At 63.7% G+C, this 53,133-nt stretch carries 51 protein-coding genes, 1 tRNA gene and 1 pseudogene (1 of these 53 running past the window's edge); 34 read left to right on the top strand and 19 right to left on the bottom strand.

Features of this window, described 5'->3' with window-relative positions; all coding sequences use genetic code 11:
* Positions 1–248, top strand: a 248-nt coding sequence (locus tag LB571_RS26510; RefSeq protein ID WP_224599239.1) for a 2-oxo acid dehydrogenase subunit E2, incomplete at its 5' end; no start/stop codon positions are given.
* Between the two features lie 110 nt (positions 249–358).
* A complete protein-coding gene (locus LB571_RS26505; RefSeq protein ID WP_015315457.1) occupies positions 359–727 on the top strand; it encodes a hypothetical protein in 369 nt (122 codons plus the stop codon).
* 11 nt (positions 728–738) lie between these two features.
* On the opposite strand, the gene LB571_RS26500 is transcribed toward LB571_RS26505, so the two are convergent.
* On the bottom strand, positions 739–1,710 hold the full coding sequence (locus LB571_RS26500) for a sugar-binding transcriptional regulator (protein WP_224599238.1): 972 nt from the start codon (positions 1,708–1,710) through the stop codon (positions 739–741).
* A 260-nt stretch (positions 1,711–1,970) separates the two neighbouring features.
* Here LB571_RS26500 and LB571_RS26495 point away from each other — a divergent pair, with 260 nt between their 5' ends.
* From LB571_RS26495 to LB571_RS26470, 6 genes are all read left to right on the top strand, one after another.
* Entirely contained in the window at positions 1,971–2,957 is a 987-nt protein-coding gene (locus tag LB571_RS26495) for an ABC transporter substrate-binding protein (RefSeq protein ID WP_015315459.1), read from the top strand.
* A gap of 92 nt (positions 2,958–3,049) precedes the next feature.
* Entirely contained in the window at positions 3,050–4,753 is a 1,704-nt protein-coding gene (locus LB571_RS26490) for an ABC transporter permease (RefSeq protein ID WP_224599237.1), read from the top strand.
* Positions 4,741–5,820 carry an ABC transporter ATP-binding protein gene (locus LB571_RS26485; RefSeq protein ID WP_224599236.1) on the top strand — a complete coding sequence of 360 codons (1,080 nt, stop codon included), beginning with the start codon at positions 4,741–4,743 and terminating at the stop codon, positions 5,818–5,820. Before LB571_RS26490 ends, LB571_RS26485 begins: the two co-directional genes overlap by 13 nt.
* Entirely contained in the window at positions 5,820–6,986 is a 1,167-nt protein-coding gene (locus tag LB571_RS26480) for an MBL fold metallo-hydrolase (protein WP_224599242.1), read from the top strand. The genes LB571_RS26485 and LB571_RS26480 overlap by 1 nt, the downstream gene beginning before the upstream one ends.
* Positions 6,983–7,738 carry a 5'/3'-nucleotidase SurE gene (locus LB571_RS26475; RefSeq protein WP_140616778.1) on the top strand — a complete coding sequence of 252 codons (756 nt, stop codon included), beginning with the start codon at positions 6,983–6,985 and terminating at the stop codon, positions 7,736–7,738. The genes LB571_RS26480 and LB571_RS26475 overlap by 4 nt, the downstream gene beginning before the upstream one ends.
* A gap of 110 nt (positions 7,739–7,848) precedes the next feature.
* The gene (locus LB571_RS26470) at positions 7,849–8,982 is read left to right on the top strand and encodes a DUF930 domain-containing protein (protein WP_140874916.1); all 1,134 of its coding nucleotides are present in this window, start codon (positions 7,849–7,851) and stop codon (positions 8,980–8,982) included.
* 10 nt (positions 8,983–8,992) lie between these two features.
* On the opposite strand, the gene LB571_RS26465 is transcribed toward LB571_RS26470, so the two are convergent.
* Positions 8,993–9,667: an HAD family hydrolase gene (locus LB571_RS26465; RefSeq protein ID WP_140712791.1), complete on the bottom strand. Its 675-nt coding sequence runs from the start codon at positions 9,665–9,667 to the stop codon at positions 8,993–8,995.
* Between the two features lie 107 nt (positions 9,668–9,774).
* A complete protein-coding gene (locus tag LB571_RS26460; protein ID WP_140712793.1) occupies positions 9,775–10,416 on the bottom strand; it encodes a hypothetical protein in 642 nt (213 codons plus the stop codon).
* A 191-nt stretch (positions 10,417–10,607) separates the two neighbouring features.
* On the opposite strand from LB571_RS26460, the gene LB571_RS26455 reads away from it, so the two are divergent.
* From LB571_RS26455 to ptsP, 5 genes are read left to right on the top strand one after another with little or no spacing between them, the layout of a single operon-like run.
* Positions 10,608–11,045 carry a transcriptional regulator GutM gene (locus LB571_RS26455; RefSeq protein WP_140662905.1) on the top strand — a complete coding sequence of 146 codons (438 nt, stop codon included), beginning with the start codon at positions 10,608–10,610 and terminating at the stop codon, positions 11,043–11,045.
* Between the two features lie 53 nt (positions 11,046–11,098).
* A complete protein-coding gene (locus LB571_RS26450; RefSeq protein ID WP_015315468.1) occupies positions 11,099–11,866 on the top strand; it encodes a PTS glucitol/sorbitol transporter subunit IIC in 768 nt (255 codons plus the stop codon).
* Between the two features lie 16 nt (positions 11,867–11,882).
* On the top strand, positions 11,883–12,881 hold the full coding sequence (locus LB571_RS26445; RefSeq protein WP_140712795.1) for a PTS glucitol/sorbitol transporter subunit IIB: 999 nt from the start codon (positions 11,883–11,885) through the stop codon (positions 12,879–12,881).
* 26 nt (positions 12,882–12,907) lie between these two features.
* Positions 12,908–13,288: a PTS glucitol/sorbitol transporter subunit IIA gene (locus tag LB571_RS26440; protein WP_224599234.1), complete on the top strand. Its 381-nt coding sequence runs from the start codon at positions 12,908–12,910 to the stop codon at positions 13,286–13,288.
* 56 nt (positions 13,289–13,344) lie between these two features.
* Positions 13,345–15,330: a phosphoenolpyruvate--protein phosphotransferase gene (gene ptsP, locus LB571_RS26435; RefSeq protein ID WP_224599231.1), complete on the top strand. Its 1,986-nt coding sequence runs from the start codon at positions 13,345–13,347 to the stop codon at positions 15,328–15,330.
* Between the two features lie 22 nt (positions 15,331–15,352).
* Here ptsP and LB571_RS26430 read toward each other — a convergent pair whose 3' ends face one another.
* On the bottom strand, positions 15,353–16,153 hold the full coding sequence (locus LB571_RS26430; RefSeq protein ID WP_224599229.1) for a hypothetical protein: 801 nt from the start codon (positions 16,151–16,153) through the stop codon (positions 15,353–15,355).
* A 172-nt stretch (positions 16,154–16,325) separates the two neighbouring features.
* Between LB571_RS26430 and LB571_RS26425 the strand changes: the two genes are divergently transcribed.
* The gene (locus LB571_RS26425; protein WP_140874924.1) at positions 16,326–17,345 is read left to right on the top strand and encodes a sugar-binding transcriptional regulator; all 1,020 of its coding nucleotides are present in this window, start codon (positions 16,326–16,328) and stop codon (positions 17,343–17,345) included.
* Here the strand turns inward: LB571_RS26425 and LB571_RS26420 are convergent.
* The 3 genes from LB571_RS26420 to LB571_RS26410 are packed head-to-tail and all read right to left on the bottom strand — an operon-like array spanning position 17,332 to position 20,510.
* Positions 17,332–18,183, bottom strand: coding sequence for a TIGR01459 family HAD-type hydrolase (locus LB571_RS26420; RefSeq protein WP_015315474.1), 852 nt, complete (start codon positions 18,181–18,183; stop codon positions 17,332–17,334). The two genes, LB571_RS26425 and LB571_RS26420, sit on opposite strands and share 14 nt — an antisense overlap.
* On the bottom strand, positions 18,180–19,454 hold the full coding sequence (locus LB571_RS26415; RefSeq protein ID WP_224599227.1) for an FGGY-family carbohydrate kinase: 1,275 nt from the start codon (positions 19,452–19,454) through the stop codon (positions 18,180–18,182). Before LB571_RS26415 ends, LB571_RS26420 begins: the two co-directional genes overlap by 4 nt.
* 15 nt (positions 19,455–19,469) lie before the next feature.
* Positions 19,470–20,510: a class II aldolase/adducin family protein gene (locus LB571_RS26410; RefSeq protein WP_224599225.1), complete on the bottom strand. Its 1,041-nt coding sequence runs from the start codon at positions 20,508–20,510 to the stop codon at positions 19,470–19,472.
* Between the two features lie 179 nt (positions 20,511–20,689).
* On the opposite strand from LB571_RS26410, the gene LB571_RS26405 reads away from it, so the two are divergent.
* The 9 genes and pseudogenes from LB571_RS26405 (at position 20,690) to LB571_RS26365 (ending at position 29,774) form a co-directional block, all read left to right on the top strand.
* Entirely contained in the window at positions 20,690–21,472 is a 783-nt protein-coding gene (locus LB571_RS26405) for a DeoR/GlpR family DNA-binding transcription regulator (protein ID WP_015315477.1), read from the top strand.
* Positions 21,469–22,848 (top strand): FGGY-family carbohydrate kinase, encoded by a 1,380-nt coding sequence (locus LB571_RS26400; RefSeq protein WP_224599224.1) that lies wholly within the window; start codon positions 21,469–21,471, stop codon positions 22,846–22,848. The genes LB571_RS26405 and LB571_RS26400 overlap by 4 nt, the downstream gene beginning before the upstream one ends.
* Entirely contained in the window at positions 22,845–24,389 is a 1,545-nt protein-coding gene (locus tag LB571_RS26395) for a sugar ABC transporter ATP-binding protein (RefSeq protein ID WP_224599222.1), read from the top strand. Before LB571_RS26400 ends, LB571_RS26395 begins: the two co-directional genes overlap by 4 nt.
* Entirely contained in the window at positions 24,386–25,384 is a 999-nt protein-coding gene (locus LB571_RS26390; RefSeq protein WP_140720180.1) for an ABC transporter permease subunit, read from the top strand. Before LB571_RS26395 ends, LB571_RS26390 begins: the two co-directional genes overlap by 4 nt.
* 80 nt (positions 25,385–25,464) lie before the next feature.
* A complete protein-coding gene (locus LB571_RS26385) occupies positions 25,465–26,403 on the top strand; it encodes an ABC transporter substrate-binding protein (protein WP_140720182.1) in 939 nt (312 codons plus the stop codon).
* 133 nt (positions 26,404–26,536) lie between these two features.
* A complete protein-coding gene (locus LB571_RS26380; RefSeq protein ID WP_224599220.1) occupies positions 26,537–27,430 on the top strand; it encodes a sugar phosphate isomerase/epimerase family protein in 894 nt (297 codons plus the stop codon).
* A 126-nt stretch (positions 27,431–27,556) separates the two neighbouring features.
* Positions 27,557–27,910 (top strand): cupin domain-containing protein, encoded by a 354-nt coding sequence (locus tag LB571_RS26375; RefSeq protein ID WP_015315483.1) that lies wholly within the window; start codon positions 27,557–27,559, stop codon positions 27,908–27,910.
* 267 nt (positions 27,911–28,177) lie between these two features.
* Positions 28,178–28,647, top strand: a pseudogene (locus tag LB571_RS26370) (DUF2231 domain-containing protein).
* 242 nt (positions 28,648–28,889) lie between these two features.
* Complete coding sequence (locus LB571_RS26365; protein WP_140712813.1) at positions 28,890–29,774, top strand: MBL fold metallo-hydrolase; 885 nt, start codon at positions 28,890–28,892, stop codon at positions 29,772–29,774.
* Between the two features lie 59 nt (positions 29,775–29,833).
* Here LB571_RS26365 and LB571_RS26360 read toward each other — a convergent pair whose 3' ends face one another.
* Positions 29,834–30,703 (bottom strand): SDR family oxidoreductase, encoded by an 870-nt coding sequence (locus LB571_RS26360; protein WP_224599241.1) that lies wholly within the window; start codon positions 30,701–30,703, stop codon positions 29,834–29,836.
* Positions 30,704–30,806: 103 nt separating this feature from the next.
* Between LB571_RS26360 and LB571_RS26355 the strand changes: the two genes are divergently transcribed.
* Positions 30,807–31,697, top strand: a complete 891-nt coding sequence (locus tag LB571_RS26355; protein WP_224599218.1) for a LysR family transcriptional regulator — start codon at positions 30,807–30,809, stop codon at positions 31,695–31,697.
* A gap of 64 nt (positions 31,698–31,761) precedes the next feature.
* Here the strand turns inward: LB571_RS26355 and LB571_RS26350 are convergent.
* Together LB571_RS26350 and LB571_RS26345 are read right to left on the bottom strand one after the other, a co-directional pair.
* A tRNA-Arg gene (locus LB571_RS26350) sits at positions 31,762–31,838 on the bottom strand.
* A gap of 86 nt (positions 31,839–31,924) precedes the next feature.
* A complete protein-coding gene (locus tag LB571_RS26345; protein WP_015315488.1) occupies positions 31,925–33,088 on the bottom strand; it encodes a M20 aminoacylase family protein in 1,164 nt (387 codons plus the stop codon).
* Between the two features lie 237 nt (positions 33,089–33,325).
* Here LB571_RS26345 and LB571_RS26340 point away from each other — a divergent pair, with 237 nt between their 5' ends.
* Both LB571_RS26340 and LB571_RS26335 read left to right on the top strand, forming a co-directional pair.
* Entirely contained in the window at positions 33,326–34,492 is a 1,167-nt protein-coding gene (locus tag LB571_RS26340) for a D-alanyl-D-alanine carboxypeptidase family protein (protein ID WP_224599216.1), read from the top strand.
* 67 nt (positions 34,493–34,559) lie between these two features.
* On the top strand, positions 34,560–35,660 hold the full coding sequence (locus LB571_RS26335; RefSeq protein ID WP_224599215.1) for a CobW family GTP-binding protein: 1,101 nt from the start codon (positions 34,560–34,562) through the stop codon (positions 35,658–35,660).
* A 4-nt stretch (positions 35,661–35,664) separates the two neighbouring features.
* On the opposite strand, the gene LB571_RS26330 is transcribed toward LB571_RS26335, so the two are convergent.
* From LB571_RS26330 to LB571_RS26310, 5 genes are all read right to left on the bottom strand, one after another.
* Positions 35,665–35,907, bottom strand: coding sequence for a sulfurtransferase TusA family protein (locus LB571_RS26330; protein ID WP_015315491.1), 243 nt, complete (start codon positions 35,905–35,907; stop codon positions 35,665–35,667).
* 10 nt (positions 35,908–35,917) lie between these two features.
* Positions 35,918–37,249 (bottom strand): murein L,D-transpeptidase family protein, encoded by a 1,332-nt coding sequence (locus tag LB571_RS26325; protein WP_140874938.1) that lies wholly within the window; start codon positions 37,247–37,249, stop codon positions 35,918–35,920.
* 243 nt (positions 37,250–37,492) lie between these two features.
* Entirely contained in the window at positions 37,493–38,443 is a 951-nt protein-coding gene (locus LB571_RS26320) for an acetyl-CoA carboxylase carboxyltransferase subunit alpha (RefSeq protein ID WP_140616795.1), read from the bottom strand.
* Positions 38,444–38,541: 98 nt separating this feature from the next.
* Positions 38,542–39,459, bottom strand: coding sequence for a site-specific tyrosine recombinase XerD (locus tag LB571_RS26315; protein ID WP_015315494.1), 918 nt, complete (start codon positions 39,457–39,459; stop codon positions 38,542–38,544).
* A gap of 36 nt (positions 39,460–39,495) precedes the next feature.
* The gene (locus tag LB571_RS26310) at positions 39,496–39,648 is read right to left on the bottom strand and encodes a hypothetical protein (protein WP_015315495.1); all 153 of its coding nucleotides are present in this window, start codon (positions 39,646–39,648) and stop codon (positions 39,496–39,498) included.
* A 211-nt stretch (positions 39,649–39,859) separates the two neighbouring features.
* Between LB571_RS26310 and LB571_RS26305 the strand changes: the two genes are divergently transcribed.
* The 4 genes from LB571_RS26305 (at position 39,860) to LB571_RS28890 (ending at position 43,560) form a co-directional block, all read left to right on the top strand.
* Positions 39,860–40,471, top strand: coding sequence for a shikimate kinase (locus LB571_RS26305; RefSeq protein WP_140823989.1), 612 nt, complete (start codon positions 39,860–39,862; stop codon positions 40,469–40,471).
* Positions 40,468–41,604, top strand: coding sequence for a 3-dehydroquinate synthase (gene aroB / locus LB571_RS26300; RefSeq protein WP_224599213.1), 1,137 nt, complete (start codon positions 40,468–40,470; stop codon positions 41,602–41,604). The genes LB571_RS26305 and aroB overlap by 4 nt, the downstream gene beginning before the upstream one ends.
* Before the next feature lies 1 nt (position 41,605).
* Entirely contained in the window at positions 41,606–42,496 is an 891-nt protein-coding gene (locus LB571_RS26295; RefSeq protein ID WP_224599211.1) for an HlyC/CorC family transporter, read from the top strand.
* Positions 42,497–42,642: 146 nt separating this feature from the next.
* Positions 42,643–43,560: an alpha/beta hydrolase gene (locus tag LB571_RS28890; RefSeq protein WP_411969743.1), complete on the top strand. Its 918-nt coding sequence runs from the start codon at positions 42,643–42,645 to the stop codon at positions 43,558–43,560.
* On the opposite strand, the gene LB571_RS26280 is transcribed toward LB571_RS28890, so the two are convergent.
* Genes LB571_RS26280 through LB571_RS26270 form a run of 3 tightly spaced genes read right to left on the bottom strand, consistent with a single transcriptional unit; the run spans position 43,532 to position 48,368 of the window.
* Positions 43,532–45,076, bottom strand: a complete 1,545-nt coding sequence (locus LB571_RS26280) for a SpoVR family protein (protein ID WP_224599209.1) — start codon at positions 45,074–45,076, stop codon at positions 43,532–43,534. The two genes, LB571_RS28890 and LB571_RS26280, sit on opposite strands and share 29 nt — an antisense overlap.
* 9 nt (positions 45,077–45,085) lie before the next feature.
* A complete protein-coding gene (locus LB571_RS26275; RefSeq protein WP_015315501.1) occupies positions 45,086–46,399 on the bottom strand; it encodes a YeaH/YhbH family protein in 1,314 nt (437 codons plus the stop codon).
* 19 nt (positions 46,400–46,418) lie between these two features.
* Positions 46,419–48,368, bottom strand: a complete 1,950-nt coding sequence (locus LB571_RS26270; RefSeq protein WP_041163660.1) for a PrkA family serine protein kinase — start codon at positions 48,366–48,368, stop codon at positions 46,419–46,421.
* A gap of 288 nt (positions 48,369–48,656) precedes the next feature.
* Here LB571_RS26270 and LB571_RS26265 point away from each other — a divergent pair, with 288 nt between their 5' ends.
* Positions 48,657–50,210 (top strand): acetolactate synthase large subunit, encoded by a 1,554-nt coding sequence (locus LB571_RS26265; RefSeq protein WP_224599207.1) that lies wholly within the window; start codon positions 48,657–48,659, stop codon positions 50,208–50,210.
* 41 nt (positions 50,211–50,251) lie between these two features.
* On the opposite strand, the gene LB571_RS26260 is transcribed toward LB571_RS26265, so the two are convergent.
* Positions 50,252–50,554, bottom strand: a complete 303-nt coding sequence (locus LB571_RS26260; RefSeq protein ID WP_015315504.1) for a BolA family protein — start codon at positions 50,552–50,554, stop codon at positions 50,252–50,254.
* Between the two features lie 179 nt (positions 50,555–50,733).
* On the opposite strand from LB571_RS26260, the gene LB571_RS26255 reads away from it, so the two are divergent.
* The 3 genes from LB571_RS26255 to cobT form a co-directional block, all read left to right on the top strand.
* The gene (locus tag LB571_RS26255; protein ID WP_032922426.1) at positions 50,734–51,363 is read left to right on the top strand and encodes a J domain-containing protein; all 630 of its coding nucleotides are present in this window, start codon (positions 50,734–50,736) and stop codon (positions 51,361–51,363) included.
* A gap of 123 nt (positions 51,364–51,486) precedes the next feature.
* Complete coding sequence (gene cobS, locus LB571_RS26250; protein WP_140616804.1) at positions 51,487–52,473, top strand: cobaltochelatase subunit CobS; 987 nt, start codon at positions 51,487–51,489, stop codon at positions 52,471–52,473.
* Positions 52,474–52,484: 11 nt separating this feature from the next.
* Positions 52,485–53,133: the 5' portion of a cobaltochelatase subunit CobT gene (cobT, locus tag LB571_RS26245; RefSeq protein ID WP_015315507.1), read on the top strand. 1,250 nt of this gene lie beyond the right edge of the window; 649 of the gene's 1,899 nt are visible here — the first part of the coding sequence; the start codon lies at positions 52,485–52,487; its stop codon lies off the right edge, out of view.

Below are 53,133 nucleotides of genomic sequence, written 5' to 3'. Positions count from 1 at the left end.
CCGTCTCCAATCTCGGCATGTTCGGCATCAAGGACTTTGCCGCCGTCATCAACCCGCCGCATGCGACGATCCTGGCGGTCGGCGCGGGCGAGGAGCGGGCGGTGGTCAAGAATGGTGAGATCAGAATAGCGACCGTGATGTCGGTGACGCTGTCGACCGACCATCGTGCGGTTGACGGCGCGCTGGGGGCCGAACTGCTGGTCGCCTTCAAGAAGCTGATCGAGAATCCGATGGGCATGCTGGTCTAGTCTCCTGCAGTAAGCCGGCGCCAATGATGCGCCGGCTTATGATGAAACGACTTGTCAGGCTCCGAACCTTGACCCATGTTCCCTGGTGATCGCGACCAAGGGAGGCCAACATGCCTGCATTCGACCCGTCTGACGTCAAAACCTTGTTCGGCAGGGTCATGGGCGCGTCGCCTTCCGACATCAAGCTGGTGGCGCAGCGCCTGCACGATCATGCTTTCGAGCCACGCATGTCGGCGGAAGAGACAAGGCAGCTTGTCGTCAGCCTCGGCTATGACAGCCTCGATGCGTTCTGCAGTGATATCGGCCTGCCCGCGCATATCGCCGAGCGCTGGAGCCGTTTTGGCGTTTCGGGCGAGATGAAGCAGGTGTTCACCCTGCTGGCGGGGCAGCGCAGACGCGTGGCCGAAGCGATCGCCGAATTCGAATCCATGACCCATGTCGGCGTCGAGGATTTTTTGCGCGAGCGCGGGTTGATTTAAACCCAGGCATCTCAGCCGGCCTTGGCCAGCAGCGCTATAGCGGTGTCGCTGTCGGTGATCAGCACATTGGTGTTGACAGCCTTGAGCGCGGCGAGGATTGCCGCCACCTTGCGCTTTCCGCCGGCGGCCAGCACGACATTCGGCACATGGGCGACAACATCGAGGTCGATCGCCATGACGCGCCGGTTGACTTCGTGATCGACGAGCCTGCCGGCGGCATCGACGAAATAGCATAGCATGTTGGCGACCGCGCCTTTTGCCTTCAAGGGTGTAATCAGCGATGACGGCACGATGTCATGCCGAAAGATGGTGGCATCGGGCGATATGTCGCCGACGGTGAGCAATGCGATGTCGGCCGCCGCGGCGCGCCGGCGCACATCCTGCAGCGTCGGCTGCGCCCACAGGAGATCGCGCAGCGAGGGGTCGTCCACCATCACCGGCGCCGTGATCTGATAGCTGTCCACCTCGAACACATCGGCGACCTTGGCGGCCACGATCGACGGGTTGATCCATTGCGAATGCGGCAGGCTGCCGACAAGCGCCACCACCGAGGCGCGCTTCAAGTGCCGGCGGGCGAGGAAACCCAGGCTGGCGTGCAGTGTGGCGCCACCGCCGATCGCCAGCGTCATGCCATCCTGCATCTGCTCGCCGAGATAGGCCGCCACGGCGTGGCCGATGGCCTTCTCCAGATGGTCGTGAACCGAAGGTGTCGGGATGACGACGGCGGCGTTGAGGCCCCAGCGTTTTTCCAGTTCCCGCTCAAGCGCCACCTGTTCGGCTGTCGGCGCGTTGATCATGGTAACGACGATGCCCTCGGCGGTACAGGCGGCCAGCGTACGCATGACCTTCACCCTGGAGACATTGAGCTTGTCGGCGATCTGCTCCTGCGTGAAGCCCTCGACATAATAGAGCCATGCCGTCTTGACGCTGAGGTCCGACGAGACCATCGGCAGGCGAGCCGGTGCGGGCTTTTGCGTGGGCATGGATGTCGTCCCTCATGTGTCATGGCCGACGGTTGTCCTCATCCGGGCAAGGCCGCTCTTACGTCAATCGGATGCCGGGTTCGCGGCAGGCCGATTATCGCACAGCTGTGATCATTTGTAATTGACATCGTACATATGAACATATTTTGTTGGTTTCACGCGCTGTGTCATCCACCAGTCATATGCGCCGTGCAGGGAGGAAGAGACGGGGTGCTGGCCAGGGGCCAGACCGGTCATGCACAGACAAGACAGGAGGTCTCATGAAGACGCTATTCATCCAGCTGCTGGCCAGCCAGCTGGCACTCGCGGCAACTTTGTTTGCCGGCGTGGCAAATGCCGAAACACTGACGCTCTACACATCCCAGCCCGAGGCAGACGCAGCCAAGACCGTGGATGCGTTCAAGAAGGCACAACCCGGCATCGACGTCACCATCTATCGCTCCGGAACCAGCGACATCCTGACCAAGATGGCGGCCGAGTTCGCCGCAGGCAGCCCGCAGCCCGACGTGCTGCTGATCGCCGACGCGGTGTCGATGGAACTGCTGAAGAAGGACGACCGGCTGCTGGCCTATCCCGAGGCCAAGCTCGACGGCATCGAGGCGGATGCCTATGACGCCGACAAGACTTATTTCGGCAGCAAGCTGATCACTACCGGCATCGTCTACAACACCGCTGCCGCCGAAAAGCCGCAGCATTGGGCGGACCTCGCCAAGCCGGCCTATGCCGATGGCCTGGTCATGCCGAGCCCGCTCTATTCCGGTGCCGCCGCCTACCTGCTTTCGGGCTTCGCCGGCGACAGCAATTATGGCTGGGATTTCTTCCAGAAGCTGAAGACCAACAACACCGTCAGCGTGCGCGGCAATGGCGCGGTGCTGAAGTCGGTGGCGTCGGGCGAGAAGCCCTATGGCATCCTCGTCGATTTCATGGCGATGAACGCCAAGAAGAAGGGTTCGCCTGTCGAATTCGTGTTCCCCTCGGAGGGCGTGCCCGCCGTGACCGAACCGGTGGCCATCATGAAGACCGCCAAGAACGTCGACGGTGCGAAAAAATTCGTCGACTTCATTCTGTCCGATGAAGGCCAGAAGCTGGCGCTGTCGATGGGTTACCTGCCGGCACGCGCTTCGGTCGGTCGTCCCGACTGGCTGCCGGAAGGCGTCAAGGTCAAGGTGATGCCGTTCGACACCAAGGCGATCGTCGCCGAGACCGACGCCGACAAGGCGAAGTTCCAGGACCTGTTCGGCGGCTGAGCCGTCGATCCCCGCGAGATGCCGTCTCGACGGCATCTCGTCAGTTCAGGTGAGCCCGGCCGCACCGCTGACCGATCCCAGGAAACGCAATCATGCCGACACGTATCAGGGAGAGCCGGGGCCAGGAAATGGTCCTGACGGCGGCGGTGGCCGCCGTCATTGTCCTGCTTTCGCTGCTGCCCACGCTGCGCCTCGTCAAGGAGATCGTGGCACCCGGCGGTGTCTTGTCGACGGTGGCCGTGGAGGCCGGGCTGAGAAGCCCGGCAACCTGGATCGCGACATGGCATACGCTGGTCGTCGGCATCGGCGGCACTCTTCTGGCGGTGCTGTCGGGAACGTCGGTGGCCGTGCTTGTATCGCTGACCGACATACGCGGCCGAAGCGCCCTGGTGCTCTGCTACGTCATGCCGCTGATGATCGCGCCACAGGTGACGGCGCTGGCCTGGCTGCAACTGTTCGGCCCTGCCAGCCCATTCCTCAAGCTTTTCGGGGCGGCGCCGCCGCTCGGCACGAAGAACCCGCTCTACTCGACCTCGGGCATCATCCTGCTGCTTGGCGTCCAATACGGGCCGCTGGTCTTCCTGCTGGTGCGTGCAGGCCTGCGCAAGCTGCCGCGCGAACTGGTCGAAGCGGCGCGCGCCGGCGGTGCGAATTGGTTCACCGTACTGATCACCATCGTGCTGCCCTTGATGACGCCGTCGATCATGGCGGCGGCCGCGCTTGCCTTCGTCTCCTGCGTCGGCAATTTCGGCATTCCGGCCTTTCTCGGCATCCCCGCCAACTACCTGGTGCTGCCGACGCTCATCTATCAGAAGCTGGCCGGCGGGGGCCCGGCGGTACTCGGCGAGACCGCGTTCCTGTCGGTGCTGATCGGCATCATCGCCATGGCCGGCATTCTTGCCCAGGAGGTGATGAGCCGCCGCCGCGACTACCGCATCTCCTCGACGTCGCTGCCGGCCGAACCTTATGAACTGGGCCGCTGGCGGCCGGTCGTCCAGGCCGGGATGTGGTTGCTCATCGTGCTGGTGCTGGTCCTGCCGCTGTTCGGGCTGGTGCTGACGTCGCTGGTGCCGGGCTACGGCATCGCGCTCACCGCCAAGACGGCGACGCTCGACAATTACCGTTTCGTGCTGTTCGAGCATGATGCCGCCAGCCGCGCCTTCTTCAACAGTTTCTGGCTGTCGATCGCTGCCGCTTTCTTCGCGGTCCTCGTCGCCGTGCCGATCGGCTATCTCATCGCTTGGGGCAAGCAGCGCTGGGTGCGGCTGCTCAATCTTTCAGTCGAACTGCCGTATGCCTTGCCCGGCGTGGTGCTGGCGATCGCCTCGCTGCTCTTGTTCCTGCGCCCCATCCCGCTGACCGGCGTCCAGCTCTACAACACCGTCTGGATCATCCTCTATGCCTATCTCGCCCGCTTCCTGGTGCTGGCCTTGCGGCCGACCATCAGCGGCTATCACCAGATCGATCGGGCACTCGAAGAAGCCGCACAAGTTGCGGGCGCCGGCCTGTTCACGCGCATGCGCACCATCGTCTTTCCGCTGGTCGCGCCGGCGGCGATCGCCGGCGGCCTGCTGATCTTCATGACGGCCCTCAGCGAACTCACCGTCTCGGCGCTGCTGTGGTCGTCGGGCTCGGAGACCATCGGCGTTGTCATGTTTTCCTTCGAGCAGGGCGGCGATTCCAACTACGCGGCGGCGATGTCGGTCATCACGGTCGCGGTCACCTTCGTGCTGATGCTGGTGACCAACCTGCTTGCCCCTCATCTTCCGAGCGGAGTTCTGCCATGGCGCGATTGACCCTGGACCATGTGACCAAGAGCTTCGCCGATTTCGACGCCGTGAAGGATGTCTCGATCGACGTCGCTGACGGCGAGTTTCTGGCGGTGCTCGGCCCCTCCGGCTGTGGCAAGACGACATTGCTGCGGCTGGTCGCCGGTTTCGAAAAGGTGACCTCGGGCGAAATCCGCATCGGCAGCGATGTCGTGTCGAACAGCGGCGGCAGCGTCGCGCCGGAAAAGCGGCGCGTCGGCATCGTCTTCCAGAATTATGCGCTGTGGCCGCATATGAGCGTCGCCGAGAACATCGGCTATGCGCTGAAGGTGGCCAAGCTCGACAAGGCGGTTGCACGCCAAAAAGTGGAAGACGCGCTCGCCCTTGTCAATCTTCAGGGTCTGGGCGAGCGCCGGCCCGCCAATCTCTCCGGCGGCCAGCGCCAGCGGGTGGCCTTGGCGCGTTGCCTGGTGGCGACACCTTCGCTGGTGCTGTTCGACGAGCCACTCGCCAATCTCGACGTCCATCTCAGGGCCTCGATGGAGGACGAGTTCGCCGCCTTCCACAAGCGCACCGGCACGACCATCGTCTACATCACCCATGACCAGGCCGAGGCGATGGCGCTGGCCGACCGCATCGCGGTGATGGACCATGGACGCTTGGCGCAGCTCGCCACTCCGCGTGAACTTTATCATGAGCCGGCAAACGAAATGGTCGCCTCCTTCATTTCGCAAGGCATTCTGCTTCCGGCGGACGTGTTGGCCAGCGAGGAAAACGGCCATTGCAAGGTCCGGGTTCTCGGAACCGAGCTGGTGGTCCGTTGCCGGCCTGGCGAGCGGCCACGCGCCGGCGCCAAGATCTGCTGCCGCTCCGCCGATATCGAGCTTTCGGCCGATGCCTCGGGCTTTCACGGTCTCGTCAAGCGGGCGATCTACCAGGGCGGCGCGGCGCGGATTGAATTCGCGCCGACCGCTGGTCCCGACCTCACCTTGCATTTCGAGCAACCCGATCCGGTTGTGCTGGAGAACGGGGCGCAAGCGCGCCTGCGCATAAAATCCGGCTGGCTGATCCCGGCGGCGGGGACAGCCTCGTGATGATACTGGACCTTGCCGGCGGCTTCGGAGAAAAGGGCCGCACCAGCCTCGCCGTCAACAGCGGCGACGATCGCATCCTGCTCGATGTCGGCATCAAGGTCGGCGCTTCCGGGGCGGAATACTATCCAGCGCTCAACGGGTCGAGCGACGACATCGATGCTGTTTTTGTTTCGCATGCCCATGAGGATCATGTCGGCGCGCTGAGCTGGCTGTTGTCGCGGGGCTATAGCGGCCCGATCTTCATGACGGCGGAGACCCGTGCCGAGGCGCCGGCCACGCTTGCCGCCTATGCCGAGCCGGAGGATTTCAGGCGATTTCCCTTGCCTGAAAACCGCATCGAACTCTTCGAACCAGGCGACACACTCACTAGCGGCAATTTCGTAGTCAGCACGGGACGTTCAGGTCACGTCGTCGGCGGGGTCTGGTTCGCCGTCGACGACGGGACAAGCCGCATCGCCTATTCGGCCGATGTGGTGCCTGACAGCAATGTGTTCGTCATGGACACGATCCCGCATTGCGATCTCCTGGTCTTCGATGCCTCCTACGGGGCGGATCCCGTGCCGGGGGCTGCCCGGGCGCAAAAAATTTCCGAATGGGTGGCGCGGCATCCGCAGGGATGCCTGTTGCCGACGCCGCTGTCTGGCCGATCGCTGGAACTGATCGCGGCCTTGCCGGGGTCGTTCGCCGTCCATGCCGGCATGCGTTCGTCGCTGGAAGCGCAGATCGGCGCGACCGCGTCCCTGTTGCCGGGCATTTCCGAGCTTTTGCTTGCCCGCCTGCGAAGCGCGGCCGACTGGAGCGATGCCGACCCGCTGCCTTCGCTGCCCCTGCTGGCCAATGACGGCATGGGCGAGGCTGGCCCGTCGTCGCACCTTTTGCCTCGCGCCGACGATGCCGGGTTTCCGGTGTTGCTCACCGGGCATCTGCCTTTGGGCTCTCCGGCCGATCTCATGCACAAGGCCGGCCGGGCGGACTGGATACGCATGCCCACCCACCCGACACTGTCGGGCAATGTCGGCATCTGGGAGAAGGCGGGACGCCCCAGGGCGCTGGGCCATTCCTGCGCGCCCGATCTTCTGGGCGAGTTGAAAAGCCATATTCCGTCCTTGCTCACGCAATGCCGTACGGGTCAACGCATCACGGTGGGGCAAGGAAGCGCATCATGAGAATCCTGATCTGCAACGATGACGGCATCGAAGCGCCGGGTCTTGCCCGTCTGGTCAATGCCGCCCTCGGGTTGAGCGACGATGTCTGGGTGGTCGCGCCGGACGGCAAGCGCACCGCCGCCGGCTCGTCGCTGACCATCGCCAGGCCGCTGACGATGCGGCGCGTCAAGCCGAACTGGTATTCGTGCTCGGGCACGCCAGCCGATTGCGTGGTGAGCGCCATGACGTGGCTATTCGCTGATGAACCGAAGCCTGACCTCGTATTGTCGGGCATCAATGACGGCCGCAACGTCGCCGAGGATATCGCCTATTCCGGCACACTGGGTATTGCCCGCGAAGCGAGTTTCTGGGGCATACCCGCGATCGGCTTTTCGCGCGTGAAAAATCCTGACTTCGGCGCTGCCGACGACGAATGGCTTGGCAAGCTGATCGCCTCGCTCTGGCAAGCGCGTGCCGATTGGGCGACAGAGGGCCATTGGCTGAGCGTCAACTTGCCGACCGCGCTGCCGGCCGAAATTCGCCAGCCGCGCATCGGCCGCGACAAGATCGGCCGCACGGCCGAGGTGGTGGAAAGCGCCGGGGATCGCACGATCATCACGGTGCCGCGTGGCCGAGCCCATGCAAGCGAACCGGGGGATGAAAACGCCGCGATCGATGCGGGTTTCGTCAGCATCAACCGGCTGAACTGGTTTGGGGAAACGCGGCTGGACGAGGGATTTCTGGACGGAATCCCACGCTGGCGGCAAAGCTAGCCGATCTCCCTGCGCGGCATCCCCCAGATCACCAAGCTGTCAGCGGCTAAATGGCGTCAATCCGGTGCTTATGCTTGAAGCCGCCGCTATTTCATTCCACATCGGAAGAGATGAAGGATGAGACACGCGAATGGCGCCGGAATCTGCTGTGGGCCTTGGCCGCATCGCTGGTCCTGCATGCGCTTGTCGCATCGTTCTTCATCTACGGCCTGTCAAAAGCCTCACAAGAGCCCCAGCAGGAGCAACCGATAAGCGTCGCGCTCGTGCCTCCGCCCGACAAGCCAAAACCGCAGCCGCTCAAAGCCGAGAAGCCGCCGGAACCTAAGGCTGATAAACCCCCCGAGCATAAGGTTGAAAAGCCACCCGAACAGCCGCGCAAACAACCTGACGACACCGCTTTGAAGCGCGTTTTTCAGTATGGCGACAAAGATACCGGACCGAAGAAATCCCTGGATGGGGGGGCGGCCAAGGACAATGCGCCGTCGCCTGCAAAGGATGAGGCCTCGAAGCCTCCGGTCGTGCCCAAGTCCGCCGAGAACAAGCCTGCAGCGACGGCAAACGCGGAGCAGCGGCCGGATGCGAGCAAAGCCGATGAGAATCCGCCAACCGAGCCGACCGTCACCAAGCCCACGCCGAGCGAGGAAAAGCAGGTCACGGAAGACGCTGATAAACAGCAGGCTGCGCCAAAAGCTTCCGATCAGCAAGCAGCCGTAGAGCCAAAGCCGTCGCCAGCCGAGAGCGACGCCAAGACCGGGGCCGCGACCGAAAAGCCCAAGGCCAAAGTCGTCAAGACGATGAAGTTCAAGTCTGAAAAAGCCCTGAAGTCCCGGGCCGGAAAAGCCACCGCCTCAAATTCCACGAACGACGCAGGTGCTGGATCACCAATGTATTCCGGTCTTCCGGGGGTTCGGAAACTCTACTCGCAGGGCGCTACCGGCGACGCGTTGGCCACGAGTTCCATGAGCGGCGTACCTCGCAGTCAGCGCGTTGCGACCCTTTGCGCCAACGTGCTGGACCAGGAGCTGCAGGGTGCCGACTATTCTCCCAAATGGCTGCCGACGATTCCGCTGAAAGCCGGCAATGTTCTCGACCGCCCCGAAGCGGCCTTCAGCACGACAACCACATGGTACCAACTGAGCTTCCGATGCGAGGTGGATGCCGATGCGACCAGGGTCCTGTCGTTCGGCTTCCGTGTCGGCTCCGAGATTCCACGCAGCGAATGGCCGCCAAACCATCCTCTTTAGCCTCTGCCACTTAGGCTGGCACACCAAGTCCAGCCAATTGCCGGCTGACTTCTTGCCAGTCGGCGCAGACGAAATCGGCACCGGCCGCCGTCAGCCGTGCGGCATGCTCGGCATAAGTATGGCCGCCGCCGGTATAGCCGATCGCCGTCATGCCGGCGGCAACCGCGCCCTGGATGCCGAAAGGCGAGTCCTCGATGACGATGCAGTCGGCTGGTTTGGCGCCCATCCTGGCAGCCGCGAAAAGGAAGATGTCCGGCGCCGGCTTGCCGTTCTTGACCATCGAGGAACTGTAGATCGCATCGCCGAAGAAGCGTGCCAGTCCGGTCACCGCCAGGCTGTGGTTTATACGCTCGATGGAGGACGAGGAGGCAACGCAGCGGTCGCCGGCAAGCGTTTCCAGAAACGAGCCTATTCCAGGCGTTGGCTTCAACTCTTCGGTGAAAAGCACCTTGGTCTCGGCCCAGATATCGCCGTCGGCCGACGCGGGAAACTGATGGCCGGTCAACTCCTTGATCCTGACGATGATGTCGGCCTGTTTCATGCCGACGCACTGGGCGATGATGCCGCCGTGAACGCCCGGCATGCCATGCTTATCGTAGACACGTTCATAGGCCTTGGCGGCCAGTGGCTCGCTGTCGACGAGAACGCCGTCGCAATCGAAAATGATCAGTCTTGACGGCGCCACGCGTTTCTCCCGGCCTCTGTCAGAATTCGCACATCGCTATCGACAAAAAGTCAAATGTTCAATAGCGGGCACGCTCGGCCTCGTGGATAGAGGTGATAGAGGCCGATTCAAAGCTGGCGCAAGACGTCGCTGGCGCGGGAGGACCCCAGCGCCCGCTGCATGGCCTGCCGCGACTGTGCGCGATCGGGCGTGATCCAGTTCGGTTCCGCCCCCAGGAAGCGGTCGAGGAAAGCCACGGCATAGGCCGGTATTTCGGTGACGTTCTCGCGATAGGACCACCAGGTGCGCAGGTCGTCGGCGCATTTGTCGATACTGGGCGCCGAGCCAAACTCCTGCTCGTAGATCGCCGAAATCACCGAGACACAGTAGTTGGTGTAGAGAAAGCCTTCCGGCCAGAAACGGATGATGTCCAGCGTGCCGGCATTCTGATCCGTTTCGATGAGCTGGGTGAGGCCGGAGATTTCCCTTGCCGGCGCCTGTTTTATCAGTTCGCGCAGCACGAGGCCGGCGGCAAAGACGATGAAATCGGCGCGGTCGATCGCGGCAAAGCGCTTCTGCGCTTCCATGACCTCGACCCAGTCGAGAAAAGCCCGGGTCAGCTTCGCCTCGTCGATTTCGAAGCGTACGCCGAATGTGTCCGAGACCACCTTGGCGCTGCCGCGGAAGGTGGCGCGGAACCAGCGCAACTGCCGCAGCCGGTGGCGCAGGTCGGGCATGAGGGCCAGTTCATCCCTGAAGGGCAGTTCCATTTCCTGTATCCCGTTTCCCCCAGGTTAGCACAATCGTGCCCCCGCCGTAATCGCGCGGCGGCCCTGTGGATGACCGTGGTTGAGGTCAATATCATACATATTGACATTCGCGGAAACAAATGTTCTCACTTTGCTGTTGTCGCGCGCCGGTCCAAGGTGCGCCTCGACTGAGGCTTCGGGAGGAGAACCGAATGGCGATTTGGCAGTGGGGACTGCTTCTGCTGGTTATTGTGTGGGCGTTGCAGTCGCTCGGCGTCTGGCTGCAGATGCGGCACTATTCGGATGTCTTCCGGGGCGTCACCAACCAGTACAAGGACGGCTTCGTCGGAGCCGGCAATTTTCGCGGCCGATTTGCCAAGGGAACGATCGCGCTGGTCGTGGTTACGCCCGACTTGATCGTGCGCCGAATGATGGTGATGAGCGGCCGTTCCGTGTTCACCAAATTCAAGCGACATGAAGAATTCGAGGGCGTTCCCCTCGATCGACTCCGGTCCAACCCTGCGATCATGGGGGAGGGGGAACCCGGTGTGGCCGAGGCCGTGAAGCGGGCGATCGAACAGATCGACAAAGCACGGTCGGAGCCGGGGAAGAAGCCGGGTTTGGCCGGCTTGAATGTAGCAAGGGCATAGAGGAGGCCGTGCGCCGACTGGGATCAACCGGCGGGCCGGCATAAGGAGGAGAAATGTCTGTATTTTCGTTGTTGGCGCAGCATGCCGACATGGCCGTGCACAATTTGCATGTCGCGGGTGCCATGGTCTCGGATGCCGCATTGCATGGCAGGCTCGCCGTCGAGCATGCTTCCGATCATCTCGTGGTCCTGGCGCAGGCGCAGACCGACAGCGGGCCGGTCACCGCCGATCAGCTGAAGGAACAGCTGAAAAACGTGCAGCAGGAAGAGCAGCTTGGCTGGTTGACTGCCATCGGCAAGTACTTCATCGGCATTTTCCAGAAGGGCGGCGAGGTTTTCGCCGGCTTTGTCACCGGCATCATCCCGACGCTTGTGGTGCTGATGACCGCCTTTTACGCCGTCACTGAACTGGTTGGCGAAGAGCGGGTCCACGGTCTGGCGCGTGGCGCTGGCCGCATCGCGCTGACCCGCTACACCGTGCTGCCGCTGCTGGCGGTGTTCTTCCTCACCAACCCGATGGCTTACACCTTCGGCTCGTTCCTGGAAGAAAAGCACAAGCCGGCCTTCTATGACGCGGCCGTGTCCTACGTGCATCCGCCGCTCGGCCTCTTTCCGCACATCAACCCTGGCGAATATTTCGTCTGGGGAGGCATGCTCGTGGCCTTGCTCGATCTCGAGAAGCGCGGCGTCATCGCCGCCGGCTACCATGTCAAGGTTGCCATCTGGTACGCCATCGTCGGCCTCGTCGTCATCCTACTCAAGGGCATGCTGACCGAGCGCATCACCGCCATCATGGCACGCCGCCAGGGCGTCGAGCTGTAAGGGCGGGGAGGACATCATGGCCAAGACATACAAAGCCGTACGGATCACCCGGGGCAAAACAGGGTGGGGCGGTCCGCTTGTGATCGAGCCGACCGAACAGCGCAGCAAGGTTGTTTCCGTCACCGGTGGTGGCATTCATCCGGTGGCGCAGCTCATCGCCGATATGACCGGCGCTGAAGCCGTCGACGGCTTCAAGGCGCCGCCGATCGAAAGCGAAATGGCGGTTGTCGTCGTCGACTGCGGCGGCACCGCACGATGCGGCGTCTATCCGCGCAAGCGTATCCCGACCGTCAACCTGACGCCGGTCGGACAGTCCGGGCCGCTCGCCCAGTTCATCACCGAGGATATCTATGTTTCGGGCGTCAAGCCGGCCGACGTCACAATGGCGGACGGGTCCGAGGCGGTCACGACTGCAGGGGGAGCAGCATCGATGAGTTCGACCAACAACACAGCGACGCCGACGGCGCTGCCCAGCGAGGGTGGCCTGATCGGTTTCATCAGCACGATCGGCCGCGTCATGGGTCGTGTCGTCGGCATCTTCTTCAATGCCGGCCGCCGCACCATCGACCAGGTCGTCCGCAACGTGCTGCCGTTCATGGCCTTCGTGACCATGCTCATCGGCCTGATCCTGTATACCGGCGTCGGTGACGTGCTGGCGCAGCCGATGGGTCCGCTGGCCAACAATATCGTCGGCCTGCTGATCATCTCGGCCATTTGCGGCCTGCCGTTCCTGTCGCCCATCCTGGGCCCAGGCGCTGTCATCGCGCAGGTTATCGGCGTCGCCATCATCGGCCCGCAGATTGCCAACGGCACGATCTCTCCGGCGATGGCGCTGCCGGCTCTGTTTGCCTACAACACCCAGGTGGGCTGCGACTTCGTTCCCGTCGGCCTCGCACTGGGTGAAGCCAAGCCGAAAACCATCGAAATCGGCGTGCCGGCGGTGCTCATCAGCCGCCAGATCATGGGTCCGGTCTCGGTGCTGATCGCCTGGGTCGTTTCCCTGATCGTGTTCTAAACACCAGAAATAACGAGGTTCGCCATATGTCGGTTCTTCTCAAGACACGGGTCACGGCAATAGGACCCGAAGTGGCGGACCTCGCCGAGGGCGGCGTGGTCATCCTGTTCGCGGATGGCTCGCCACCGGAGCTTGCCGAGGTCTCGGTGCTCCACAAGGCCGAGATCGGACCCAGCGACGGCGCACCTGAAAAGGGCGCGTCGATCACCCTTGGCCCGGTTTCGGCTGTCATAACCGCCGTCGGCTCCAGCGCCTGGAGCAAGGTGCTCGAGATGGGCCACGTCGTCATCTCGTTCAACGGCGCGACCGAGGCCGAAAGGCCAGGCGAGATCTGCGCGTCGCAGGTCGATACGCAAGCCCTCGTGTCAGCGCTGAAGACAGACGCGATCATCACCATCGCCGCCTGAAAGCATTCGCGCCCAGCCAGTCTGGCTTTGGCGCCCAAAAAAGCAGAGTATTTGCCATGGAACGCTCGACCATCGTCAGAGTGCATGAAGGTTTGCACGCCCGTCCCGCCACGCGCTTCGTCAAGCTCGCCAAGGCTTTCGAATCCGACGTCGAACTGGTCAAGGACGGCAAGGCGGTCAGTGCCAAGAGTTCGGTCAAGCTGATGCTGCTGGCGGTCAAGGAAAACCAGGAAGTCACCGTGCGGGCGAACGGCGCCGACGCCATCGAGGCGATCGAGGCGCTGATCGGCTATCTCGAGAACCCCAAGGCGGGTCTCGACGACGAAGACACCCACGCTCCAGCCAATGACCAGGGCAAGGAAGCGGCACTCGCGCCAGCGCCACGGTCCGCGCCGGCTGCATCAGGCGAAGCAAGCAGTGGTTTGCGCGGTGTCGCCGCAAGCGAGGGCGTCGCCATCGGGCCGGCTTTTGCACATTTCCCGCCCGACATCGCCGGGCAGGGCCGCATGCTGCAGGCCGATGAGATCGCCGGCGAGATCGACAGGTTTCGCACCGCCGTCGCCGCCGTCCAGGCACGCATGGACCGGGCCTTGGCGCAGGACAGTCTGTCGGCCGGTGACCGGGGCATCGTCGCGGCGCTGAGGGATATCGCCGCCGACGACAGCCTGACCGGCGAGGCCGAGAAGGCAATCAGGGGCGGCAATGACGCGGTCTCGGCCACGATCACCGCCGCCTCCACCATCGCCGCCGATTTCAGCGCCGTCGACGATCATTATCTCAATGCGCGGGCGGACGATGTCCATGCGGTCGGACGGCAGATCAGCCTGGTGCTGCTTGGCCAGGACGACGTCAGTCTCGAAAACATCCCGCAAGGTGCGATCCTGATCGCCGACGATATCGGCGCCTGGGATCTGGCGCGGGCGCCGCTGAAACGCATCGGCGGCGTGGTGTGCGGCCATGGCGGCGCCACCTCGCACATCGCCATCATCGCCCGCTCGCATGGCATTCCGGCGGTGCTCGGCCTTGGCGACCGGATCCACCTCTTGCGCACGGCACAAGAGGTGGCGCTCGACGGCAACAGCGGCCAGGTGATCATCGACCCCGATGCGGCGACGCGCGCCGATTTCGCCGGTCGTGTCCAAGCGGCGGCGAAGGAGCGTGCCGGCCTTGCGGCTTTCAAGACGGTGACGCCGAAGCTGGCGGACGGCAGGGTCATCGAGGTCGCGGCCAATATCGGCTCGCTGGAAGAGATCGAGGCAGCGCAAGAGGCCGGCGCCATGGGTGTCGGCCTGTTCCGCACCGAGCTCCTGTTCATGCGCCATATGCACCTTCCGTCGGAGGACATGCAGGCCGAGACCTATGCGGCGCTGGCCAAGGCCTTCGCACCCTATCCGGTCATCGTGCGCACGCTCGACATCGGCGGCGACAAGCCGATCGCCGGCATCGAGTTCCCCGACGAGGAGAACCCCTTCCTCGGTTGGCGGGGCATCCGCATGTGCCTCGACCGGCCCGATATCTTCAAGCGCCAGCTCAGGGCGCTGCTGAGGGCCGCCGTGCACGGCAACATCAAGGTGATGCTGCCGATGGTCTCCGATCTTGGCGAGGTGCGGCAGACGCGCGTTCTTGTCGACGAATGCGCCGCCGAACTCAAGGCCGAAGGCGTGCCGCATGCGACGTTCGATCTCGGCGTGATGATCGAAACCCCGGCCGCCGTGCTGATCGCCCCGGCACTGGCCAAGGAAGTGGCTTTCTTCTCGATCGGCACCAACGACCTGACCCAGTACATCATGGCGGCCGATCGGCTCAACCCGACCGTTGCGAAGCTCAACGACGTCACCAATCCGGCGGTCATGTCGGCGATCGGGCTGACGGCCAAGGCCGGCGTCGCCGCCGGCATCATGGTCGGCATGTGCGGCGAAGCGGCGGGCCGGCCGGATCTCATTCCGGCCTTCCTGGAGATGGGCCTGACCGAGCTGTCGATGAGCCCGGCCTCGATCCAGCGCGCCAAGAAGACGATCACGGCGATGGCAGCCGGGGAGTAGTTCCCGCAACCGCCGCTGGAGCTTACGGCAGATGCGCAAGCAAGGTGGCGAACACAGGTGCCAATTCGTCGACCGGGCTCGCCTTGGCGCAGGCCTGAGCAATGCGCTCATGACGTATGTCGGCCGCCAGAATCGCGATTTCCAGCATGTCGGGCTCCGGCGCGCCGTCACGACCGGTGGTCGCCAGGCCGCAGGCCAGGACGACCGGCGCCAGGCAGCTTACGTCGAGCGCCTGGCCGCCGGCAGCGCTCGTTTCCGGCGCGGCTTCGCCAAAGCGGACCGGACGCTGGTTGAGCAACTCGACCAGCAGTGCCGCGCAGATGGCCGCGATGGCCTGCAGTCCGGCACCCGGCGCGGCCAGCGCAGCCAACAATTCGCCATGGCGCTTGCGCATGGCCGCGTGGACGGCGGCGAACCCGGCTTCATGGATACGGGCGTGGTCGATCTTCGGCCCGGCAAGCACTGCCTTGGTCAGATAGTACATGTCGCGCCGGAACAGGCGCTCGGCGCTCAATTGCTGGTCTTCGTCACCGGCCGGGAAATAGGTGGCGAGGCCTTTTACGGTCGTTCCATCCACTCTTATCGGGCGCTCGTGCGGGACGAAGGATTCGGCGATCGACAGCGCTTCGTCGACGGCACTCGCGGCATGGCTGAGCAGGCCTTCGATGCCTTTGCCCGGAAATGGCGGCAGATGGCTGGTTGCTTCGCGCAGCAGGCTGGCCTCGCTGGCGCCGTCATGGCGGCTCTGGCGGATGATGTCGCGGACTTCCCGCAGCCGGTCCTTGAGGTTGACGCGGACATCTTCGGAGATTTGTCGGAGCATCGCGGTTAGCCTCGAATGTGCCGTGCGGCGCCACCTGCGACGGGCACCACCGACTCTACATTGTTCCTATCGATTGGTAGATCAATAGGCGATACTAGACCAGCATGCAGAATCGGCGACGGCGCACTCGTCCGCCGCGGGGGAGGGATGATTGGCCAGGGGACGACAAATCGTGGAAAGACGGCCCGAGGAAAGGCGGGCCGACGAAAGGCGGGCAGGAGCCGAAGCGACCGAGCAGATCGTCAGCGAGAGCCGCACGGACCGCCTCAGGATCCGCGCCGCCTGGATGTATTTCGTCGAGCAGATGACGCAGAACGAGATCGCCGATGTGCTCGGCGTCGGCCGCGTCACCATCGTGCGCATGCTGGCGGAGGCGCGGTCGCGCAACGAGGTCAAGATCACCATCGAGAGCGAGCTTCTGGAGATCGTGCGGCTGGAGCGCGCGCTGGAAAAGACCTTCGGCCTCCAGCAGGCGCTGGTGGCGCCGCTGACGGCGGCCAGTGCCGATCCGATCCCGGCAATAGCCGCCAAGACCGGCATGTTCCTGTCCGACGCTATGAAATCCGGCATGCAGGTCGGTGTCGGCTGGGGCAATACGCTGTTCCACACCTTGCCGTTCATCAGCGCCAAATCGCTGACCGATTTCAAGGTGATTTCGCTGCTTGGCGGCGTCGGCGTCGCGCGCCGGGTCAACCCGGCCGAGTTCGCCTGGCGCTTCGCCCAGATCTTCCAGGGCGACGGCTATCTGATGCCGACGCCAGCCGTCGTCGACAGCGTCGAGACCAAGATCGCGCTGATCGAACGCTGCGGCCTGCAGGAGGTTTTTGAAATGGCCGACGCGCTCGACGCCGTTCTGCTGAGTGTCGGCGGGATCGCTTCGGCCACCACCTTCTCGCGCGGCGGCTTCCTCAGGGAAGCGGACCGGGAGGCGCTGCTGGCGCGCGGCGCCGTCGGGGACCTCCTGTTCCACTTCTACGACCGCAATGGCGATCTGGTCGATCATCCCGTCAACAACCATGTGATGTCGGTGGATGTCGACCGGCTGCGCAAGGCGCCAATCCGCATTCTGACCTCCGGCGGCGCGGAGAAGACCGACGCCCTGCTCGGCGCAATGAACCTGATTGCGCCCACAATCCTGATCACCGACGAGGAGAGTGCAAGGCGGATTCTGGCGGCGGTCAGCGAAAGCTGAAGGACCCCATCGTATAGTCCGGCCAGGCCTTATGCTCATCGAAGACAGCGGCGAGGTCAGGCGTGTCGGCCAATATCCCACCCATCACCAGTGCCGTCGCGATGCCGACGCCATTGCCGCCTGCAATATCGTGTTCGACGCTGTCGCCGACGCAGACCACGCTGCCGCGCTTTGGTTCGCCGGCGAGCGCGAGCGCCGCTTCGAAGATCGCCGGGCCGGGCTTGCCGATGCGGGTGACGCTGCCGCCCAGGCTCTCGTAAAGATCGGCGATCTCGCCGGCGCCGAAGCGGGGCCCGACCGCCGTCAGCATGATCTTGTCGGGATTGGTGCAGAAGCATGGCACTTTTCGCGCCGCCGCCGGGGCCAGCAAGCGGCGATAATGCTCGAGGTCGTAGCGGTCGCCCTCGCTGGCCGCGATCAGTACCAGGTTGGCGGTATCGCCGGTTCCAGTCAATACAAAAGGCAGGCCCTCGATCGCTGTGCGGTCATTATCGCGGCTGATCAACAGGCAGTTCGTGCCGGGCCGCAACGCTCCGGTCGCCGCCATTTCGTGGAAGGATCGCCACGCCACCTCGCCGGAGGAAACGAAATGATCCCAGCTTCCGGGCTCGAAGCCGAGCCTCAGCAAACGGTCTTCGTTGGGCTTGGCGCGCCTGCCGGAGTTGGAGACCAGCACCACGGTCTTTCCGGCGCGCTTCAGTGCCGCCAAGGCCACCACCGCACCGGGATAGGGGGCCGAGCCGTCATGCAGCACGCCGAACTGGTCGACCAGGAAGACCTGGTAGCGCTCCTCCAGCGGTCCGATGCCGTCGAGGCGTTCAGCCAGTTTCCCGCTCATAGCAACCCCACCTCGTTCGCACCCTTCAACGCCAGCCGCGCCGCTCCGGCAGCGGCCTCGTCCGACAAAGCCGGCATGAACGCAACGCCGAGCTTACGCTGCCGGATCGCGCTCCACGCCGGATTTGCCGCGCCGCCGCCGACGCTGCGCACCGAAGTCAGCGCCGGCGCGCCGAGCTCGCCAAGCCGGCGATAGCCGAGCGCTTCGATCGCGGCCATGCCTTCGAACATCGCCTTGAGATAGTCGGCATCATCCGCCGGGCGCGGGACGAGGCGCGGGGGGAGCGCCGGATCGGCGATCGGGAAGCGTTCGCCCGATGTGGCGAGTGGATAATAGTCGAGGCCGGTCTCGGTTGCGGGGTCGATCATGGCACTGAGCTCGATGATCCGCGCGAGCGGAAAATGCCGCGCCAGCACCTTGCCACCGGAATTCGATGCGCCGCCGGCCAGCCAGGTGTCGCCAAGACGATGGCTGTAGATGCCGAAGCGCGGCGCCGAGATCGGCCGGTCGGACAGGATCTTGATGGTCAGCGAGGAACCCAATGCGGTGACGCCGTCGCCGGCTGCCGCAGCGCCCGTCGCCAGGAATGAGGCGCAGCCGTCCGTGGTGCCGGCAACCACAACCACATCGCGCGGCAAGCCGAAAAGCGCGGCGGCGGCCGTGGTAAGCGTGCCGCTGACCTCGCCCGGCTCGACGACATCAGGCAGTAAATTCATGCGCATGCCGGTGGCCGCGATCCAATCCGGCCAGCGGCGAGCCTCGACGTCATAGCCGGTCTTGAGCGCATTGTTCTCGTCGCTGACGTCGAAGCGTCCGGACAGGTTGCCGGCGATCCAGTCGGCCTGGTGGAGCACGGCCGCCATGCCGGGCAGACGCTGGAATCGGAGCGCCTTGGCGAGGCCTGAAGTCGGCCCGTGGGCGGCGCTCGTTTCCGGCGCCTCGCGGGCGACGATGGCCAGGATGTCTCCGTCATCGACCTTGTCGTTGTACATCAGCGGCTCGGCCAGGGGCCGCCCATCAGTGTCGACCGGCAGCAGCGTGCCCGATGTGCCGTCGACGGCGATGGCGCGGACCGTGGCACGGTCTATGCTTGAAAGCAGCCCGGCCAGCGCCGCCTGGACCGCTTGCCACCATGTGCGGGGATCGCGGGGGTTCGGGCCGAACCTGTCGAGAGGCACGGCGGATTGGGCGGCAATGGAAAAATCCTGGCGCATGGCGACCGCGCGGGCGCCGGAGGTGCCGATGTCGATGCCGACGACAAGTGGCGTCATGTCGTCCGTTCCTTGTCAGGCCGTGCCGGCGGCGTTGAGCTTCTGGCGATACTGCTCGGCGTCCCAGTTGACCAGTTCGTCATTCTCGGCGGCCGTGAGATAGTTCAGCCGCGCCTTGCCATCGACGCGCGCGGTCACGTCGGCCAGGCAACGCTGCATGGCGTCGGCACCGGCGCTGGCGTCGCCGCGCATCAGCACGCCGGCGCCGGGAAACAGGATCGCCGGTGGCGCCGCGCCGAGCCGCGCGACGACGCCGGCCACGTCCTCGCCCGGCCTCGCCAGGACCGAGCCCTGGCCAAGGAATATGACATGGTCCGGATAGAGGCTGCCGGCCTCGGCCATGTGCAGGCTTTCCGCATCGATCGCGACAGCATGCGCTTCGATATCCGCCGGTAACCGGTAATCGCCGGCTAGCGTCGTCAGGGCGGCGATGTCGGGTGCGGCGGTCGCGCGCGCCGGCCGCGCCAGCAGCGACCGGACGCGGTGCAGCAAGGCCTGTGCGTCGGGGACGGTTTCCGCGGCGACCACCAGTCCGTGATTGCCAAGGATCAGTACGTCGACGCCGGGTCGCAATCTCTCGGCAATGCCACGGGCGAGCGGCAGGCCCGGCCGGAAATAGGGCACCCAGGCCCATTCGATGCCGCCCAGCCGCCTGGCGACCTCGGCCTCGCCATCGGCTTGCACGGCCAGCGAAATCGTGTCGACGCAGTGGACGTGCAGAACCACGCGTTGCGGCATCAAGGCATGCACCGTGGTCTCGATCGACGGACGCAGGCCACGCGGATTGAGGTCTTCGATGGCGAAAGCCTGTGGCTTGTCGGCGGCCGGGTCGCGCCGGTCGACGGCCTCCAGCAGCGGCGCCATCGCCACCGGCACCATGATGTCGTCGCTGAGCGCGTCCTTCAGCCAGGTGCCCGAAGCCTTGATCCACAGCGTGTCGCCGGCCTTCAGCGAGGTGTTTCCGCCCGCCGCCTGCGTCATATGCGGGTTCAGCCCGATGCTGGCCGAAAGCGCCCGCAAGGCAGCCAGTTCCTGTGCATCAGCTTGGGTTGCCATGGCCCTTTTCTCCAACGCTTGCACAAAATCCCGTCGTCGGGACCGGTGTTGGCGTTGGTATCGCAGATGTGAGTGATCTGCGTCAATAGTGATCTACTATCGTCAAAAGCGGCTTGCAATCCAACTAATGTTGAGTAAGTTGCACCAATTGCCATAGAAATGGCGTCAGGGAGGAAAGGTTGAGCGACCTCGGCCGCCAGCGTCAGATCGTCGAATTGCTGCGGGATCGCCCGTTTGCCTCCGTGCGCGAGTTGCAGGAGCGGCTCGGCGTTTCGGCGGCGACGGTCAGGCGCGATATCGACCGGATCGACGAGGCCGGTGAGGCCCGCAAGGTCTATGGCGGCATTTCGGCGCTCGATGGCGCCTCGCATGCGGGCGTCGCCTATGCCCGGCCCTATGACGAGAACCGCGACCTTGCCGTCGAAGCCAAACGGCAGATCGCGGCGGTCGCCGCGACCATGGTGCGCGATGGCGACGCGGTCATCGTCCATGGCGGCTCGACCTGCTTCCATCTCGGCGTCAAGCTCGCCGACCGCAACATCCGGCTCTACACCAATTCGATGCCGCTCGCGGCCTATCTCAGCGACCATGGCCATTGCAGCCTGACGGTTGCCGGCGGCGACCTGCACCGTGAACCCGGCATCATCCATTCGCCGACCCAGGCGACGTCCTTCTATGCCTCGAAATTCTTTCTCGGTACACAGGGGCTCAACCAGGAAGGGCTGCTGGAATCGCATCCGCTGCTGGTGCGGTCCATCGTCGAGCTCAGCCTGTGCGCCGACCAGATCGTGGTGCTGGCCGACAGCCGCAAGCTGTCGATCCACGCGCGCAACGTCGCGCTGCCGCTGTCGCGCATCGGCACGCTGGTGACCGATGACGGGCTCTCCGATGCCGATGCGCGCATGCTGGAGGACGCCGGCGTCATGGTGCGGATCGCTTCAACCTCGGGAGCCCTCGCGTGAACGTGGCGGTGCTCGACTTCGGCAAGACCAATTCGAAGCTGTTCGTCTTCGGCAAGGACGGACGCATTCTCGATGAGCGCCGGACGCAACCGAAATGGGCGCGCCGAGGCGGCTTCAGCGTGCTCGACGAGGCCGCCCTCCATAACTGGGCGTTCGGTGCCGTCGCCGACGCGGTCGAAAACCATGGTGTCGAAGGGGTGATGGTGTCGGGCCATGGCTGTACCTTCGCTCTTGTCGACGACAAGGCGCTGACCCATCCGATCCTCGACTACGAACAGGAGCCACCGGCCGAAATTGCCGCGCGGATCGACCGCCGCATCCCGGATTTCGGCGAGACGTTCTCTCCCCGCCTGCCGCTCGGCTTCAACTATGGCCGTCACATGCTATGGCTGCAGGAAGTCGATCCCGACGCGTTCGCGGCGGCGAAATGGATCCTCGGCTATCCCCAATACTGGAGCTGGCGCCTTGGCGGCCGGCCGGTCTGCGAGGTCTCCTATCTCGGCTGCCATTCGCATTTGTGGGCCCCGCGCAAACGTGATTTCTCCTCGCTGGTCGACGCCGAGGGCTGGCGTGGCCAGATGCCGGCTTTCGAACGTGCCGGCGCCGTCATCGGCGAGCAGCGCTTCGGTGGTGCCGGGCGCCCGGTCACCATCCACAACGGCGTTCACGACTCCAATGCGGCGCTGCATGCCTATCGCCGCCAGGAGCTCGGCCCGCTGACTGTCGTGTCGACCGGCACCTGGGTCGTCGTGCTCAACCCCGACTGTCCGCTCGAAGCGCTCGACCGTGAGCGCGACATGCTGGTCAATGTCGATGTCGACGGCGGCCCAGTGCCGACCATTCGCTTCATGGGCGGGCGTGAATTCGCCGCCATCAGCGACGGCTGGCAAGGCCCGATCCCGCATCGCTCGATCCAACAGGCGATCGATGCCGGCCTCATGGCGCTGCCGAGCTTCGCGGCGGGCGGGCCGATGCCGGATCGCCCCGGCCGGTTGGCCGGGCGCACGCCCGATGCCGGTGAACGCGCTGCCGTGGCGCTGCTCTATGTGGCGCTGATGATCGATCTCTGCCTCGACCTCATCCATTCCAACAATACCGTCATCGTCGATGGCGGGCTGAACACTGGCGGCTTGCTCGCCGGGCTGCTGGCGCAGCTGCGTCCCGGCCAGGGTTTCCTGCAAGGTGCTTCGCTCGAAGGCAGCGCCACGGGTGCCGCCGCGCTCGCCTTCGAGAGCGTGGGGCGCGACTTCGCCGCCGAGCCGCCGGAGCCGGTGCAGGCGACACGATTCGGCGGGCTTGCCGGCTATCGCGATGCCTGGCGCGATCTCATTGCCGGGCATGGTGCCGCCGCCAAGGCGGCGGGTGGTGCACGATGAGCGCGGCGGTGCGGACGCAGGCTACGCGCCAGCCGGTGCTGGAGATGCGCCACATCTCGAAGACCTTCGGCGCGATCCGTGCCCTGCAGGACGTCTCGCTCAGCGTCCACGCCGGCGAGCTGCATGCGCTGATGGGCGAGAACGGCGCCGGCAAGTCGACGCTGATGAAGGTGCTGTCCGGCGCCTATCGGCCGGATCCCGGCGGCGAGATCCTGATCGATGGCGCGCCCGCCGCGACGGGCGATCCGATCAAGGCGCGTGCTGCCGGCATCGCGGTGATCTATCAGGAACTGTCGTTGGCGCCCAATCTGACCGTGGCGCAGAACATCTTCCTCGGCAACGAGCCGCGCCGTTTCGGCATCGTCGACCGCGACCAGTGCAACCGGCGCGCCGCAGAGATCGTCGATCGGCTCGGTGTCTCCTTCTCGGCGCGGGCACTGGTCTCAGGCCTGTCGCTCGGCGAGCGCCAGCTGGTCGAGATCGCACGGGCGCTGTCGACCAATGCGCGCATCATCGTCATGGACGAGCCGACCACATCGCTCACCTCGCGCGAGACCGACCGCCTGTTCGAGGTGATCGCGACGCTGAAGGCGCAAGGCATCGCCATCATCTACATCAGCCACCGCATGGAGGAAGTCTACCAACTTGCCGACCGCGTCAGCGTGCTGCGCGACAGCGGCTATGTCGGTACGCTCGAGCGCGCCGACCTCAACGCCTCGCGCCTGGTGTCGATGATGGTCGGCCGCGATCTCTCCGCCTTCTACAAGAAGGATCATCGCCCTCCAGACGGAAAACGCGCCATCGCGCTCTCGGTGCGCGGCATGTCCGACGCGCACCTGCTGAAGAACTGTTCGTTCGATCTCCATCACGGCGAGGTGCTGGCATTGGCCGGCCTCGTCGGCTCGGGCCGCACGGAGCTTGCCCGGCTGATCTTCGGCGCCGACAAACGCAGCGCCGGCACGATGGAGCTCGACGGCAAGCCCATAACCATCGGCTCGCCGCGCGAGGCGCTCGATGCCGGCATCGCCTACCTCACCGAGGACCGCAAGGAACTCGGCCTGTTCCTCGATATGTCCATTTCGGACAACATCAGCATGGGCGTACTTGTCAGGGACGCGCGAGCCGGCGGCCTTCGCGATTTCACGGCCGCCGACAGGCGTGCGGCAAAGGCCATCGCCGACCTGTCGATCCGCACCAACTCGGCGCAGGCCAATGCCGGCTCGCTGTCGGGCGGCAACCAGCAGAAAGTGCTGCTCGCGCGCCTTCTGGAGACCGAGCCGAAGGTCGTCATCCTCGACGAGCCGACCCGCGGCGTCGATGTCGGGGCCAAATCGGAAATCTATCGGCTGATCGACAATCTCGCCAACCGGGGCATCGCCATCCTGATGATATCAAGCGAATTGCCCGAGGTGATCGGCGTCGCCGACCGCGTGCTGGTGATGCGCGACGGCGCCATATCAGGCGAGGTGACGGCATCCGAAGGCGAGCCGCTTCGTCAGGAAGCGATCATGGAACTTGCGACGGGAGCGTCTCAGCGATGACAGACAGGACGACCGCGACGAAGAGTGTGGATCAGGCGGCGGTCAGGAGCCGGCGGCTGCGCACCACATTTGCCGCCCTTGGCATGCTGCCCGTGCTGGTGCTGCTGGCGGCCGGCTTCCAGTTTATCAACCCGCGCTTCCTCACCGGCACCAACCTGCTCATCGTCACGCAGCAATCGTCGATCAACATCGTGCTTGCCGCCGGCATGACATTCGTCATCCTGACCGGCGGCATCGACCTGTCGGTCGGCTCTATCCTCGCAGCGGCCGCGATGGTGGCGGTGCTGGTGTCGCTGGTGCCGGACTGGGGCCTGCTCGGCGTGCCGGCGGCCATTCTGGCGGGGCTCGGCTTCGGGCTCATCAACGGGCTGCTCATCGCTTATATCAGGCTGCCGCCGTTCATCGTCACGCTGGGTTCGCTGACAGCCGTGCGCGGCATTGCCCGCCTGCTCGGGCAGGACACGACGGTGTTCAACTCCGACCTGCCGTTCGACTTCATCGGCAACGGCTCGGTACTCGGCATTCCCTGGCTCGTCGTCATCGCCCTGTCGGTGGTGGTGCTGTCCTGGCTGGTGCTGAAGCGCACGGTGCTCGGCACCTGGATTTATGCCGTCGGCGGCAATGCCGAGGCAGCTCGACTGACCGGCATCAAGGTGCCGCTGGTGCTGCTCTTCGTCTATGGCGTTTCCGGCCTGCTTGCCGGCCTTGGCGGCGCCATGTCGGCGGCAAGGCTCTACGCCGCCAACGGCCTGCAGCTCGGGCAAAGCTACGAACTCGACGCCATCGCCGCCGTCATTCTCGGCGGCACCAGTTTCGTCGGCGGCGTCGGCTCGATCTGGGGCACGCTGATCGGCGGCCTGATCATCGCGGTGCTCTCCAACGGCCTCATCTTGGCCGGTGTCTCTGACATCTGGCAGTACATCATCAAGGGATTGGTCATCATCGTGGCGGTCGCCCTCGACCGCTACCGGCTCCAGGCAGGAGCAAGAACGTGAGTGACCTAGTCGCCGGCATCAACGACCGGCTTGTGTAACGCACCGTGAGAGGCGCGGGGCATCAGGAGGAAGTAAGCGTAATGAAGACCATCGCCAAACTGCTCTGCGGCGCCGCCCTTGCGGCCGTCGTCATCGCGCCGGCATCGGCCAAGGACCTCAACAAGGTCGGCATCTCGGTCGGCCTGCTCGGCAACCCCTTCTTCGTCGCCACCATCAAGGGCATCGAGGACGCGGCCAGGAAGATCAATCCGAAGGTCGAGGTGACGTCGGTATCGGCCGACTACGACCTCAACAAGCAGGTCTCGCAGGTCGATTCCTTCATCGCCGCCGGCGTCGACGTGATCATGCTGAACGCGGTCGACGCCAAGGCGATCGCTCCGGCGGTGAAGAAGGCGCAGGCCGCCGGCATCATCGTCGCGGCCTTCGACGTTTCGGCGCCCGGTGCCGACGTCACGGTGATGACCAACAACGTCAAGGCCGGCGAGGAAGCCTGCCAATACCTGGTCGACCACACCGGCGGCAAGGGCGACTACGTCATCCTCAACGGGCCGGCATCGTCGTCGATCCTGGAACGGGTGAAAGGCTGCAAGAACGTGCTTGCCCAGCATCCCGACATCAAGATCCTGTCTGACGACCAGAACGCCGAAGGCTCCCGCGACGGGGGCTTGAAAGTGTTCCAGTCGCTGCTCACCCGTTTCGACAAGATCGACGCGGTGTTCGCAATCAACGATCCGACGGCGATCGGCGCGGAGCTCGCCGCCAAGCAGCTCAACCGTTCGGAGTTCATCTTCACCGCGGTCGACGGGGCGCCGGATATCGAGAAGGAACTTTCTTCCGGCAAATCGATGATCAAGGCCTCGGCCTCGCAGGATCCCTATGTGATGGCCGGCCAGTCGCTCACCATGGCGGCCGACCTGCTCGCCGGCAAGAAGCCGGCCGAGGCCACCGTACTGCTCGACCCGAAGCTGATCACGGCCGAGAACCTGAAGGACTACAAGGGCTGGACCGCGGCCCGCTAAGCCTCCCAAGGCCGGTGCGGCCGGCGCGATCCGGCCGCACCATTCTCCTCGCCGCTTAACTCTTTGTTTTACGCAATTCCGGACGGAAAACCGCCACACGCTTTTCGTGGAATTGCTTTAACCGGAGACGATCATGTCGCGCATCGGAATCCATTCCTTCGTCTGGTCGGCAAGCTCGGCGCAGAACGAGCTCGAACGCACGCTGGCCAATACCAGGGAGGCCGGTTTCGACCTGATCGAATTCTCCTATCTCGACCCCGCCAATGTCGATATTAGCGGGCTTGCCAAACGCATCGCCGACCTCGGCCTCGGCGTGGCGATCAGCATCGGCCTGCCGGCCGATGGCGATATTTCGAGCGCCGACAAGGCGGTCGCCGCGCGCGGCGTCGGGATCCTCAACGACACCGTCGCGCTGACGCGCGACCTTGGCGGCAGCAAGGTCGCCGGCATTCTTTCGACCAGCCATGGCTTGCAGATCGAGGCACCGACACGCGATCAATGGAACCGCAGCGCGGCAACGCTGGCAAAGATCGCCGAGACGGCGAAGGCAGCCGGCGTCACGCTCAACCTCGAAATCGTCAACCGCTTCGAAAGCAACCTGCTCAACACCGCCGCGCAAGGGTTGGCCTTCATCGAGGACACCGGGTCGGACAACATCTTCCTGCATCTCGACACGTTCCACATGAACATCGAGGAAGCCGATGTCGGGCTCGCCATCCGCCACGCCGCGGCCAAGATCGGCTATGTCCATATCGGCGAAAGCCATCGCGGCTTCCTCGGCACCGGCAACATCGATTTCGCGGGGATTTTCGATGCGCTGACCGCAATCGGCTATGCCGACGATCTCAGCTTCGAATCCTTCTCCTCGGAGATTGTCGACGAGAACCTGTCGAAGAAGACGGCGATCTGGCGCAATCTGTGGACTGACAACATGGCGCTCGCCAAGCACGCGCGCGCCTTCATCGGCCTTGGGCTGGAAACCGCGCAACGCAAGGCAGAGCTGGTCTCGGCACGGCACAAGCCATAACCACTCCAGCTCCGCGCCGGTCAGCCCGAATGCGCGGCCGTGCCTGTTTCGCATGGCACGGCATTGCTCCCGTCATGTGCATCGGCTATCCGACCCGCAGCACACATGAAGCAAACGGAGCCCGGCATGACGAACAAGACCATCCTGAAATTCGGCGCGGTCGAGCACGCGGAAGCTGGCGATCTGCCTGGCTGGATCGCGGTCGAGGGCCAACCGACCATGCAGACCGCCGTCCAGCACACGACTTCGGATGGCAAGGTGATATCGGGAACCTGGCGTGCGTCGCCAGGCACCTATCATGCGACCTACACCGATTATGAGTTCGTGCACATGATCGCCGGCCGCATCATCATCACGCCCGACGGCGGCACCCCAGTCGAGGTCGGCCCCGGCGACGCCTTCGTGGTGGAAGCCGATTTCAAGGGCACCTGGAAGATCATCGAGCCGGTGACCAAGCATTTTGTCGTGCGGGTCGGCTGAGCCGGCCCGATCACAGCCGAAGCAAGCCCGCCATGATTCGCCATGGCGGGTAAGCACGGATTGCTTTGCGCCTATTGCGGCAAGCTATCCGCCCACGACTTCACTCAACCAGCTCCGCCACCTGACCGGTTTGTTCCCGCGCGCCTTTCCGCTTCGGAGCTCTGCCGCTTTGGGTTGTGGAACATTCAGCTGCAGCCGGCGTTTTACGTCACACTGTCTTTCAGAGATGCACCGCAGTCGCGCGCGACTGCCTTTGGAGGCATTACCATGGCCCGCAACCCGCAAAGCACGGCAAGCATTGCCGGCCACCCGATCCATCCCATGCTGATCCCTTTCCCGATCGCTTTCTTCGTCGCCACCTTCGTTTGCGACCTGATCTTCTGGCGAACAGGCAATCCGGGATGGGTGAGCGCCAGTCTCTGGCTGCTTGGGGCGGGCCTGATAATGGCCGCCTTGGCAGCTCTTGCCGGGCTGACCGATGTCCTTGGCGATGTTCAAATCCGCAATTTGCGTGACGCGTGGCTCCACGCCGGCGGCAATGTGCTCGTCGTCCTGATCGAACTCTACAACTGGTACTCTCGCTATGCCCATGGCGAGACGGCGGTGGTACCCACCGGCCTGGTCCTCTCGCTGATCGTGGTTCTCATTCTTCTGTTCACGGGCTGGAAGGGCTGGGAATGGTCTACCGTCATCGCGTGGGCGTCGCCGATGGTCCAGGCGAAGTGAGCCGACACTGAAGCGCGGCCTATTCTTCGGTGCTCGGGATGCTTTTGAGGACGAATAGGGCCCTCTGGGCTATGCGCCATGCCCAGCCTGCCGAGCCGTCCCAGGAAGGGGCTATCCGCGACGGGTCGCCATTGCCGGACCGTGCTCGAGACCTATATCCCTAGCGAATTTGTGATCGGCCAACCCCGGAATTGTCCGCCGCACCAGCTGTCTTCCCGGTACGGTCGCGCCTCCGCGGCCAGAGGATACCCGCATGACAAGGTTCAATTCCACCAGGCTGTTGGCCACAACGACTTTGGTGCTGCTCCATCAGGGGCTGGCAATGGCGCAGATGCCGGCGCAGCAGCCGGATGCCAGGTCATTCAAGCTTGGCACACTCGACATCGTCGCCCTGCACGACGCCCAGTTCGTCAAGCCCAACGACGGCAAGACCTTCGGCCTCGATCACAGCCCCGCGGAAGTCGGCGAGCTGCTCAAGGCGGCGGGAGCGCCGACCGATACCATCACGCTGAGCGTCGACGCCCTACTGGTCAAATCGAAGACCAGTGTCGTGTTGATCGACACGGGTGTCGGCGGCGCGCTGCAGGACAGCTTGGCCAAGGCCGGCATCAAACCCGCTGACGTCAGCGAGATATTGATCACCCATTCTCATCCCGACCACATTGGAGGGCTGGTCAAGGACGACAAACTGGCTTTTCCCAACGCCACGATAAGGATGTCTGACGTGGAGTGGGATTTTGCCAAGTCCAACAAGGATGCGGCCGATCTCGTCAAGGTCATCGCCGACCATGTGAAACCGTTCAAGGCCGGCGCCCAGGTCGCGCCTGGCATCACCTCGGTGGCGCTCAAGGGACACACACCCGGTCATGTCGGCTATCAGATAAAGTCCGGAAAAGAACGGCTGTTCGATATTGGCGACACGGTGCACAGCTCAATCATCTCGCTCGCCAAGCCGGACTGGGCCGTGGCCTTCGACGGCGACAAGCCGGAAGGTGAGCAGAACAGGGCCAAGACCTTGGCCACGCTGGCCAAGGACCACGAGATGATCTTCGCACCGCACTTTCCGTTCCCCGGTATTGGGCAGATCGAGAAAGACGGCGACCACTTCAAATGGACGCCGAGCGACAAGCCCAAGTAGGATTGATTCCAGCCATAGAACTACCAGCTGCTTGAGGCTGAGTGCGAATGCGGTTGGCCTCAGACCGATGCTGCAAGCTCATTCGCGAAGTTGCGATAGGAGTGCAGCGGGCGGCCCAGGATCCCTGTCAAACGCTCGACGTCGCCGGCCCCAGGAAGCATGCCGTCGGCGACATAGCGCTCGGCCATCAGGCGCATTTCATAGGCCATCCACTTGGGCATGATGTTCGCCAGATTCTGCTCGAACCCGGTAGGATCATCGCCGCCATAGGCAATCGGGCGGCCCAGGACATCCGACCAGATCGCCGCTACATCCGAGCCAGTCAGCGTATCGGGGCCGACCAGATTGATGATTTCGATCGGCAGCTTGCCCGGGGCCTGGTCACGACGGACCAGCTCGACGGCTGCGACCTCGGCAATGTCGCGGGCGTCGACCATGGCGATGCCCTTGGCTCCGATCGGCATCGGATAGATCCCATGGTTGAAGATGACATCCTTGATCATGAGTTCATTGTCGATGAAGTAGGCCGGGCGCAGGATAGTGGCGCTGAAGCCCATCTGTTCGATCATCCGCTCCGCGCCGGACTTCACGGCGAAATGCGGCACGTTGACGAAACCATCGCTGTGGATCACCGACAGGTAGACAACCCGCTCGACGCCTGACTCGCGGGCAATGTTCAGGGTGATGAGCGCCTGGGTGAATTCGTCCCCCGACACCGCGTTGAGCAGGAACAGTGTGTTGACGCCAGCAAACGCTTTGCGCAGCGAGTCGATATCGAGCAGTTCGCCTTGCACGACCTCTACAACGGCCGGAAAGTCAGCCTTCGAGATGTCACGAACGAGGACGCGCACATCGGCGCCGCGCTTGACGAGCTGCTGGACGACTTGGCGGCCGACACGGCCAGTGGCGCCGGTAACGAGGATAGTCATGATTGTTTCTCCGAGTTGGGTTGCTTGACGACCCCAATATGGGTGGTTCACACATGGGCCAATAGGTGTGATATTTGAACGCAGCGTATCACTGGTGGAACACATGGATCTGCTTGCTCTCGCTGATTTCGTCATCGTGGCGCGCCACGGCGGCTTCGGGCGTGCCGCCCGCGCTGCCGCTCGCCCTAAGGCGACGCTGTCGCGTCGGGTCGCGGAGCTTGAGGCCAGCCTTGGTCTGCGCCTGTTGGAACGCGGCGCACGCATGCTCAAGCTGACGGAGGAAGGGCGCGCGCTATACGAACGTGCGGGCCGGCTGCTTACCGAACTCGACGAGACAGCCGCAGCGATCTCCTCGGGAGGTGAAAGGCCGCGAGGCAGGTTGCGGATCAGCGCGCCACTGGTTTTTTCGCAGACCGCGATGGGAAAGATCGCCGCCGGGTTCGCCCTGAAGTATCCGGAAGTGAGGCTCGATGTGTCGACGGAAGACCGCTCCGTCGACATGATCGAGGAGGGATTTGATCTGGTGATCAGGGTCAATCCCGATCCGGATGACAGCCTCGTCGGACGAGTCTTCCTGCGCGATCGGCTGGTGGTCGTGGCAAGCCCTGACCTCGCGCGGCCGCCCGGGCACCACCCCGCTCCCGCGGTCGTGCGCACGGCCGGCGATCGATCGATCTGGGCCGTGAAGACGCCCACTGGCCGGGCAACTATCGCGATCCAGCCAGTTCTGACCCTGTCATCGCTGATCATGGTCCGGGGTGCGGTGCGAGCGGGGGTCGGTGCGGGCCGCCTCCCCGTGTCGCTTGTCAGCCACGACATAGCCGACGGCTCGCTGATCCATTGGGGTGATGTCGAGGGAGGCGACATCACCTTGTGGGCGCTCTACCCGTCCAGGCGGCTGCTAAGCGCTCGGGTGTCCGCGTTCCTCGACTACCTCAAGCAGGCATTCCCGATGGGGACGCCCGATGAATTGGCCGCCTATGTCGGCAAGTGACGTGTAGAAAGCGGGTCGCCAACCGGGCAGCTTACTGCACGTAGCCATCGTAAAATTGAAAGCATGGTGATCCCGACAGGAATCGAACCTGTGACCTACAGATTAGGAATCTGCCGCTCTATCCTACTGAGCTACGGGACCACGCGGCCCGACACATAGCCGCTTCGGATCGTTTCGCCAAGAGGGCCGGCCGAACGCAATTCGGCCGGCGCTTTATAAGACCGGCCTCAGGCGGCTAGCGCCGTCTCCGCCAGTTTCACCCAATAGCTCATGCCGTGCGGGATGGCTTCGTCGTTGAAGTCGTAGGCCGGATTGTGGAGACCGGCGGTCTCGCCATTGCCGATGAAGATGAAGGCTCCAGGCCGGGCTTCCAGCATGTAGGAGAAATCCTCGCCGCCCATCACCGGCTGGATCTCGCGGTGCACCTGGGCATCGCCCGCCACGTCGGCGGCCACATCGCTGGCGAAGACCGTCTCATCCGCATGATTGAACGTCACCGGGTAGTTCGCGTCGTAGTCGACCTCGATCGTCGCGCCGTAGGCGGTGGCAAGTCCCGCGCAGATGGCGCGGATCCGCTCTTCCGACTTCCTGGCCACTTCCTTCTTCAGCGTGCGCACGGTGCCGGCGATCTCGGCCGATTCCGGGATGATGTTGTAGGCGTCGCCGGCGTGGAACTTGGTCACCGACACCACCACCGCCTCGACCGGATCGGTGCTGCGCGAGGCGATCGTCTGCAAGGCGCCGACCAACTGGCTGGTGATGACGATCGGATCAATCGTGCCGTGCGGCATCGCCGCATGGCCGCCCCGGCCTTTCACGGTGATGGTGAATTCGGCCGTCGCCGCCATGATCGGGCCCGGACGGATGGCGAACTGGCCGACCGGCAGGCCGGGCATGTTGTGCATGCCGAACACTTTAGCGATGTCGAAACGCTCCATCATGCCGTCCTTGACCATCTCGTTGCCGCCGCCGCCGCCTTCTTCCGCCGGCTGGAAAATCACCGCCACGGAGCCCGTGAAGTTGCGCGTCTCGGCGAGATATTTCGCCGCGCCGAGCAGCATCGCGGTGTGGCCGTCATGGCCGCAGGCATGCATCTTGCCCGGAACGGTCGAGGCGTAGGGCTTGCCGGTGATCTCCTTGAGCGGCAGTGCATCCATGTCGGCGCGCAACCCGATTGTGGGGCCTTCCCCCTGACGGCCGCGAATGATGCCGACGACGCCCGTCTTGCCGAGGCCGGTCACCACATCGTCGCAGCCGAACTCTTTCAGCTTTTCGGTGACGAAGGCCGCCGTCTTGAAGACATCGAAGTTCAGTTCTGGCGTCTGGTGCAAATGCCGTCGCCAGCCGGCGACTTCGTCCTGCATTTCGGCGGCGCGGTTGAGGATTGGCATGATGGTTCCATTTCGTTGTTGGTGCAGCCGGCTTCAGCCTGGTGGTTTGCAATTGGGCCCGGGGTGCCTTGCAATTGTGATTGTCAGGCGCTTTGCCATGTTGGCGTCACATAGGGTAAATAGCACCGCGATAATGCGGTCCGGTTTTTGAGGGTCGGATCCTTATGCTGGCGGTCACGTAATGAAATCTTACGGAGCCAGGGGCAATCAGGGCAAGAGGCGATTTCGGATTCGATCATGCGGTACAGGCATTTCCTCAAACTATTCCCGGCTGGCGCAATCATGCTGTCCGTCCTGGCTGGGCCAGCGCTGGCCAATCCGGTGGTGGTCTTCGACCTGAAGAGCGGCCAGATCCTGCAGCACCAGGATGCCTTCAAGCGCTGGTATCCGGCCTCGCTCAGCAAGCTGATGACCGCCTATGTGACCTTCCGGGCGATCGCGGCCGGAGAAGTCCAGCTCGATTCGCCGATCAAAGTGACCAAACATTCCGCCGGCGAACCGCCAAGCAAGATGGGTTTCAAGCCCGGCTCGGTGATGCGGCTCGACAATGCGCTGAAGATGATGCTGGTCAAGTCGGCCAACGACATCGCCATGGCGGTCGGCGAGAATGTCGGCGGCTCGCAGGCCGCCTTCGCTGAAAGGATGAATGCCGAGGCGGCCAGGCTCGGCATGAACGGCACCCATTTCGTCAACCCGAACGGCCTTTACTCGCCCGACCAGTACACGACGGCACGCGACCTTTCGATCCTGGTGATGGCGATCCGCCGCGAGTTCCCGCAATATGCGCCGTGGTTCTCGATCGAGGGGCTCGCGGTCGGCAATAGGGCCATTCCGAACTACAATCTCCTGATCGGCCGGTATCCCGGCGCCGACGGCATGAAGACCGGCTTTGTCTGCCCGTCGGGCTTCAACATGATCGGGTCGGCGACCCGCAACGGACGTACGCTGGTGGCGGTCGTGCTTGGCGAGAAGTCGGCGGTCAGCCGCGCCGAAGCCGCGGCCAAATTGCTCGATCAGGGCTTTGACGCACCTGCCGCCGGGTCCACCACCGTCACCACGCTCGCTCCCTACGGTGATCTGATCTCGCCCAACGACATCCATGACGAAGTCTGCAAGAAGAAGAGGAAGGCGGAGCAGTCCGAGGCGCCGCCGCCGGCCGCCGCCAAGGACCAGCCTAAATCGCCCTATCGGGAGAAGCTCGACCATGTGCCGACACTGGTTGCCGTCGGCCTTGGCGGCGCCACGGGTCCGGCGCCGAAGGCGATCCTCGACGAGGGCGCGCAGGAATATGCCGACGTGCCAATCCCGACCTGGCGGCCCGACAAGCCGGTACCCGCCGGCACGGGCCCGAAAGTCGTGGGTGCCGCCGCCCAAGGCGACCAGCCGGCCAAGGTCGCGAATTAGAGCACGATCCAAAAAGTGAAATCCGGCTTTCGCGAGAGATCATGCCCAAATTAGAAGGCAGAACCAGATGAGCGGTTTCCCGATCCCAGTCTCGGTGCTGACCGGCTTTCTCGGCGCCGGCAAGACGACATTGCTCAACCGGCTCCTGAAGGATCCGGCGCTCGTCGACACCGCGGTCATCATCAACGAGTTCGGTGAGGTGGCGATCGACCACCTGCTGGTCGAGCAGGCCTCCGACGGCATCATCCAGCTTTCCGACGGCTGCCTGTGCTGCACGGTGCGCGGCGAACTTGTCGACACGCTGGCCGACCTGGTCGACCGGCTGCAGACCGGCCGTATCGCCCGGCTTGGCCGCGTCATCGTCGAGACCACGGGATTGGCCGACCCGGCGCCGGTGCTGCAGTCGATCATGGCCCATCCGGCGCTGGTCCAGGCCTTTCGGCTCGACGGCGTCATCACCCTGGTGGATGCGGTCAATGGCAATGCTACGCTCGATGCGCATGTCGAGGCGGTCAAGCAGGTCGCCGTGGCCGACCGCATCGTGCTCTCCAAGGCCGATCTGGCCACCGATCACGGAGACCTCGCCATGCTAAGGGCGCGCTTGCGGCAGATCAATCCCGGGGCGCGACTGCTCGATGCCGGGGAGACGAAAACCGGGGTGGCCGCATTGTTCGACTGCGGTCTCTACAATCCTGCGACCAAGTCCGCCGACGTGCGGCGCTGGCTCGGCGAAGAAGCCGCGCATGATCACCACCACCATGACCATGACCATGAAGGGCATGACCATGCCCATCGCCACGATCAGCGCGTAAAAACCCATTCGCTGGTGCATGACGGGCCGGTGCCGTTTTCAGCCATCGAGATGTTCCTCGATCTCCTGCGTTCCACACATGGCGAGCACCTGCTGCGGATGAAGGGCGTCATCGAATTGCAGGAGGATCCGTCGCGGCCCTTGGTCGTGCATGGCGTCCAGAAGATCCTGCATCCGCCGGTGCGATTGCCGTCCTGGCCGGACAGCCAGCGCGGCACGCGGCTGGTGCTGATTACGCTCGACATGCCGGAAGACTATGTGCGCCGGCTGTTCGCCGCCTTCACCAACCGGCCGTCGGTCGACACGCCCGACCGCGCGGCGCTGGAAAACAATCCGCTGGCGATCGCCGGACGTTAGCCTCCTACGATTGGTATTCGCCGCGTTCGACCAGAAAGCGATGGCCACCGGACATCGCCGCCGTCTCGATCAATTGATGTCCACTGTCGGCGCAGAAGGCAGGAATATCGATAACAGCCAGAGGGTCGGTGGTTTCGAGCCAGAGCCTGCTGCCGGGCTGCATCCCGGCCAGGCGCTTTTTCGCCTTGAGGACTGGCAAAGGGCAGTTCAGCCCCTTGAGGTCGTAGATAGCTATCAGTTCGGCCAAGGTGAAAACCTCAGCCGCCGAACATGCCGAGCAGCTTGTTCTTCAGCTTCGTAACCCGGCTTTCATCGGCGCTCGCAGCCTGCGTCTCGGCTGCCGGCGCGGCCTCCGCCGGAGCCGCGATGGTCGCGGTGGCAACCGGAGCTTCCTTGGCGGCCTTGGCTGCTTCCTTCGCAGCCACGGCTTGCGCCTTGGCAGCTTCCTTTTCGGCCAACGCTTGCGCCTTGGCGGCCTCCTTCGCCGCTTTTGCCGCTTCTATGGCCGCCACCCGCTCTCGCTCGGCCTTCTCCTTGGCGGCCTTTTCGGCCTCGAGCGCGGCCATCTTGCGACCGGCGGGCGAATCGATGCGGCCCATGCGCGCCGTCTCGGTGACCGAACCGTCGGTGTTGAGCGACGGCGGATCGATCGGCACGCGCTCGCCACGCGCCCGGCGCTTGGACCAGTCGGAGACGATGCTGGCTTCCTTGATGCCGGCAATCGTCGGCTTGGGTGGCGGCACGCTGGCCTTGAGCGCGCTGTTGAAGGCCGCGTCATAGGTGCTTTGATAGGCGTTATAGGCGCTCTTAAGCGAATCCGGCTGCGTGGTCGCCGGGCAGGGGCCGGTCGGATTGAAGGTCTGCCCATCGGGAGCGACCTGGTTGAAGACGTAGCGCTTCTCGCAGACGTCGACTTTCGGTGGCACCTTGGTGACCTCGAAATTGTCGTAGCCGACCTTGAGCATCTTCCAGAATTCGTAATTCGGGTCGTTGCGGTAGCGCGCCATGTTGGCGGCCGTCATGCGGAACGGAAAAGCCTGGATCTGGAACTCGGTCTGGCCACCCTGGAAGGCGTCGCGGCCGAAGGCGTAGATCTGCTCGATCTGGGCGTCGGTCATCGAATAGCACCCCGACGACGAGCAGGCGCCGTGGACCATCAGGTTCTGGCCGGTGCGGCCATTGGCACGATCATAGGCGTTGGGAAAGCCGATGTTGAACGACAGATGGTAATTCGAGCGCGGATTCATCTGCGACGGGCGAACCGTGTAAAAACCTTCCGGCGCCTGGCGGTCGCCTTCGGTGTATTTCGGGCCAAGCTTGCCCGACCATTTGCAGATGTCGTAGCTCGCCACCATGTCGTAGCGACCGTTGGTCTTGGCCTTCCAGATCTCGAGCTTGCCTTCTTCCTTGAAGATGCGCGCCATTACCGAAGAGGTGCGGACCATGCCCTTGGCTCTCATATCGGCAAGGATCTTGTCGGGCAGCGGCTTGTTGGCTTCCGGGGCAAAGTCCTTCATCGACGAATCATTACAGCCCGCGACGGCAATCGAGGCGGCAAGAACTCCAGTACGAGCAAGCTTGGCAAACATGGATAAGGCTATGTCTTTTCTTTCGGGCCAATGGCTTCGAAACGGCCACACCCGGATGCTGAACACTGACGGACCGTAAGCCCGTTAACCTTGAAAATTCCTTACCGCAAGGCTCGGCCAATCTCCCGCGGTGATTTCATTGAACCGAATGGGGCGGCATTTTTGTGGCGAAACTGCTCATCGCCGCCACATTGGGCGTGGACAGGCAGCTTCCGTCAGCCCTGTTCCGCCGCCCAAGAGGCGTCAGAGGCTGCGGCCCATCGCCAGATATTTCTCGCGGCGCTGTTCGCGGAAATCGATGTTGGCGCCGGCGAATTCCTTCATCGTCTTGGCGATGAGATCGCCGGTCGCGGCAATCACCGTTTCGGGCGCGCGCTGGGCGCCGCCCATCGGCTCGGGGATGATGGCGTCGATGACCTTCAGTTCCAAAAGATCCTGCGCGGTGATCTTCATGTTGGTCGCCGCGTCCTTGGAGCGCGTCGTGTCGCGCCACAGGATGGAGGCGGCACCTTCTGGCGAAATCACCGAATAGATGGCGTGTTCGAGCATGTAGACGCGGTTGGCGGTGGCAATCGCGATGGCGCCGCCCGAACCGCCTTCGCCGATAACCACCGAGATCGACGGTACTTTCAGGCCAAGGCAGGCCGAGGTCGATCGCGCAATGGCTTCGGCCTGGCCGCGCTCCTCGGCGCCAACGCCGGGATAGGCGCCGGCCGTGTCGACCAGTGTCAAAAGCGGGATCTTGAAACGGTCGGCCAGTTCCATCAGCCGCACCGCCTTTCGATAGCCTTCGGGGCGCACCGAACCGAAATTGTGCTTCAGGCGGCTCGCCGTGTCCGAACCCTTTTCCTGGCCGAGAATCGCGATGGGCTCGCCGCGGAAACGGGCAAAGCCGCCGACGATCGCCTGGTCCTCGCCGAAATTGCGGTCGCCGGCGAGTGGCGTGAAGTCGCTGAACAGGCCCTTGATGTAGTCGATGCAGTGCGGCCGGTCGGAGTGGCGCGCCACCTGCACCTTCTGCCACGGCGTCAGCGCCTTGTAGAGTTCGCGCAGCGCGTCGCGCGAGCGCTTCTCGAGCCTGGTGATCTCATCGGCGACATCGACCGCCTCGCCGTTCTCGGCAAGCTTCTTGAGCTCGAGGATCTTGAGCTCAAGATCCTGCACCGGCTTTTCGAAATCGAGGTAATTGTACATGCTTGGACGGACCGATACGTCGGAAGGCAATGACCGCGGAACCGTTGAAACCAAGGCTCCGGGCGGTGAAATGTCGTCCTCACATAGCGATATGAGGCCTAGTCGGCAAGCGGATGATGATCGTTGACCAGCCGCACCAGCCGCTCTTCCAGCACATGGGTGTAAATCTGTGTCGTCGATATGTCGGCATGGCCAAGCAGTTGCTGAACGGCTCTCAGGTCGGCGCCGTTCTGCAGGAGATGGCTGGCGAAAGCATGGCGCAGCACGTGCGGCGAGATCTTGGCCGAGGCGATGCCGGCGCGCGCGGCCAATCCTTTCAGGTCACGGGCAAAGACCTGGCGCGAGAGATAGCCGCTGTCGGATGCCGCCGGAAACAGGAACGGGCTGTTGGCGAAAGCGGGCAGCTTGGCCCGGGCGTCAAGCCAGCTCCGCATCGCCGCACGCGCCTTGGCCGACAGCGGCACCATGCGTTCCTTGTCGCCCTTGCCGCGTACCATGAAGAAACGGTCATCGCGCTGCGCCACCGTCACCGGCAGGCCGACCAGCTCGGAAACGCGCAGTCCGGTGGCGTAGAGCACTTCGACCAGCGCATGCAGGCGCAAGGCCGCCAGCCTGTCGGCGTGACCGAGCCCGGCATCGCCGGCTTCCTGCGCGGCGCGATCGATCAGCCGGCCGGTTTCGGCCTCGCTCATCGTCTTGGGCAGCGGACGGCCTTTTTTCGGGCTGTCCAGCGTGCCGGTGGGGTCATCCGCGCGCAGGCCCTCGGCGTAGAGGAACTTGAAGAACTGGCGGATCGCCGACAGTTTGCGCGCCTGCGAGGTCGGCGCGAAGCCGCGCGCGGCGATATCGTCAAGATAGGCCCTGATGTCGGCGGCGCCGGCGCGGGCAAGTCCGCCATCGATCCCGCCGGAAGCATCCTCGAGATCGCGGCGATAGGAGGAAAGCGTGTTCTCCGCCGCTCCCCGCTCGGCGCTCATCATTTCCAGGAAGGCCTCGATGCGAGCGGCGCTGTTCATGTCCTTGAGGCGGTTCCGAGTCGGTCTTCTTGGGGTTCAGTTTTTCTTCGGATTGAGCTTTTCCGGCGGAATACGCACGCTCATCTCGGCTTTTTTCGGCTCGACGAACATCACCAGCGCGAACATCGTACCGTAGGCAATGCCGGCCAGAATCGCGAGGGTCACGACAAAGCGAAACAGTGTCGGCATTCAGTTCTCGCCCGTCTTCTTGTTCTGCGTTTCCAAACCCTGTGCCCTTATGGGACGCCTATCCGGCCAATTCAAGGAAGAAGCGGACCCCTGTTAGCAACTTCCGATGCAAGCGTCGCTCTGTCCATATCGGCCCATGGCACTCGGCACGCTTGACGCAAACCGGCTTTTCATGTCGATACGCCGGCAAAGAGGCCCAAAGAAACAGCCGATGAACGCGCTACAGGCAAATCCCCCAGGCGAGACCCATGCCGCGCTGCTTGGCCGGCTGGGCAGCCGGTCCATCGTCTTTGTCGGGCTGATGGGCGCCGGCAAGACGGCGATCGGCCGCAAGGTGGCGACAATGCTTTCGCTGCCCTTCATCGACAGCGACCAGGAGATCGAAAGCGTGTCGCGGATGACGGTTCCGGAGCTGTTCGAGCGCTATGGCGAAACCGAGTTCAGGGCCCTGGAACAGCGTGTCATCCTGCGCGTGCTGGAAAACGGCCCGCAGGTTCTGTCGACCGGCGGCGGTGCCTTCATGAACGCGCAGACGCGCGAGGCCATCGCCGCCCATGGCGTCTCGGTTTGGCTGAAGGCCGAGCTCGACCTTCTGATGGACCGCGTTTCCAAGAAGCAGAACCGGCCGCTCTTGAAAAGCGCCGATCCCCGCGCCGTGCTGGAGCGGCTGATGGCGGAACGCTATCCGGTCTATGCCACCTCTGACGTCACCGTGCCGACCCGCGACGATCGCAAGGAGGTCATCGCGGCCGAGGTGATCGAGGCGCTGTGCCGGCATTTCGGCATCGATGCGATAGCCGCGACGGGCGAGGTCGAATCATGAGCGCGGATCAGCCAGTCACAGTCGAAGTCGGTCTGGGCGACCGCGCCTACGACATAGTGATCGGCTCCGGCCTGCTGTCGCGCGCCGGCGCTGAGATTTCGCGCCGGTTGCCGGGCACGCGCGCCGCTGTGGTGACCGACGAGAACGTCGCCGCCGCGCATCTCGATACGCTGAGGGCCGGGCTCGAGAAGAGTGGCATCCAGCCCGCGATCATCACGATGCCGCCCGGCGAAAAGACCAAGAGCTTTGCCCATCTCGAGGCGGTGGTCGACGGCGTCCTGGCCGCCAGGCTGGAGCGCGGCGACATCGTCATCGCGCTTGGCGGCGGCGTCATCGGCGATCTCACCGGTTTTGCCGCCGGGATCGTGCGGCGTGGCATGAATTTCGTGCAGGTTCCGACATCGCTTCTGGCGCAGGTCGATTCCTCGGTCGGCGGCAAGACCGGCATCAACAGCCCGCGCGGCAAGAACCTCGTCGGCGTCTTCCTCCAGCCCAGGCTGGTGCTGGCCGATACCGAAGTGCTCGACACGCTGCCGATCCGCGAATTTCGCGCCGGCTATGCCGAGCTTGCGAAATACGGGCTGATCGACCGGCCGGATTTCTTCGCCTGGCTGGAAGCGAATTGGGAAAAGGTGTTCGCCGGCGGACCGGAGCGGGTCGAGGCCATTGCCGAAGCCTGCCGCGCCAAGGCCGGTGTCGTTGCCCGCGACGAGTTCGAAACCGGCGACCGCGCTCTGCTCAACCTCGGCCATACGTTCGGGCACGCGCTCGAAGCCGCCACGCAGTATGACGGGACGCGCCTCGTCCACGGCGAGGGGGTCGCCATCGGCATGGCGCTGGCGTACCGGTTCTCCTCTCGGCTCAATCTCGCCAGCCCCGACGACGCGGCCCGCGTCGAGGCGCATCTGCGTGCCGTCGGGCTGCCGTGGCGGATGGCCGACATTCCGGGCGACTTGCCCGATGCGGATGCGCTGCTTTCATTCATCACGCAGGACAAGAAAGTGTCGCGCGGCGCGCTGACCTTCATTCTGACGCGCGGCATCGGCGAGGCCTTCATCGCCAAGGATGTGCCGGCCTCGGAAGTGCTGGCGTTCCTCAGGGAAAACCATCCAGGCAACGGGAAAGCCGGCTGAGATGGACACTGGCTGGGTCGTCTTCGCCGTTCTTGCCATCCTCGTCATCCTGGTCGTTGCCGTGCGCACCCGCCTGCTTGCCATGTTCGGCTATGAACTGTCGCGCATCGAGCCGCAGCGGTCGAGCCAGGACGAGTTGCGCGGCGCGGTCGACGATTTTCGCCGCGACGGCCAGGTGGTGCGTGAGGATCGCGACCGCGTCGGCGGCCTGTTCGACCTCGAAGAGCTCGAAGTTTCCGACGTCATGGTCCACCGCACGAATATGCGCTCGGTCAATGCCGACAATGCGCCGGAAGCGGTGGTGCGCGAGATCCTGCAGAGCCCGCACACCCGCATGCCGCTTTGGAAAGGTTCACTCGACAACATCGTCGGCGTGCTGCACGCCAAGGATCTGCTGCGCGCGCTGAACGAAGTCGGCAATGATTTCTCGCGGATCGACGTGATGAAGATCGCGTCAAAACCGTGGTTCGTGCCCGACACCACGACCTTGCACGAACAGCTCAACGCCTTCCTGCGCCGCAAGGCGCATTTTGCCGTCGTCGTCGATGAATATGGCGAGGTCGAAGGGCTGGTGACGCTGGAGGACATTATCGAGGAGATCGTCGGCGAGATCGCAGACGAGCACGATGTCGACATCCAAGGCGTCAAGCAGGAGGCGGACGGCTCCGTCGTCGTCGAAGGCACGGTGCCGATCCGCGACCTCAACCGGGCGCTCGACTGGAACCTGCCGGACGAAGAGGCGACGACCATCGCCGGCCTCGTCATCCACGAGGCGCAATCGATCCCCGAGGAGAAGCAGGCTTTTACCTTTCACGGCAAGCGCTTCGTCGTCATGAAACGCGACAAGAACCGGATTGCCAGGGTCAGGATCCGGCCGGCCGGCGACAGTTAAAGCGTTTCAGTGTTTGATAGGATCGCCGAGCCGCTCTAACTCTTTGTGCTTACGAAATTCCGGACGGAAAACCGCTGCGCATTTCTCCTGGAATCGCTATCGAGCCGTCGCCTTGCCAATCCTCGCTGGAACTCCCGCCCGCCGGGATGCATTCTTCGCCGATGACGATCGATCGGCGAACCTTGCTCCTGGCCTCGGTGGCTGCCTTGTTGCCAACCGGCACGAGAGCGGCGCGAGATACGCCATCCCCCGAAACCGTCGACTACGGTCCGGCCAAGCTCGATATCTACGCGCCCGATGGCGCGAAAGACCTGCCGGTGGTCTTCTTCGTCCATGGCGGCGCCTGGCGGACCGGCAAACGCAGCCAGGTGAACGCCAAGCCGGCCTTCCTGCTTGCCAACGGCTTCTGCTTCGTCTCCATCGACTACCGCATGCTGCCGCAGGCTGATGTCGCCATCCAGGCGGGCGACGTGGAGAGGGCCTATGCCTATGTCAGGACCAACATCGCCCAACATGGCGGCGACCCCAACCGCATCGTCGGCATGGGGCATTCGGCCGGCTGCCATCTGATCGCCCTGACCGGCATGCGCGGCGGATTGCCCGGCGTCGCTGGCCTGCTTCTCGACGATACAAGGGCCTACGATCTCGCCGCCCTTGCCGGAAGTGGCGGCATGGTGCGAGCCTATTCGCGGGCCTTTTCCGATCCTTCGCAGTGGGCGGCACTGTCACCGGCGAGCTATGTCAACGGCCCGCAAGCATCCGCCGACCTTCATCGCCTATTCCCGCGCCGACGGTCGCGGCGAGCAGTCCACGGCCTTTGCCGAGCGCCTGCGCGCCAGCGGAACCGAGGTGACGCTGTTCGACGGCAGCGCCTATACCCACATGTCGATCAACCGCGATTTCGGCGAGGACGGCGACGCGCTGACCGCTGCCGCGCTGGCGTTCCTGAAATCGACGGTCGGTTGAGCGCACCGGCTGTCCGTGGCGTGTTCCACTCGTTGTGCCCGGCACCCGCCGATGCGGCCAGGCGAAAATTCAACAGTCATTGCTTGACCGTTCGCTGAGCGTCGCACCGGTTTCGGCGTCGACCGAAGCGAGGCTGACCTCATAGCCCCAGAGGCTTCGGACATGGCGCAGGGTCGCGTCGCGGCTGCCACTGTCGAGCAGTACGCCCTCCTTCACCTTATGCTGCAGCCGCAAATGCCGGTTACCGAGCAAATCGACATCCACCACCTGGATATCCGGCCGGCTCGCGCCGATGTCGTAGCTCTGGGCCAGCGCGGCACGTATCTTTTGGTAGCCGCGCTCATTGTGGATCGAGGCCACCTCGTAATGTGCGTCGTCGGCCTGATCGGCGAGGACAAACATTCGCCATTTCCGTATCAGGGCAGGGCTGAGGTGCTGGCGGATGAAGGATTCGTCGCGGTGGTTGGCCCAGGCGTCCAGGAGCACATCGCGCCAGTCACCGCGGCCCGCAATGTCGGGAAACCAGTCGCGGTCCTCCGCCGTCGGCGCGGTCGAAATGCGCTGTATGTCCTGCATCATGTCGAGGCCGAGCGCGTATGGGTTGATACCGGAGAACCGGGGGTCGTCGAAGGCCGGCTGGAAGATCACATTGGAATGGTTGCGCAGGACCTCGAGCATGGCGCCCTCGCTGATCTGGCCGCGGTCGAACAATGCGTTCATGAGGGTGTAGTGCACGAAGGTGGCGCAGCCTTCATTCATCACCTGCGTTTGCCGCTGCGGATAGAAATACTGCGCGACGATACGCACGATGCGGATGATCTCGCGCTGCCAGGGCTCGAGGACAAGGCTGTTCTTCTCGAGGAAATAGAGCAGATTTTCCTCGGGTAGGTTGAGCGATTTCTTCCGCTCCGCCAAGCCTTCGTCCTTCTTCTCGGTCTTGCTGCTGTCCTGCGAGGGAGGCAGCGTGCGCCACAAGTCGTTGTAGGAGCGTTCTTCATACTCCAGGCGCTCGCGCAGCCCTTCACGCTGCCGCTCCGACGACAGCTTTGGCGGCCTGTGGTATCGGAACACGCCTTGTTCCATCAGCGCGTGGGCGCAGTCGAGAATGCTTTCCACGGCCGACAGTCCGTGCCGCTCCTCGCATCGGGCAATGTAGCCCTTGGCGAACTCCAGATAGCTCAGAATTCCCCCGGCGTCGGTCCACTGCAGAAACAGATGATTGTTCTTGAAGAAATGATTGTGTCCGAGCGCCGCATGCGCCGTCACCAGGGCCTGCAAGGCCATGGTGTTTTCCTCCATCAGGTAGACGATGCAGGGATTGGAGTTGATGACCAGTTCGTAAGCCAGGCCCCGTCCACCCTTGCGGTAGAGAAAATCCTGGTACAGGAAATGCTTGCCGAACGACCAATGACGGTACATCAGCGGCATGCCGACCGATGAATAAGCGTCGAGCATCTGTTGCGAGGAAATGATTTCCATCTGCACCGGATAGGTGTCCAGCTTGAGTTCCTCGATGGCGATTGCCGCGATCGCGTCGTAGGCGTGCGACAATTTCTGGAAGTCCCAGTCGGATCCGGAAAAGAGCAAACCCGGTTTGCTGGCTGTCCTGGCCATGGTTCCCCCTCAGGCGCTCTTCCTGAGCGCGGGCTGTTTGGCGAAGAGCTGACGAAAGACAGGATAGATATCGGCGGCCGTGGCTATGCGGCTCATCTGGAAGTTCGGCCAGTTCGATTCGATGGCGCTGTAGGCTCGCCAGAGCGACGTCCCGTTTTCAGTCGCGCCGAAGATGTGACTCTCGCGTTCGTCGATGATCTCGACATAGGCGAAATACTGGCACAGGCGCATGAGCTTGCCGTTCAGCAGGGCGATGCAGCGCTCGGAATCGGTGGCGAAATTGTCGCCGTCCGAGGCCTGGGCGGCGTAGATGTTCCACTCGCTCGCGGGGTAACGCTGCTCGATGACGCGATGCATCTCCTCGAGCGCGGTGGAAACGACGGTGCCACCGCTTTGCGTGCAGTAGAAGAAGGTTTCCTCATCCACCTCCTGCGCCTCGTGCGTGTGGCGGATGAAGACGATTTCGGTGCGTTCATAACGTCGCTTCAGGAACAGGTGCAGCAGCACGAAGAAGCGCTTGGCCAGGTCCTTCTCGCGCTCGCCCATCGAGCCCGACACATCCATCAGGCAGAACATGACCGCTTTCGCATTCGGCACCGGGCGCTGGTCGAAGCGGTTGAACCGGATGTCGACCGGGTCGACGAAGGCAATCCGCCGGCGCCGGCGCTCCAGCCGCTCGATCTCTTCTTTGAGCGCCACGACGCGCTCGCGCGTTTGAGCATCAGGCGGAGCGGCCTCCAGCAAGGCGAGTTCCTGCATGATCGCGTCGACCGCCGCTTGCTTGGGGCGCCTGAGCGCAATGCGGCGGCCGTGGCTGTTGCGCATCGTGCGGCCGACATTGATGTTGGTTGGCGAACCGGTGGCGGCGAAACCCGCCCGGCGCGGCTTGAAGGCAAGGATCTCCTTGAGGTTGAGCTTGACCAGGTCGGGCAGTTCGAGATCCTCGAAAAAGAGATCCAGCACCTCCTCGCGCGAAAGCACGAAACGGAAGTCGTCCTCGGACGCGGTTTTTCCCGGTGACGAACCGCCCATGCCTCCGCCCTGGCCGGGCTTGGGGATCAGGTCGCCTTGGGAGAATTGCCTGTTGCCCGGCAGGATGTGCCGGCGCCGGCCGGTGTCCCTGGCGTCGTTGAAGGTCGGCTCGCCAGTGCCTCTTTCGGGCATCGGCACGACGTGCTCCGCGTCCACGTCGGCGATCCGCCCAGCGCGGATCTGGTCGCGAATGCTGCGCTTGAGCTCCTCGCGGGCACGCCTGAGAAAGCGCTGGCGGTTGCCAAGGCTTTTGTCCTTCGGATTCAGGCGGCGGTCGATAAAGATCGGCATGCAACCATTCGGACTGCGCTCAGCCCGCCTTGTTCACCCGCATGTACCAATCGACCAGCCGGCGCACCTGCCGTTCCGTATAGCCGCGCTCCACCATCCGCTGGACGAATTCATTGTGCCGCTTTTCGGTGACGCTATCCTGCTTGGAGCCGAAGCTGATCACCGGCAGGAGGTCCTCGACCTGGCCGAACATGCGCTTTTCGATGACCTCGCGCAGCTTCTCGTAGCTCGTCCATGACGGATTGCGGCCATGGTTGCGTGCCCGGGCACGCAGCGTGAATTTCACCACCTCGTTGCGGAAGTCCTTCGGATTGGCGATGCCTGCCGGCTTTTCGACCTGCGACAGTTCGTTGTCCAACACCTCGCGGTTGAGGATCTGGCCGGTGTCGGGGTCCTTGTAGTCCTGGTCCTCGATCCAGGCATCGGCATAGGCGATGTAGCGGTCGAACAGGTTCTGGCCATATTCGCTATAGGATTCCAGATAGGCCTTCTGGATTTCATGGCCGATGAACTCGGCGTAACGGGCGGCCAGTTCCGACTTGATGAATTCGAGATAGGCGGCTTCCGTCTCCTTCGGAAACTGCTCCCGTTTGATCGCTTCTTCCAGGATGTACATAAGATGCACGGGGTCCGCCGCGACCTCGTTGGTATCGTAGTTGAACGTCTGCGACAGGATCTTGAAGGCGAAGCGCGTGCTGACGCCGGTCATGCCTTCGTCGACGCCGGCGGCGTCGCGATATTCCTGGACTGACTTCGCCCTCGGGTCGACTTCCTTGAGGTTCTCACCATCATAGGCGCGCATTTTGGTGTGCAGCGGCGAATTGTCGTGCTCGGCAAGGCGGGTCGAGACGCTGAACCGGCTGAGGATGTCCAACACCTCGGGCGCGCAAGGGCTGGAGGCCAATTCACTCTCGCGCAGCAGCTTCTCGTAGATCTGCCTCTCTTCGGTGATGCGCAGGCAATACGGCACCTTGACCACGAGGATGCGATCGAGAAACGCCTCATTGTTCTTGTTGTTCTTGAACTGTTGCCACTCGGATTCGTTGGAATGGGCAACGATGATGCCCTGGTAGGGAAAGGCACCAAAATTCTCGGTGCCGTTGTAACTGCCTTCCTGGGTCGCCGTCAGCAATGGATGCAGCACCTTGATGGGCGCCTTGAACATCTCGACGAATTCGAGCAGGCCTTGCGTCGTTCGGTTCAGCCCGCCGCTGTAGGAATAGGCGTCAGGGTCGGACTGGCTGAAATTTTCCAATTGCCTGATGTCGACCTTGCCAACCAGGGCCGAGACGTCCTGGTTGTTCTCGTCGCCAGGCTCGGTCTTGGCGATGCCGATCTGGCGCAGCCGCGACGGCATCAGTTTGACGACGCTGAATTTGGAAATGTCGCCGGACAGTTCGTCGAGGCGCTTGGCCGCCCATGGTGAGATAAGTCCGTTCAGGCGGCGCCGGGCTATCCCGTATTTGTCCTCCAGGAGATCGCTCATGCGATCGGGATGGAACAGGCCAAGCGGCGATTCGAAAACCGGACTGATCTGGTTGCCGACCTTCAGCGTGTAGATGGGGCGCTCCTCCATCAATTTCTTCAACCGTTCGGCCAAGGAGGATTTGCCGCCCCCGACCGGACCCAGGAGGTAGAGGATCTGCTTGCGTTCCTCGAGGCCCTGGGAGGCATAGCGGAAATACCCGGCGATGCGCTCGATCGTATCTTCCATCCCGTAAAAGTCGGAGAAGGAGGGATATATCTTGACGGTCCGGTTCGAGAAAATACGGCCTAGCCGCTCGTCCTTGCTGGTGTCGACCAGGTTTGGCTCGCCGATCGCCTCGACCATTCGTTCCGGCGCCGAGGCATACATCGATTTGTCCTCGCGGCAGGCGAGCAGATATTGCTGGAGACTTATCTCTTCCTGGGCGGCGTTCGCATAAATTTCCGAAAAGAGATGGAAGACGTCGGATTGGTTCTCACGCATGATCGTTGCCTTCGGAGCCATTCTGATGGGGCTCGCATATTCAACTGCGGGAAGGCATTGTTTGTTCCGTCGCTCCGGCCCGAATAGCCGTCCATCAACCGCGATTTCGGCGGAGATGGCAATGCGCCGAACGCCGCCGCGCCAGCGTTCCTGAAATCGACGGTCGCCTGATCCTGCCGACCGTCGCTCGCCCATTCCGTGGCTGGATCATGCCAAAAGCGGCGGCGGGATATTGCCGTGTCGATATCCGCGGGTGCAATTGCTCTTCGTGAATGGGAGAAAGTTCGCATGAATGGCGCCGATGTTCTGTGCGACGTGCTATTGGCCAATGACGTGAACGTCTGCTTCGCCAATCCCGGCACATCCGAAATGCATTTTGTCGCGGCCCTCGACCGCAAGCCAGCGATGCGCTGCGTGCTCGGCCTGTTCGAGGGGGTGGTGACGGGTGCGGCCGACGGCTATGCGCGCATGACCGATCGTCCCGCCGCGACGCTGCTGCACACCGGCCCGGGCCTCGCCAATGGGCTGGCCAACATGCACAATGCAAGGCGCGCCTTCAGCCCGATGATCAATATCGTCGGGGACCATGCCTCCTACCATCTGCCGCTCGACGCGCCGCTCACCAGCGATATCGAGGGGCTGGCGGCGCCGATGTCGAAGTGGGTGCGCCGCATCGGAGGGCCCGCCGATGTCCAACCGGCCACGGAGGCGGCCTTTCGCGCCTCGCTGACACCGCCGGGTGTCACGACGCTGATCCTGCCGGCGGACGCGGCCTGGGGCGACGCCGACGCGGTTTCGCCCGGCACGGTGGAACTCGCATCGCCGCCAGCCATCGACATCGACGCCGTGCGAGCGGTGGCTACCGCGATCCGTGCCGCTCCCGGGCGCGCCGGCATGATCGTTCGGGGACGGGCGGCGCGGGCCGATGCCCTCGAGATCGCCGGCCAGATTTCAGCGGCATGCGAGGTCAGGCTGTTCAGCGAGGTTTTGATCGCGCGCATGCAGCGCGGGCGCGGGCGTGTCGCGCCGACGCGCATTCCCTATCCGGTCGACGCGGCGACGGCAGCGCTCAGGGATATCGATGTCCTTGTGCTGGTCGGCGGCAAGGAGCCGGTCGCCTTCTTCGCCTATCCGGGAAAACCGGGAAGGCTTGTCCGTGACGATTGCCAGGTGCTGACGCTCGCCGCCCATGGTCAGGATCTGCATGCGGCACTGGAGGCGCTTGGCGACGAACTGGGCGTCAGGCAATCGCAGCCGGCGTTGGTTGCAAGCGCCTTTCCCGAGGAAGCAACGCCAACCGGCAGCTTGACGGAAGATGCCATTGCACTCTCGGTGGCCAAAAAGCTGCCGGGCGACGCGATCGTCTGCGACGAGGCCGTCACCTCGGCGCGACGTTTCTTCGCGCTGTCGGCCTTTGCCGCGCCGCACGACTACATGATGGGCACGGGCGGGTCGATCGGCGGCGGCATTCCGCTGGCGACAGGCGCGGCGATCGCCTGTCCCGGCCGCAAGGTGATCAATCTGGAGGCCGACGGCAGCGGCATGTACACGGTGCAGGGCCTGTGGACGCAGGCGCGGGAAAATCTCGACGTGGTGACGATCGTCTTTTCCAACCGCACTTATGCGATCCTGCATGGCGAGATGCGCAATGTCGGGGTGAACGCGATCGGCGAAAATGCCAGGCGCATGCTCGACCTCGACCATCCGGCGCTGGACTGGGTTTCGCTGGCCAAAGGCATGGGCGTGGAGGCGGCGCGTGCCGACACCTGCGAGCGGTTCGACGCGCTGCTCGATGCCGCCTTGTCGCGGCCCGGGCCATTCCTGATCGAAGCGATAATCTGAGCAGCGCGAGACGAGCTACAGGACCAGCTCCGGGATTTGGCTTACCAGCGGGTCTGTTCGCCGGGCGCCGCGGGCTCGATAGCCAGCGCGTGAACGCCCGCCTTCAACTCGTCGGCCAGCAGTTCGTTGACGGCGCGGTGGCGCTCAACGCGGCTCATGCCAACGAAATTCGCCGAGACGATGCGGACACGGAAATGTGTCTCGCCGGTACCATCGAACTCAGCGTGGTGACCGGATTCCACATGATGATGGCCGGCGTGGAGATGGCTTTCGTTGAGGATGACCAGCCGCTCGGGCGAAAATGCCTTGTTGAGCTTGTCTTCCATGGTCGCTTGTATGGACATCGTCTTCTCCCTTCACCACATATGGTCGGCGCGCCGCCATGAAAACCCGAAACAGGTTTCGCCGGGCCGCTGGTGCGCAACAAAATCGGTCATCCGCCTGCTTTAAGCCGCGATTCAGCGGTTAGGGCGATCATCGCGAAAATGTCAATTCTTGTTTCGCATCTGCGAACGCCCCATAAATGGGTGAGATGAAGCCGTATCCCAAATATTTCGAGAAGATTCGCGTCCGCCCCGACAAGGACGCGGAGGTGAAGGCGCACGCGCCGATCTGCCAGTGGGATGGCTGCAAGGAGGCGGGCACGCATCGCGCGCCGGTCGGCCGCATGAAGGAGGGCGAGTATTTCCGCTTCTGCTTCGACCATGTGCGTGAGTACAACAAGGGCTTCAACTACTTCTCCGGCGTGCCGGACACCGAGGTGGCGCGCTTCCAGAAGGAAGCGATGACCGGCCACCGGCCGACCTGGAAAATGGGCGTCAACGGCGCCTCGACGCGTTCCTCGCCCGACATGGCGCAGATGCGCTCCGGCCGCGCAGGCTATTACAACCGCATGCGCGACCCATTCGACCTGTTCAAGGGACCGAAGGATCCGCGCGAGGCGCGTGAGCGCAAGGCCAAGCCGCTTGAGGCCAAGGCGCTGGAAACGCTTGGCCTTGATACAAAGGCGACTGGCAAGGACATCAAGGCGCGCTATAAGGAACTGGTGAAGCGTCACCATCCGGATGCGAATGGCGGCGACAGAGGTTCGGAAGACCGGTTCCGCGATGTGCTTCAGGCCTATCGCGTGCTCAAACAGGCGGGCCTGTGCTGAGCGACCCTATGGTTCGTGTCGTTTTCCAACTTTCATAAGGTTGGAAAAGGCTCTAAGACCGCCCCCGAACAAAATGGATTGCCGGCGAAACGCGACGTTTCGCCCGTGGAGACGTTGAGAGATATGAACAAGGTCGATCGCGACATCGCCAACCTGCCCGACGCGACGGTGTCGGTGAAGGAGAAATTCGGTTTCGAGTCCAAGATGGTGGTGCCAGCGTACTCGGTCACCAGCGAGCATGTGCCCGATGTCGATCCCGATTATCTGTTCGACAAGGCGACGACCTTGGCGATCCTCGCCGGCTTTGCCTACAACCGCCGCGTCATGGTGTCGGGCTATCACGGCACCGGCAAGTCGACCCATATCGAACAGGTCGCCGCCCGCCTCAACTGGCCTTGCGTGCGCGTCAATCTCGACAGCCATGTCAGCCGTATCGATCTTGTCGGCAAGGACGCGATCGTGGTCAAGGACGGCCTGCAGATCACCGAATTTCGCGACGGCATCCTGCCTTGGGCCTACCAGCACAATGTCGCGCTTTGCTTCGACGAGTATGACGCCGGCCGTCCGGACGTGATGTTCGTCATCCAGCGCGTGCTGGAATCGTCCGGCCGCCTGACGCTGCTCGACCAGAGCCGGGTCATCCGCCCGCATCCGGCGTTCCGGCTGTTTTCGACCGCAAATACGGTTGGTCTGGGCGACACCACCGGCCTTTATCACGGCACCCAGCAGATCAACCAGGCGCAGATGGACCGCTGGTCGATCGTTACCACGTTGAACTATCTGCCGCACGACAATGAAGTGAACATCGTGCTGGCCAAGGCCAAGCATTATCGCGACACCAAGGGCAAGGACATCGTCAACAAGATGGTGCGCGTCGCCGACATGACGCGCTCGGCCTTCATCAATGGCGACCTGTCGACGGTGATGAGCCCGCGTACCGTCATCACCTGGGCCGAGAATGCCGAGATCTTCGGCGATGTCGGCATGGCGTTCCGGCTGACCTTCCTCAACAAGTGCGACGAGCTGGAGCGTTCGGTGGTTGCCGAGTTCTACCAGCGCGCCTTCGGCCAGGATCTGCCCGAGAGCGCGGCCAATGTGGTGCTGGGCTAAGCAGAGCCTCGATGGCGGGTCCGGGCGACAATACGCGCAACAAGTCCAAGACGGGGTCTGAAGCCGACAGCTTCAAGCGCGCCGTCACCGTCTGCATGCGCGCCATTGCCGGCGACAAGGAAATGGAAGTCGGCTTCGCCAAGGACAGGCCGGCGCTGGCGGGCAGCCGTGCGCGGCTGCCCGAACTGCCCAAGAAGGCATCGAAGTCCGACATCGCGATTACCCGCGGGCTCGGCGATTCCATGGCGTTGAAGCGCGCCTGCCATGATGTGCGCATCCACAGCAGACTGGCGCCGGAAGGCAAGGCCGCCCGTGCCATCTACGACGCGGTCGAACAGGCCCGCGTCGAGGCGATCGGCAGCCGCGCCATGCAGGGCGTCGCCGACAATATCGGCTCGATGCTGGAGGACAAATACACCAAGGCCAACCTCGTCGACGTCAAGGACAAGGCCGACGCGCCCATCGAGGAGGCGCTGGCGCTGATGGTGCGCGAAAAGCTGACCGGCCGGCCGGTGCCGAAGAGCGGCGAGCGGCTGGTCGAACTCTGGCGGCCCTGGGTCGAGGAGAAGGCAAAGGCCGATCTCGACGGCCTGTCGGAAAAACTCGAGGACCAGCAGGCCTTCGCCCGCGTCGTGCGCGAGATGCTTGCCTCCATGGAAA

Origin of the sequence: Mesorhizobium sp. BR1-1-4 (assembly GCF_020165375.1) — a bacterium.
GTDB lineage: Bacteria > Pseudomonadota > Alphaproteobacteria > Rhizobiales > Rhizobiaceae > Mesorhizobium > Mesorhizobium australicum.
This window is presented reverse-complemented; position numbering and strand designations above follow the sequence as displayed.

Bases quoted from the DNA above. Each gene is read 5' to 3' on its own strand.
- aroB (WP_224599213.1), top strand. From the start codon at position 40,468: ATGAGCGCGGATCAGCCAGTCACAGTCGAAGTCGGTCTGGGCGACCGC.
- LB571_RS26500 (WP_224599238.1), bottom strand. From the start codon at position 1,710: ATGCCCACGCAAAAGCCCGCACCGGCTCGCCTGCCGATGGTCTCGTCG.
- LB571_RS26260 (WP_015315504.1), bottom strand. From the start codon at position 50,554: ATGTCCATACAAGCGACCATGGAAGACAAGCTCAACAAGGCATTTTCG.
- LB571_RS26505 (WP_015315457.1), top strand. From the start codon at position 359: ATGCCTGCATTCGACCCGTCTGACGTCAAAACCTTGTTCGGCAGGGTC.
- LB571_RS26440 (WP_224599234.1), top strand. From the start codon at position 12,908: ATGTCGGTTCTTCTCAAGACACGGGTCACGGCAATAGGACCCGAAGTG.
- LB571_RS26295 (WP_224599211.1), top strand. From the start codon at position 41,606: ATGGACACTGGCTGGGTCGTCTTCGCCGTTCTTGCCATCCTCGTCATC.
- LB571_RS26395 (WP_224599222.1), top strand. From the start codon at position 22,845: ATGAGCGCGGCGGTGCGGACGCAGGCTACGCGCCAGCCGGTGCTGGAG.
- LB571_RS26360 (WP_224599241.1), bottom strand. From the start codon at position 30,703: ATGACTATCCTCGTTACCGGCGCCACTGGCCGTGTCGGCCGCCAAGTC.
- LB571_RS26460 (WP_140712793.1), bottom strand. From the start codon at position 10,416: ATGGAACTGCCCTTCAGGGATGAACTGGCCCTCATGCCCGACCTGCGC.
- LB571_RS26315 (WP_015315494.1), bottom strand. From the start codon at position 39,459: ATGAACAGCGCCGCTCGCATCGAGGCCTTCCTGGAAATGATGAGCGCC.
- LB571_RS26340 (WP_224599216.1), top strand. From the start codon at position 33,326: ATGCGGTACAGGCATTTCCTCAAACTATTCCCGGCTGGCGCAATCATG.
- cobS (WP_140616804.1), top strand. From the start codon at position 51,487: ATGAACAAGGTCGATCGCGACATCGCCAACCTGCCCGACGCGACGGTG.
- LB571_RS26310 (WP_015315495.1), bottom strand. From the start codon at position 39,648: ATGCCGACACTGTTTCGCTTTGTCGTGACCCTCGCGATTCTGGCCGGC.
- LB571_RS26325 (WP_140874938.1), bottom strand. From the start codon at position 37,249: ATGTTTGCCAAGCTTGCTCGTACTGGAGTTCTTGCCGCCTCGATTGCC.
- LB571_RS26385 (WP_140720182.1), top strand. From the start codon at position 25,465: ATGAAGACCATCGCCAAACTGCTCTGCGGCGCCGCCCTTGCGGCCGTC.
- LB571_RS26485 (WP_224599236.1), top strand. From the start codon at position 4,741: ATGGCGCGATTGACCCTGGACCATGTGACCAAGAGCTTCGCCGATTTC.
- LB571_RS26495 (WP_015315459.1), top strand. From the start codon at position 1,971: ATGAAGACGCTATTCATCCAGCTGCTGGCCAGCCAGCTGGCACTCGCG.
- LB571_RS26445 (WP_140712795.1), top strand. From the start codon at position 11,883: ATGGCCAAGACATACAAAGCCGTACGGATCACCCGGGGCAAAACAGGG.
- LB571_RS26265 (WP_224599207.1), top strand. From the start codon at position 48,657: ATGAATGGCGCCGATGTTCTGTGCGACGTGCTATTGGCCAATGACGTG.
- LB571_RS26415 (WP_224599227.1), bottom strand. From the start codon at position 19,454: ATGACGCCACTTGTCGTCGGCATCGACATCGGCACCTCCGGCGCCCGC.
- LB571_RS26345 (WP_015315488.1), bottom strand. From the start codon at position 33,088: ATGCCAATCCTCAACCGCGCCGCCGAAATGCAGGACGAAGTCGCCGGC.
- LB571_RS26270 (WP_041163660.1), bottom strand. From the start codon at position 48,368: ATGCGTGAGAACCAATCCGACGTCTTCCATCTCTTTTCGGAAATTTAT.
- LB571_RS26335 (WP_224599215.1), top strand. From the start codon at position 34,560: ATGAGCGGTTTCCCGATCCCAGTCTCGGTGCTGACCGGCTTTCTCGGC.
- ptsP (WP_224599231.1), top strand. From the start codon at position 13,345: ATGGAACGCTCGACCATCGTCAGAGTGCATGAAGGTTTGCACGCCCGT.
- LB571_RS26375 (WP_015315483.1), top strand. From the start codon at position 27,557: ATGACGAACAAGACCATCCTGAAATTCGGCGCGGTCGAGCACGCGGAA.
- LB571_RS26305 (WP_140823989.1), top strand. From the start codon at position 39,860: ATGAACGCGCTACAGGCAAATCCCCCAGGCGAGACCCATGCCGCGCTG.
- LB571_RS28890 (WP_411969743.1), top strand. From the start codon at position 42,643: ATGCATTCTTCGCCGATGACGATCGATCGGCGAACCTTGCTCCTGGCC.
- LB571_RS26365 (WP_140712813.1), top strand. From the start codon at position 28,890: ATGACAAGGTTCAATTCCACCAGGCTGTTGGCCACAACGACTTTGGTG.
- LB571_RS26430 (WP_224599229.1), bottom strand. From the start codon at position 16,153: ATGCTCCGACAAATCTCCGAAGATGTCCGCGTCAACCTCAAGGACCGG.
- LB571_RS26450 (WP_015315468.1), top strand. From the start codon at position 11,099: ATGTCTGTATTTTCGTTGTTGGCGCAGCATGCCGACATGGCCGTGCAC.
- LB571_RS26280 (WP_224599209.1), bottom strand. From the start codon at position 45,076: ATGGCCAGGACAGCCAGCAAACCGGGTTTGCTCTTTTCCGGATCCGAC.
- LB571_RS26480 (WP_224599242.1), top strand. From the start codon at position 5,820: ATGATACTGGACCTTGCCGGCGGCTTCGGAGAAAAGGGCCGCACCAGC.
- LB571_RS26320 (WP_140616795.1), bottom strand. From the start codon at position 38,443: ATGTACAATTACCTCGATTTCGAAAAGCCGGTGCAGGATCTTGAGCTC.
- LB571_RS26390 (WP_140720180.1), top strand. From the start codon at position 24,386: ATGACAGACAGGACGACCGCGACGAAGAGTGTGGATCAGGCGGCGGTC.
- LB571_RS26475 (WP_140616778.1), top strand. From the start codon at position 6,983: ATGAGAATCCTGATCTGCAACGATGACGGCATCGAAGCGCCGGGTCTT.
- LB571_RS26470 (WP_140874916.1), top strand. From the start codon at position 7,849: ATGAAGGATGAGACACGCGAATGGCGCCGGAATCTGCTGTGGGCCTTG.
- LB571_RS26455 (WP_140662905.1), top strand. From the start codon at position 10,608: ATGGCGATTTGGCAGTGGGGACTGCTTCTGCTGGTTATTGTGTGGGCG.
- LB571_RS26410 (WP_224599225.1), bottom strand. From the start codon at position 20,510: ATGGCAACCCAAGCTGATGCACAGGAACTGGCTGCCTTGCGGGCGCTT.
- LB571_RS26255 (WP_032922426.1), top strand. From the start codon at position 50,734: ATGGGTGAGATGAAGCCGTATCCCAAATATTTCGAGAAGATTCGCGTC.
- LB571_RS26490 (WP_224599237.1), top strand. From the start codon at position 3,050: ATGCCGACACGTATCAGGGAGAGCCGGGGCCAGGAAATGGTCCTGACG.
- LB571_RS26380 (WP_224599220.1), top strand. From the start codon at position 26,537: ATGTCGCGCATCGGAATCCATTCCTTCGTCTGGTCGGCAAGCTCGGCG.
- LB571_RS26355 (WP_224599218.1), top strand. From the start codon at position 30,807: ATGGATCTGCTTGCTCTCGCTGATTTCGTCATCGTGGCGCGCCACGGC.
- LB571_RS26275 (WP_015315501.1), bottom strand. From the start codon at position 46,399: ATGCCGATCTTTATCGACCGCCGCCTGAATCCGAAGGACAAAAGCCTT.
- LB571_RS26420 (WP_015315474.1), bottom strand. From the start codon at position 18,183: ATGAGCGGGAAACTGGCTGAACGCCTCGACGGCATCGGACCGCTGGAG.